64 protein-coding genes and 1 riboswitch are annotated in these 55,837 nt (G+C 70.0%); of the genes, 53 read left to right on the plus strand and 11 right to left on the minus strand.

The window, feature by feature from the left end; translation table 11 throughout:
* The 33 genes from AC08OU_RS00540 to truA all read left to right on the plus strand — a co-directional run.
* The coding region (locus AC08OU_RS00540; protein ID WP_476604077.1) for an elongation factor Tu at positions 1-841 on the plus strand (841 nt) is incomplete at its 5' end.
* Between the two features lie 339 nt (positions 842-1,180).
* Positions 1,181-1,489 carry a 30S ribosomal protein S10 gene (gene rpsJ, locus AC08OU_RS00545; RefSeq protein WP_007514815.1) on the plus strand — a complete coding sequence of 103 codons (309 nt, stop codon included), beginning with the start codon at positions 1,181-1,183 and terminating at the stop codon, positions 1,487-1,489.
* Between the two features lie 17 nt (positions 1,490-1,506).
* On the plus strand, positions 1,507-2,214 hold the full coding sequence (gene rplC / locus AC08OU_RS00550) for a 50S ribosomal protein L3 (RefSeq protein ID WP_462185690.1): 708 nt from the start codon (positions 1,507-1,509) through the stop codon (positions 2,212-2,214).
* A complete protein-coding gene (gene rplD / locus AC08OU_RS00555; protein WP_462185691.1) occupies positions 2,211-2,948 on the plus strand; it encodes a 50S ribosomal protein L4 in 738 nt (245 codons plus the stop codon). The genes rplC and rplD overlap by 4 nt, the downstream gene beginning before the upstream one ends.
* Positions 2,945-3,241: a 50S ribosomal protein L23 gene (gene rplW / locus AC08OU_RS00560; protein WP_011435041.1), complete on the plus strand. Its 297-nt coding sequence runs from the start codon at positions 2,945-2,947 to the stop codon at positions 3,239-3,241. The genes rplD and rplW overlap by 4 nt, the downstream gene beginning before the upstream one ends.
* 46 nt (positions 3,242-3,287) lie before the next feature.
* Complete coding sequence (gene rplB / locus AC08OU_RS00565; protein ID WP_011435042.1) at positions 3,288-4,121, plus strand: 50S ribosomal protein L2; 834 nt, start codon at positions 3,288-3,290, stop codon at positions 4,119-4,121.
* A 93-nt stretch (positions 4,122-4,214) separates the two neighbouring features.
* A complete protein-coding gene (gene rpsS / locus AC08OU_RS00570) occupies positions 4,215-4,496 on the plus strand; it encodes a 30S ribosomal protein S19 (RefSeq protein ID WP_011435043.1) in 282 nt (93 codons plus the stop codon).
* Positions 4,489-4,926: a 50S ribosomal protein L22 gene (gene rplV / locus AC08OU_RS00575; RefSeq protein ID WP_476591751.1), complete on the plus strand. Its 438-nt coding sequence runs from the start codon at positions 4,489-4,491 to the stop codon at positions 4,924-4,926. Before rpsS ends, rplV begins: the two co-directional genes overlap by 8 nt.
* Positions 4,926-5,870: a 30S ribosomal protein S3 gene (gene rpsC / locus AC08OU_RS00580; RefSeq protein WP_476598536.1), complete on the plus strand. Its 945-nt coding sequence runs from the start codon at positions 4,926-4,928 to the stop codon at positions 5,868-5,870. Before rplV ends, rpsC begins: the two co-directional genes overlap by 1 nt.
* A gap of 2 nt (positions 5,871-5,872) precedes the next feature.
* Entirely contained in the window at positions 5,873-6,289 is a 417-nt protein-coding gene (gene rplP, locus AC08OU_RS00585) for a 50S ribosomal protein L16 (protein WP_009740521.1), read from the plus strand.
* Positions 6,289-6,555, plus strand: a complete 267-nt coding sequence (rpmC, locus tag AC08OU_RS00590; protein WP_462185695.1) for a 50S ribosomal protein L29 — start codon at positions 6,289-6,291, stop codon at positions 6,553-6,555. Before rplP ends, rpmC begins: the two co-directional genes overlap by 1 nt.
* 5 nt (positions 6,556-6,560) lie before the next feature.
* On the plus strand, positions 6,561-6,869 hold the full coding sequence (gene rpsQ / locus AC08OU_RS00595) for a 30S ribosomal protein S17 (protein WP_462185746.1): 309 nt from the start codon (positions 6,561-6,563) through the stop codon (positions 6,867-6,869).
* A 76-nt stretch (positions 6,870-6,945) separates the two neighbouring features.
* Entirely contained in the window at positions 6,946-7,314 is a 369-nt protein-coding gene (gene rplN / locus AC08OU_RS00600) for a 50S ribosomal protein L14 (RefSeq protein ID WP_476598534.1), read from the plus strand.
* 2 nt (positions 7,315-7,316) lie between these two features.
* The gene (gene rplX / locus AC08OU_RS00605; protein ID WP_462185747.1) at positions 7,317-7,643 is read left to right on the plus strand and encodes a 50S ribosomal protein L24; all 327 of its coding nucleotides are present in this window, start codon (positions 7,317-7,319) and stop codon (positions 7,641-7,643) included.
* Between the two features lie 41 nt (positions 7,644-7,684).
* Positions 7,685-8,284 carry a 50S ribosomal protein L5 gene (rplE, locus tag AC08OU_RS00610; RefSeq protein ID WP_462202438.1) on the plus strand — a complete coding sequence of 200 codons (600 nt, stop codon included), beginning with the start codon at positions 7,685-7,687 and terminating at the stop codon, positions 8,282-8,284.
* Positions 8,285-8,288: 4 nt separating this feature from the next.
* Entirely contained in the window at positions 8,289-8,474 is a 186-nt protein-coding gene (locus AC08OU_RS00615) for a type Z 30S ribosomal protein S14 (RefSeq protein WP_011435050.1), read from the plus strand.
* Positions 8,475-8,634: 160 nt separating this feature from the next.
* Positions 8,635-9,045: a 30S ribosomal protein S8 gene (gene rpsH, locus AC08OU_RS00620; protein ID WP_011435051.1), complete on the plus strand. Its 411-nt coding sequence runs from the start codon at positions 8,635-8,637 to the stop codon at positions 9,043-9,045.
* Positions 9,046-9,057: 12 nt separating this feature from the next.
* Complete coding sequence (gene rplF / locus AC08OU_RS00625; RefSeq protein WP_462185697.1) at positions 9,058-9,594, plus strand: 50S ribosomal protein L6; 537 nt, start codon at positions 9,058-9,060, stop codon at positions 9,592-9,594.
* Positions 9,595-9,604: 10 nt separating this feature from the next.
* Complete coding sequence (rplR, locus tag AC08OU_RS00630; RefSeq protein ID WP_462185698.1) at positions 9,605-9,979, plus strand: 50S ribosomal protein L18; 375 nt, start codon at positions 9,605-9,607, stop codon at positions 9,977-9,979.
* A 71-nt stretch (positions 9,980-10,050) separates the two neighbouring features.
* Positions 10,051-10,659 carry a 30S ribosomal protein S5 gene (gene rpsE / locus AC08OU_RS00635; protein WP_462185699.1) on the plus strand — a complete coding sequence of 203 codons (609 nt, stop codon included), beginning with the start codon at positions 10,051-10,053 and terminating at the stop codon, positions 10,657-10,659.
* Positions 10,659-10,844, plus strand: a complete 186-nt coding sequence (rpmD, locus tag AC08OU_RS00640) for a 50S ribosomal protein L30 (RefSeq protein WP_011435055.1) — start codon at positions 10,659-10,661, stop codon at positions 10,842-10,844. Before rpsE ends, rpmD begins: the two co-directional genes overlap by 1 nt.
* Positions 10,845-10,846: 2 nt before the next feature.
* Positions 10,847-11,377 (plus strand): 50S ribosomal protein L15, encoded by a 531-nt coding sequence (rplO, locus tag AC08OU_RS00645; protein ID WP_462185700.1) that lies wholly within the window; start codon positions 10,847-10,849, stop codon positions 11,375-11,377.
* Positions 11,378-11,638: 261 nt separating this feature from the next.
* Complete coding sequence (gene secY, locus AC08OU_RS00650) at positions 11,639-12,931, plus strand: preprotein translocase subunit SecY (RefSeq protein ID WP_462185701.1); 1,293 nt, start codon at positions 11,639-11,641, stop codon at positions 12,929-12,931.
* Positions 12,931-13,584 carry an adenylate kinase gene (locus AC08OU_RS00655; protein WP_462185702.1) on the plus strand — a complete coding sequence of 218 codons (654 nt, stop codon included), beginning with the start codon at positions 12,931-12,933 and terminating at the stop codon, positions 13,582-13,584. The genes secY and AC08OU_RS00655 overlap by 1 nt, the downstream gene beginning before the upstream one ends.
* Before the next feature lie 142 nt (positions 13,585-13,726).
* Positions 13,727-14,572: a type I methionyl aminopeptidase gene (gene map / locus AC08OU_RS00660; RefSeq protein ID WP_462202436.1), complete on the plus strand. Its 846-nt coding sequence runs from the start codon at positions 13,727-13,729 to the stop codon at positions 14,570-14,572.
* A 282-nt stretch (positions 14,573-14,854) separates the two neighbouring features.
* The gene (gene infA / locus AC08OU_RS00665; protein ID WP_006541558.1) at positions 14,855-15,076 is read left to right on the plus strand and encodes a translation initiation factor IF-1; all 222 of its coding nucleotides are present in this window, start codon (positions 14,855-14,857) and stop codon (positions 15,074-15,076) included.
* Between the two features lie 79 nt (positions 15,077-15,155).
* A complete protein-coding gene (gene rpmJ, locus AC08OU_RS00670) occupies positions 15,156-15,269 on the plus strand; it encodes a 50S ribosomal protein L36 (protein WP_003956441.1) in 114 nt (37 codons plus the stop codon).
* Positions 15,270-15,470: 201 nt separating this feature from the next.
* Positions 15,471-15,851, plus strand: coding sequence for a 30S ribosomal protein S13 (gene rpsM, locus AC08OU_RS00675; protein WP_462202433.1), 381 nt, complete (start codon positions 15,471-15,473; stop codon positions 15,849-15,851).
* Positions 15,852-15,932: 81 nt separating this feature from the next.
* Positions 15,933-16,337, plus strand: coding sequence for a 30S ribosomal protein S11 (rpsK, locus tag AC08OU_RS00680; RefSeq protein ID WP_011435061.1), 405 nt, complete (start codon positions 15,933-15,935; stop codon positions 16,335-16,337).
* 95 nt (positions 16,338-16,432) lie between these two features.
* On the plus strand, positions 16,433-17,062 hold the full coding sequence (gene rpsD, locus AC08OU_RS00685) for a 30S ribosomal protein S4 (RefSeq protein WP_476598532.1): 630 nt from the start codon (positions 16,433-16,435) through the stop codon (positions 17,060-17,062).
* A 177-nt stretch (positions 17,063-17,239) separates the two neighbouring features.
* Positions 17,240-18,289 (plus strand): DNA-directed RNA polymerase subunit alpha, encoded by a 1,050-nt coding sequence (locus tag AC08OU_RS00690; protein WP_462202431.1) that lies wholly within the window; start codon positions 17,240-17,242, stop codon positions 18,287-18,289.
* A 133-nt stretch (positions 18,290-18,422) separates the two neighbouring features.
* Positions 18,423-19,043, plus strand: coding sequence for a 50S ribosomal protein L17 (rplQ, locus tag AC08OU_RS00695; RefSeq protein ID WP_462185706.1), 621 nt, complete (start codon positions 18,423-18,425; stop codon positions 19,041-19,043).
* A 222-nt stretch (positions 19,044-19,265) separates the two neighbouring features.
* Positions 19,266-20,090 (plus strand): tRNA pseudouridine(38-40) synthase TruA, encoded by an 825-nt coding sequence (gene truA, locus AC08OU_RS00700; protein WP_462202429.1) that lies wholly within the window; start codon positions 19,266-19,268, stop codon positions 20,088-20,090.
* 40 nt (positions 20,091-20,130) lie between these two features.
* On the opposite strand, the gene AC08OU_RS00705 is transcribed toward truA, so the two are convergent.
* Positions 20,131-21,615, minus strand: a complete 1,485-nt coding sequence (locus AC08OU_RS00705) for a hypothetical protein (protein WP_476604078.1) — start codon at positions 21,613-21,615, stop codon at positions 20,131-20,133.
* Positions 21,616-21,923: 308 nt separating this feature from the next.
* On the opposite strand from AC08OU_RS00705, the gene rplM reads away from it, so the two are divergent.
* The 4 genes from rplM to glmS all read left to right on the plus strand — a co-directional run bounded on the left by rplM (position 21,924) and on the right by glmS (position 26,343).
* Entirely contained in the window at positions 21,924-22,367 is a 444-nt protein-coding gene (gene rplM, locus AC08OU_RS00710; RefSeq protein ID WP_011435067.1) for a 50S ribosomal protein L13, read from the plus strand.
* Between the two features lie 93 nt (positions 22,368-22,460).
* Complete coding sequence (rpsI, locus tag AC08OU_RS00715; RefSeq protein WP_476598530.1) at positions 22,461-22,868, plus strand: 30S ribosomal protein S9; 408 nt, start codon at positions 22,461-22,463, stop codon at positions 22,866-22,868.
* A 109-nt stretch (positions 22,869-22,977) separates the two neighbouring features.
* On the plus strand, positions 22,978-24,345 hold the full coding sequence (glmM, locus tag AC08OU_RS00720) for a phosphoglucosamine mutase (protein WP_476598529.1): 1,368 nt from the start codon (positions 22,978-22,980) through the stop codon (positions 24,343-24,345).
* Between the two features lie 105 nt (positions 24,346-24,450).
* The gene (gene glmS, locus AC08OU_RS00725) at positions 24,451-26,343 is read left to right on the plus strand and encodes a glutamine--fructose-6-phosphate transaminase (isomerizing) (RefSeq protein WP_476598527.1); all 1,893 of its coding nucleotides are present in this window, start codon (positions 24,451-24,453) and stop codon (positions 26,341-26,343) included.
* 95 nt (positions 26,344-26,438) lie between these two features.
* Here glmS and AC08OU_RS00730 read toward each other — a convergent pair whose 3' ends face one another.
* Complete coding sequence (locus tag AC08OU_RS00730) at positions 26,439-27,008, minus strand: SWIM zinc finger family protein (RefSeq protein ID WP_476598525.1); 570 nt, start codon at positions 27,006-27,008, stop codon at positions 26,439-26,441.
* A 154-nt stretch (positions 27,009-27,162) separates the two neighbouring features.
* Here AC08OU_RS00730 and AC08OU_RS00735 point away from each other — a divergent pair, with 154 nt between their 5' ends.
* The 4 genes from AC08OU_RS00735 (at position 27,163) to alr (ending at position 31,464) form a co-directional block, all read left to right on the plus strand.
* Positions 27,163-28,062: a PadR family transcriptional regulator gene (locus tag AC08OU_RS00735; protein ID WP_476598523.1), complete on the plus strand. Its 900-nt coding sequence runs from the start codon at positions 27,163-27,165 to the stop codon at positions 28,060-28,062.
* Between the two features lie 182 nt (positions 28,063-28,244).
* Positions 28,245-28,625, plus strand: coding sequence for a holo-ACP synthase (locus AC08OU_RS00740; protein WP_476604082.1), 381 nt, complete (start codon positions 28,245-28,247; stop codon positions 28,623-28,625).
* A 72-nt stretch (positions 28,626-28,697) separates the two neighbouring features.
* The gene (locus AC08OU_RS00745; RefSeq protein ID WP_476598522.1) at positions 28,698-30,305 is read left to right on the plus strand and encodes an NAD(P)H-hydrate dehydratase; all 1,608 of its coding nucleotides are present in this window, start codon (positions 28,698-28,700) and stop codon (positions 30,303-30,305) included.
* 4 nt (positions 30,306-30,309) lie between these two features.
* Positions 30,310-31,464, plus strand: coding sequence for an alanine racemase (alr, locus tag AC08OU_RS00750; protein ID WP_462185716.1), 1,155 nt, complete (start codon positions 30,310-30,312; stop codon positions 31,462-31,464).
* A gap of 69 nt (positions 31,465-31,533) precedes the next feature.
* Here alr and AC08OU_RS00755 read toward each other — a convergent pair whose 3' ends face one another.
* On the minus strand, positions 31,534-31,857 hold the full coding sequence (locus tag AC08OU_RS00755; RefSeq protein ID WP_476598520.1) for a hypothetical protein: 324 nt from the start codon (positions 31,855-31,857) through the stop codon (positions 31,534-31,536).
* 270 nt (positions 31,858-32,127) lie between these two features.
* Positions 32,128-32,214: riboswitch (ZMP/ZTP riboswitch) on the plus strand.
* A gap of 27 nt (positions 32,215-32,241) precedes the next feature.
* Between AC08OU_RS00755 and AC08OU_RS00760 the strand changes: the two genes are divergently transcribed.
* The 5 genes from AC08OU_RS00760 to rimI all read left to right on the plus strand — a co-directional run bounded on the left by AC08OU_RS00760 (position 32,242) and on the right by rimI (position 36,826).
* Positions 32,242-33,504, plus strand: coding sequence for a serine hydroxymethyltransferase (locus tag AC08OU_RS00760; protein WP_476604083.1), 1,263 nt, complete (start codon positions 32,242-32,244; stop codon positions 33,502-33,504).
* 131 nt (positions 33,505-33,635) lie between these two features.
* Positions 33,636-34,895 carry an alpha/beta fold hydrolase gene (locus AC08OU_RS00765; RefSeq protein ID WP_476598518.1) on the plus strand — a complete coding sequence of 420 codons (1,260 nt, stop codon included), beginning with the start codon at positions 33,636-33,638 and terminating at the stop codon, positions 34,893-34,895.
* Entirely contained in the window at positions 34,892-35,365 is a 474-nt protein-coding gene (gene tsaE, locus AC08OU_RS00770; RefSeq protein ID WP_462185719.1) for a tRNA (adenosine(37)-N6)-threonylcarbamoyltransferase complex ATPase subunit type 1 TsaE, read from the plus strand. The genes AC08OU_RS00765 and tsaE overlap by 4 nt, the downstream gene beginning before the upstream one ends.
* 112 nt (positions 35,366-35,477) lie before the next feature.
* A complete protein-coding gene (gene tsaB / locus AC08OU_RS00775) occupies positions 35,478-36,242 on the plus strand; it encodes a tRNA (adenosine(37)-N6)-threonylcarbamoyltransferase complex dimerization subunit type 1 TsaB (protein WP_462202448.1) in 765 nt (254 codons plus the stop codon).
* Positions 36,239-36,826 carry a ribosomal protein S18-alanine N-acetyltransferase gene (gene rimI, locus AC08OU_RS00780; RefSeq protein WP_462185722.1) on the plus strand — a complete coding sequence of 196 codons (588 nt, stop codon included), beginning with the start codon at positions 36,239-36,241 and terminating at the stop codon, positions 36,824-36,826. Before tsaB ends, rimI begins: the two co-directional genes overlap by 4 nt.
* Here the strand turns inward: rimI and AC08OU_RS00785 are convergent.
* Positions 36,804-37,085, minus strand: a complete 282-nt coding sequence (locus AC08OU_RS00785; protein WP_476592318.1) for a hypothetical protein — start codon at positions 37,083-37,085, stop codon at positions 36,804-36,806. The two genes, rimI and AC08OU_RS00785, sit on opposite strands and share 23 nt — an antisense overlap.
* A gap of 300 nt (positions 37,086-37,385) precedes the next feature.
* Here AC08OU_RS00785 and groES point away from each other — a divergent pair, with 300 nt between their 5' ends.
* Positions 37,386-37,691 carry a co-chaperone GroES gene (gene groES / locus AC08OU_RS00790; RefSeq protein ID WP_011435085.1) on the plus strand — a complete coding sequence of 102 codons (306 nt, stop codon included), beginning with the start codon at positions 37,386-37,388 and terminating at the stop codon, positions 37,689-37,691.
* 124 nt (positions 37,692-37,815) lie between these two features.
* Entirely contained in the window at positions 37,816-39,456 is a 1,641-nt protein-coding gene (gene groL, locus AC08OU_RS00795; RefSeq protein ID WP_476598514.1) for a chaperonin GroEL, read from the plus strand.
* A 216-nt stretch (positions 39,457-39,672) separates the two neighbouring features.
* On the opposite strand, the gene AC08OU_RS00800 is transcribed toward groL, so the two are convergent.
* A complete protein-coding gene (locus AC08OU_RS00800) occupies positions 39,673-40,005 on the minus strand; it encodes a WhiB family transcriptional regulator (RefSeq protein ID WP_476598512.1) in 333 nt (110 codons plus the stop codon).
* Between the two features lie 408 nt (positions 40,006-40,413).
* On the minus strand, positions 40,414-40,830 hold the full coding sequence (locus AC08OU_RS00805) for a DUF5319 domain-containing protein (RefSeq protein ID WP_462185726.1): 417 nt from the start codon (positions 40,828-40,830) through the stop codon (positions 40,414-40,416).
* Positions 40,831-41,227: 397 nt separating this feature from the next.
* Here AC08OU_RS00805 and guaB point away from each other — a divergent pair, with 397 nt between their 5' ends.
* From guaB to AC08OU_RS00820, 3 genes are all read left to right on the plus strand, one after another.
* Complete coding sequence (gene guaB / locus AC08OU_RS00810; RefSeq protein ID WP_462185727.1) at positions 41,228-42,829, plus strand: IMP dehydrogenase; 1,602 nt, start codon at positions 41,228-41,230, stop codon at positions 42,827-42,829.
* Between the two features lie 190 nt (positions 42,830-43,019).
* Complete coding sequence (locus tag AC08OU_RS00815; RefSeq protein WP_476598510.1) at positions 43,020-44,150, plus strand: GuaB3 family IMP dehydrogenase-related protein; 1,131 nt, start codon at positions 43,020-43,022, stop codon at positions 44,148-44,150.
* 194 nt (positions 44,151-44,344) lie between these two features.
* Positions 44,345-45,532, plus strand: a complete 1,188-nt coding sequence (locus AC08OU_RS00820) for a hypothetical protein (protein ID WP_476598508.1) — start codon at positions 44,345-44,347, stop codon at positions 45,530-45,532.
* A gap of 2,338 nt (positions 45,533-47,870) precedes the next feature.
* On the opposite strand, the gene AC08OU_RS00825 is transcribed toward AC08OU_RS00820, so the two are convergent.
* Positions 47,871-48,152, minus strand: a complete 282-nt coding sequence (locus AC08OU_RS00825) for a hypothetical protein (protein WP_476598506.1) — start codon at positions 48,150-48,152, stop codon at positions 47,871-47,873.
* Between the two features lie 18 nt (positions 48,153-48,170).
* Between AC08OU_RS00825 and AC08OU_RS00830 the strand changes: the two genes are divergently transcribed.
* A complete protein-coding gene (locus tag AC08OU_RS00830; RefSeq protein ID WP_476604079.1) occupies positions 48,171-48,656 on the plus strand; it encodes a hypothetical protein in 486 nt (161 codons plus the stop codon).
* Between the two features lie 194 nt (positions 48,657-48,850).
* Positions 48,851-50,212, plus strand: coding sequence for an ABC transporter substrate-binding protein (locus AC08OU_RS00835; protein ID WP_476598502.1), 1,362 nt, complete (start codon positions 48,851-48,853; stop codon positions 50,210-50,212).
* Positions 50,213-50,271: 59 nt separating this feature from the next.
* Here AC08OU_RS00835 and AC08OU_RS00840 read toward each other — a convergent pair whose 3' ends face one another.
* From AC08OU_RS00840 to AC08OU_RS00855, 4 genes are read right to left on the minus strand one after another with little or no spacing between them, the layout of a single operon-like run.
* Positions 50,272-50,868 (minus strand): GTP-binding protein, encoded by a 597-nt coding sequence (locus AC08OU_RS00840; RefSeq protein ID WP_462185733.1) that lies wholly within the window; start codon positions 50,866-50,868, stop codon positions 50,272-50,274.
* Entirely contained in the window at positions 50,849-51,208 is a 360-nt protein-coding gene (locus AC08OU_RS00845) for a DUF742 domain-containing protein (RefSeq protein WP_011435095.1), read from the minus strand. The genes AC08OU_RS00840 and AC08OU_RS00845 overlap by 20 nt, the downstream gene beginning before the upstream one ends.
* 25 nt (positions 51,209-51,233) lie before the next feature.
* Positions 51,234-51,656 carry a roadblock/LC7 domain-containing protein gene (locus AC08OU_RS00850; protein ID WP_476598500.1) on the minus strand — a complete coding sequence of 141 codons (423 nt, stop codon included), beginning with the start codon at positions 51,654-51,656 and terminating at the stop codon, positions 51,234-51,236.
* Positions 51,653-55,534 (minus strand): nitrate- and nitrite sensing domain-containing protein, encoded by a 3,882-nt coding sequence (locus AC08OU_RS00855; RefSeq protein WP_476598498.1) that lies wholly within the window; start codon positions 55,532-55,534, stop codon positions 51,653-51,655. Before AC08OU_RS00855 ends, AC08OU_RS00850 begins: the two co-directional genes overlap by 4 nt.
* Positions 55,535-55,837: the final 303 nt, after the last annotated feature.

Below are 55,837 nucleotides of genomic sequence, written 5' to 3' on the forward strand. Positions count from 1 at the left end.
GAAGGAGCACGTGCTCCTCGCCCGCCAGGTCGGCGTGCCCTACATCGTCGTCGCCCTGAACAAGGCCGACATGGTCGACGACGAGGAGATCCTCGAGCTCGTCGAGCTGGAGGTCCGGGAGCTGCTGAGCTCGTACGAGTTCCCGGGCGACGACGTTCCGGTCGTCCGGGTCTCCGCGCTCAAGGCGCTGGAGGGCGACAAGGAGTGGGGCGCCAAGCTCCTCGAGCTCATGGCGGCGGTCGACGAGTCGATCCCCGAGCCGCAGCGTGACATCGACCGGCCGTTCCTCATGCCGATCGAGGACGTCTTTACGATCACTGGTCGTGGCACCGTGGTCACCGGCCGCGTCGAGCGCGGAATCGTCAAGGTCAACGAGACCGTGGAGATCGTCGGCATCAAGCCGGAGACCACCTCCACCACCGTGACCGGTGTCGAGATGTTCCGCAAGCTGCTCGACGAGGGGCGTGCCGGCGACAACGTCGGTCTGCTCCTGCGCGGTATCAAGCGTGAGGACGTCGAGCGCGGCCAGGTCATCGTCAAGCCGAAGTCGATCACCCCGCACACGGTGTTCGAGGCTCGCGTCTACATCCTCAACAAGGATGAGGGCGGACGGCACACGCCGTTCTTCAAGAACTACCGCCCGCAGTTCTACTTCCGCACCACCGACGTGACCGGCGTCGTGACCCTCCCCGAGGGCACGGAGATGGTCATGCCGGGGGACAACACCGAGATGACGGTCGAGCTGATCCAGCCGATCGCCATGGAGGAGGGTCTGCGCTTCGCCATCCGAGAGGGTGGCCGGACCGTCGGCGCGGGCCAGGTCACGAAGGTTCTCAAGTAGTAGCCGTGGGCGGTGGGTCCGGGCGTGTGTACGGACCCACCGCCCACTGCGCTGCCTGACCAGACGGGGCCCGGCTCCACGTGTGGCGGGGTCGCCCCGGCCAGGCAGGGCTCTCGCGAGACTCGGCTGCCGAGGACAACCGGCCGCCGGTAAGGGACGCAGCCCGGTCCCGGTCGACACGTCGAGCGGGACCGGCACGAGACAGCGGTACAACCGGCAGATTCTTTCCGCCGGCGGCGCGGTGCCAGGCTCGCCGCGCGGCCGGCGGTGAGGATCTACGGGCGGTGACCCGGTAGCGATACCGGCCGGACGAGACAGACAGGACAGGCGAAGCCCACCATGGCGGCACAGAAGATCCGCATCCGGCTCAAGGCCTATGACCACGAGGTCATCGACAGCTCGGCGCGGAAGATCGTCGAGACGGTGACGCGGACGGGCGCGCAGGTCGCGGGACCGGTGCCGCTGCCGACGGAGAAGAACATCTACTGCGTCATCCGGTCGCCGCACAAGTACAAGGACAGCCGCGAGCACTTCGAGATGCGGACGCACAAGCGGCTGATCGACATTCTTGACCCGACGCCCAAGACGGTCGACTCGCTCATGCGCCTCGACCTGCCCGCCGGCGTCGATATCGAGATCAAGCTGTAAGAGGGGCCGGCGCAGTCATGCTCATCCGCAACTACAGAGGGCTCCTGGGCACCAAGCTCGGGATGACCCAGGTATGGGACGCGAACAACCGCGTCGTGCCGGTCACCGTCATCAAGGCCGGACCTAACGTCGTCACGCAGGTCAAGACGCCTGACTCGGACGGCTACTCGGCCGTGCAGCTCGGTTACGGCGAGATCGACCCGCGTAAGATCAACAATCCCGCTCGCGGCCACTTCGCCACCAGTGGGGTGACGCCTCGGCGCCACCTCGTCGAGCTGCGGACCGCCGACGCCGGCAACTACCGGCCCGGCCAGGAGCTGACCGGCGAGGTGTTCTCCGCCGGGACCGTCGTCGACGTCACCGGCACCTCGAAGGGTAAGGGGTTCGCCGGTGTCATGAAGCGTCACGGGTTCAAGGGCCTGGGCGCGGGGCACGGCGTCGAGCGCAAGCACCGCTCGCCGGGGTCGGTCGGCGGCTGCGCCACTCCCGGTCGCGTGTTCAAGGGCCTGCGCATGGCCGGCCGGATGGGTCACGTGCGCACAACGACCTCGGGGCTGACGATCCACGCCGTCGACACCGAGCGCGGCTATCTGCTGGTCAGGGGTGCGGTGCCCGGCCCGGACGGTGGTCTGGTCCTCGTGCGCAGCGCGGCCAAGCGCCCGGCGCCCGAGACCATCGCCCCGGCGGCCGAGCCGGCCGATACCGGTGAGGAGGTCTCGGCATGAGCCGGGTGGCCACATCCGACCCGAGCGTCACCACGCGCACCGTCGCGGTGCACGCGCCGAACGGGGGCGACGGCGGCAGTGTCGAGCTGCCCGGTGGCGTGTTCGACGTGCCGCTCAACGTCCCGCTGATCCACCAGGTCGTGGTGGCGCAGCTCGCGGCGGCCCGCCAGGGCACGCACGACACGAAGACCCGCGGCGAGGTCCGCGGCGGTGGCCGTAAGCCGTATCGGCAGAAGGGCACCGGCCGGGCCCGGCAGGGATCGCTGCGGGCTCCGCAGTTCACCGGCGGTGGCACCGTGCATGGCCCCACGCCGCGCAGATACGACCAGCGGACCCCGAAGAAGATGAAGGCCGCCGCGCTGCGCGGCGCGCTGTCCGACCGGGCCCGCAACAACCGGGTGCACGTGGTGTCCTCGCTGGTCTCCGGCGAGGCGCCGTCGACGAAGAGCGCGATCACCGCGCTGCGGACGATCGCCGACACCCGCCGGGTGCTGCTGGTGGCGAGCCGTTCGGACGAGCTGACCTGGAAGAGCCTGCGCAACGTCGCGGCGGTGCACCTGCTCGACCCGGGCCAGCTCAACACCTATGACGTGCTGGTGAGCGACGACGTGGTCTTCACTGAGGAGGCGCTGGCCGCATTCCTTGCTCGTGACACCCGTCCGGCGACCTCTACCGCCGGGACCGAGGCTGCCGCGGGCACCGAAGGTGTGGCCGGGGCGGAGGAGAACAAGTGATTCCCGACCCGCGTGACGTGATCCTGCGGCCGGTCGTCTCCGAGAAGAGCTACGGCCTGCTCGACGAGAACGTCTACACCTTCATCGTGCGTCCGGACGCGAACAAGACCCAGATCAAGCTCGCGGTCCAGCAGATCTTCAATGTGCGGGTCCTGCGGGTGAACACCATCAACCGGCAGGGCAAGCGCAAGCGGACCAAGCACGGCTGGGGACACCGGTCCGCCTCCAAGCGGGCCCTGGTGAGCCTGGCTCCCGGTGACACGATCGAGATCTTCGGAGGCCCCGGTGCCTGAGCGCGTGCGCTCCGCGGCGGCGGTGGGTCCAGGACGGTAGGAAGCCATGGGTATTCGTAGGTACAAGCCGACGACGCCGGGGCGTCGTGGTGCGAGCGTGGCCGACTTCGTCGAGATCACTCGTGACCACCCGGAGAAGTCGCTGGTCCGCCCGCTGCACTCCAAGGGCGGGCGCAACGTCCACGGCCGGATCACCACCCGGCACCAGGGCGGCGGCCACAAGCGGGCGTACCGGGTCATCGACTTCCGGCGGGACAAGGACGGGGTGCCGGCCAAGGTCGCGCACATCGAGTACGACCCCAACCGCACCGCCCGGATCGCGCTGCTGCACTACCTCGACGGGGAGAAGCGCTACATCCTCGCGCCGGTGAAGCTCAGGCAGGGCGACACGGTCAGCTCCGGCGTGGGCGCCGACATCAAGCCCGGCAATGCGCTGCCGCTGCGCAACATCCCGACCGGCACGGTGGTGCACGCCATCGAGCTGCGTCCCGGTGGTGGTGCGAAGATCGCCCGCAGCGCCGGCACGAGTGTGCAGCTCGTCGCGAAGGACGGCCCCTACGCCCAGCTGCGGATGCCCTCCGGTGAGATCCGCAACGTGGATGTGCGCTGCCGCGCGACGGTCGGCGAGGTCGGCAACGCGGAGCAAAGCAACATCAACTGGGGTAAGGCCGGCCGGATGCGCTGGAAGGGTCGCCGACCCACCGTGCGTGGTGTCGCGATGAACCCGGTCGACCACCCGCACGGTGGTGGTGAGGGTAAGACCTCCGGCGGTCGTCACCCCGTCAACCCCAAGGGCCGTCCGGAGGGGCGGACCCGCGCGACCCGCAAGTCGTCCGACGCGCTCATCGTGCGTCGTCGCAAGCAGAACAGGCGGCGGTAGTGGTGATCTCCAGGCCCCGGGCCGCGTCGACCACCAGCGCGCCGCCGACCAGCCGCACCCATCGGATCTGAGCAGGAAGGAGGAGACACAGCCATGCCACGCAGTCTGAAAAAGGGCCCGTTCGTCGACGACCACCTGCTCAAGAAGGTGGATCTGCAGAACTCCAAGGGCACCAAGCACGTCATCAAGACCTGGTCGCGCCGGTCGACCGTGATCCCCGACATGCTGGGGCACACGATCGCCGTGCACGACGGCCGCAAGCACGTCCCGGTCTTCATCACCGAGGGCATGGTCGGGCACAAGCTCGGCGAGTTCGCCCCGACCCGGACCTTCCGTGGCCACGTCAAGGAGGACCGGAGGTCACGCCGTGGCTGACGATCTCGTTGACGGCCTGACCCGGGCCGGTCTTCCCGGGGCCAAGGCCTCGGCCCGCTATGTCCGGGTCTCGCCGACGAAGGCCCGCCGGGTCGTCGACCTGGTGCGCGGGCGCTCGGTCGGCGAGGCGCTGGACATCCTCCGGTTCGCTCCGCAGGCGGCCAGCGAGGACGTGTACAAGGTTGTCGCCAGCGCCGCGGCGAACGCCGAGAACAACCACAGCCTCGATCCGGCCACCCTGTGGGTCGGCGAGGTCTACGTGGACGAGGGGCCGACGCTCAAGCGCATCCGGCCCCGCGCCCAGGGCCGGGCCTATCGGATCCGCAAGCGCACCAGCCACATCACCGTCGTGGTGGAGAGCCGGGAGCCGGTCTCCGCGGCCGGCCGGGGCGCCAAGACGACCGCGAAGACGACAAGGAGGGCCCGGTAGTGGGGCAGAAGGTCAACCCGCACGGGTTCCGGCTTGGTATCACCTCGGAGTTCACCTCTCGCTGGTACGCCGACAAGCAGTACAAGGCGTACGTCGGCGAGGACGTGAAGATCCGTAAGATGATGTCGCGGGGCATGGAGCGGGCCGGCATCAGCCGGGTCGACATCGAGCGGACCCAGGGGCGGCTGCGGGTGGACATCCACACCGCGCGCCCAGGCATCGTCATCGGTCGCCGTGGCGCCGAGGCCGACCGTATCCGTGGCGACCTGGAGAAGCTCACCGGCAAGCAGGTGCAGCTCAACATCCTCGAGGTGAAGAACCCCGAGGTCGACGCCCAGCTCGTCGCCCAGGGGGTGGCTGAGCAGCTCTCCAGCCGGGTCAGCTTCCGCCGGGCGATGCGCAAGGCCATGCAGACCGCGATGAAGGGCGGCGCGAAGGGGATCCGGGTGCAGTGCTCGGGTCGTCTCGGTGGCGCCGAGATGAGCCGGTCGGAGTTCTACCGCGAGGGTCGGGTGCCGTTGCACACCCTTCGCGCGGACATCGACTACGGCTTCTATGAGGCCCGGACGAACTTCGGCCGCATCGGCGTGAAGGTCTGGATCTACAAGGGCGACGTCGTCCAGAGCCGGGCCGAGCGTGAGGCGCAGGAGGCGCTGCAGCGCCAGACCCGCCGGGAGCGCCCGCGCCGCGGGCCGCGTTCCGGCTCGTCCGGCACGACCCAGGGCGGGACCGAAGCGGGCCGGGCGGCGGCCCGCAGCGAGCGCCGGGGCCGTGGTGGTGGCGGCGGGAACGCCCCGGCTGAGACTCCGGCGGGCGAGGCCGAGTCGGCCGAGTCGGCCGAGTCGACGGCACCTGTCGCGGAGTCCGCCACCGCGGCGCCGAGTACGCCGGCCGCGACGCCTGAGGCGGCCGTGGCGAACACTCCGGAGAAGGCGGAGGAATAGACATGCTGATTCCCCGGAAGGTCGCGCACCGCAAGCAGCACCACCCCGGGCGGACCGGTGCCGCCAAGGGCGGAACCCGGGTCACGTTCGGTGAGTACGGGATTCAGGCCCTGGAGTCGGCTTACGTGACGAACCGGCAGATTGAGTCGGCCCGTATCGCGATGACCCGGCACATCCGTCGTGGTGGAAAGGTCTGGATCAACATCTACCCGGACCGTCCGCTGACCAAGAAGCCGGCCGAGACCCGGATGGGTTCCGGTAAGGGCTCGCCTGAGTGGTGGGTCGCGAACGTCAAGCCGGGCCGGGTCCTGTTCGAGCTGTCCGGGGTCGCGGAGCCGGTGGCCCGCGAGGCGATGCGGCGGGCCATCCACAAGCTGCCGATGAAGTGCCGTTTCGTGGTCCGTGAAGGTGGTGCGTAATGGCTGTCGCTACCGCGGACGAGCTGCGGAGCCTGTCGGGCGAGGAGCTCGTCGACAAGCTTCGGGAGGCCAAGGAGGAGCTGTTCAACCTCCGGTTCCAGGCGGCGACCGGGCAGCTGTCGAACAACCGCCGGCTGCAGGCCGTGCGGCGCGACATCGCCCGGATCTACACCGTCATGCGCGAACGGGAGCTGGGTATCACCGACGATCCGGCGGTGGCGGCCGGCGCGGCGGACGATGACGCGACGCAGTCGGAACGGGCGTGAGGACAGTGACAGACGAGACGGCCTCCCAGGAGGCTTCGCAGAGCACGGACGCGGCGGCTCTCCCCCGCGGATTCCGTAAGGTCCGAGAGGGCCTCGTGGTCAGCGACAAGATGACCAAGACCGTCGTGGTCGCGGTCGAGGACCGGGTGCAGCACCCGCTGTACGGCAAGACGATCCGTCGTACCAAGAAGGTCAAGGCGCACGACGAGAGCGGCACCACCGGTGTCGGCGACCGCGTCCTACTGATGGAGACGCGGCCGCTGTCGACGACCAAGCGGTGGCGGATCGTTCAGGTCTTGGAGAAGGCGAAGTAGTGAAGTAGTTCTGGCCCGGACGCCGGGGCCGGGCAGGACCGGGTGATCAGTAGTACCGGGTGATCAGGAGCGGAAAGTGATTCAGCAGGAGTCGCGACTTCGGGTCGCCGACAACACCGGAGCGCGGGAGATTCTCTGCATCCGGGTGCTCGGCGGCTCTGGGCGTCGTTACGCGGGGATCGGCGACATCATCGTCGGCACGGTGAAGGACGCCCTGCCCGGCGCCGGCGTGAAGCGCGGCGACGTGGTCAAGGCGGTCGTGGTGCGTACCACCAAGGAGCGCCGGCGGCCGGACGGCTCCTACATCCGCTTCGACGAGAACGCGGCGGTGCTCATCCGGGACAGTGGTGACCCTCGGGGCACCCGCATCTTCGGGCCGGTCGGCCGGGAGCTGCGTGACAAGAAGTTTATGAAGATCATCTCGCTGGCGCCGGAGGTGCTGTGACCGTGGCCACTTTGAAGATCAAGAAAGGCGACACGGTCCAGATCATCACCGGCAAGGACCGTGGGCTCAAGGGTAAGGTCATCCGCGCCTACCCGGAGCAGAACAAGGTCCTCGTCGAGGGCGCGAACCGGATCACCCGGCACACCCGGGTCCAGCAGAGCACGCGCGGCTCGCAGTCCGGGGGCATCATCACCCAGGAGGCGCCGATCCACGTGAGCAACGTGATGATCGTCGACCCGTCTGACGGGAAGCCGACCCGGATCGGTTACCGCATCAACGACGACGGCACCAAGGTGCGTGTCTCGCGGCGCACCGGCACCGAGCTGTAGGCCGAGCGAGCAGTCGAGCAGTTGGGAAACGAGATTAGACCATGACTGTGACCACCGAGGGCCGGACCATCGAAGGCCGGACCACCGGCGCTCGCCCGGTTCCACGGCTCAAGCAGCGGTACCGTGACGAGATCGCCCCGGCGCTGCGGGACCAGTTCTCCTACCGCAACGTCATGCAGATCCCCGGCGTCGTCAAGGTCGTCGTCAACATGGGGGTCGGAGACGCCGCCCGGGACGCGAAGCTGATCGATGGCGCTGTGCGGGATCTCGCGGCCATCACCGGTCAGAAGCCCGCGGTCCGGCGCGCGAAGAAGTCCATCGCCCAGTTCAAGCTGCGCGAAGGGATGCCGATCGGCGCCAAGGTGACGTTGCGTGGTGACCGGATGTGGGAGTTCCTCGACCGCCTCGTCACCATCGCGCTGCCGCGTATCCGTGACTTCCGCGGGCTGTCGCCGAAGCAGTTCGACGGTGCCGGCAACTACACCTTCGGGGTGACCGAGCAGTCGATCTTCCACGAGATCGATATCGACCGGATCGATCGGGTTCGGGGCATGGACATCACGGTCGTCACCACCGCGACCACCGACGACGAGGGCCGGGCGCTCCTGCGGGCGCTGGGCTTCCCCTTCCGGGAGAACTAGAGAGATGGCCAAGAAAGCACTGATCGAGAAGTCGAACCGTAAGCCGAAGTATGCGGTCCGGGGTTATACCCGATGCCAGCGCTGCGGCCGGTCCCGCTCGGTGTACCGGGGCTTCGGGCTCTGCCGGGTATGCCTGCGGCAGATGGCGCATCGTGGCGAGCTGCCCGGCGTCACCAAGAGCTCCTGGTAGGCCGGTACCGCGCCCCGGACCGGGGCCGGCACGGCTCCACCGGCAGCACGGCTCCACCGCACCACCACCGCACCTCCACCCGATCGCGGCAGGCCCGGCATCCAGCGGCCGAGGACGACCTCGGCGCCGGCGGGAACCGCCGTGAGAAAGGCGTCAAGCCATGACGATGACCGATCCGATTGCGGACATGCTCACGCGTGTCCGGAACGCCAGCCGGGCGTACCACGACCGCGTGGTGATGCCTCACAGCAAGATCAAGACGCACATTGCCGAGATTCTCCAGCAGGAGGGATACATCTCCGGCTGGCACGTCGAGGACGCGACCTCGGCTGGCGGCGTCGGCCACACCCTGGTCATCGATCTGAAGTACGGCCCCAACCGGGAACGCTCGATCGCCGGGATCAAGCGCATCAGCAAGCCGGGTCTGCGGGTCTATGCCAAGGCGACGAACCTCCCGAAGGTCCTCGGGGGCCTGGGCGTCGCCATCATCTCCACCTCGTCGGGTCTGCTGACCGACAAGCAGGCGGGCAAGCGGGGCGTGGGCGGGGAAGTCCTCGCCTACATCTGGTAAGGAGGGCGAGCGATGTCACGGATCGGGCGCCTGCCCATTCCCGTCCCCAGCGGTGTCGATGTCACCGTCCAGGGAGCCACCATCACCGTCAAGGGGCCCAAGGGCACCCTGAGCCACGTCGTGGCCGAGCCGATCGTGGTGAACACCGAGGACGGTCGGCTCCTCGTGACCCGGCCCGACGATGAGCGTCGCTCCCGGTCGCTGCACGGCCTGACTCGCACCCTGGTCTCCAATATGGTCACCGGCGTCACCGCCGGATACTCGAAGACCCTGGAGATCGTCGGCGTCGGTTACCGTGTCCAGGCCAAGGGCTCCGACCTGGAGTTCGCCCTCGGATACAGCCACCCGGTGCCGGTCAAGGCCCCGGAGGGCATCCGCTTCGAGGTGCAGACCCCGACCCGCTTCGTGGTCCACGGGATCGACAAGCAGCTGGTCGGTGAGGTCTCCGCGAAGATCCGCGGGCTGCGCAAGCCCGACCCGTACAAGGGCAAGGGCGTGCGCTACCAGGGCGAGGTCGTCCGCCGCAAGGTCGGGAAGACCGGGAAGTAGGAGATAGATCATGGCAGTGAGCCTCGGCGCCAGCTCGCGCCGACGGACCGCGAAGCTCCGTCGGCACGTCCGGGTGCGCAAGAAGGTGGCGGGCACCCCGTCCCGCTCACGGCTCGTCGTCACCCGGTCCTCGCGGCACATCTACGCCCAGGTCATCGACGACGTCGCCGGCCACACGCTGGCGTCGGCGTCCACCCTGGACGTGTCGCTGCGCGGCGGCGAGGGGGACAAGACCGAGCAGGCCCGCAAGGTCGGCGCACTGGTCGCCGAGCGCGCGAAGGCGGCCGGGATCGCCGCGGTCGTGTTCGATCGCGGTGGGCGGACCTACTCCGGCCGCATCGCCGCGCTCGCGGACGCGGCGCGGGGGAGCGGGCTGGACTTCTGATGACTTCCCCCAGCCTTTACTGTCAGTCCAGCCTTTACCGCCAGTACAGCCAGAACAGGGAGATGTTGTAGATGCCAGGCCAGCAGCGCCGCGGCGGCGGCTCCGGCGGCTCGGACCGTCGGGAACGCCGGGACCGGTCGGGCAGCGGCCCGGCGCAGGAGAAGAACGCCTACGTCGAGCGGGTTGTCGCGATCAACCGCGTGGCGAAGGTTGTCAAGGGCGGACGTCGGTTCAGCTTCACGGCGCTCGTCGTGGTCGGTGACGCGGACGGGACCGTGGGCGTCGGCTATGGCAAGGCCAAGGAGGTTCCGGCCGCCATCGCCAAGGGCGTCGAAGAAGCCAAGAAGCACTTCTTCAAGGTGCCCCGGATCGGTTCGACGATTCCGCACCCGGTGCAGGGCGAGGAGGCAGCCGGCGTCGTGCTGCTCAAGCCCGCCTCGCCCGGTACCGGGGTCATCGCCGGTGGTCCGGTCCGTGCCGTGTTGGAGTGCGCCGGTGTGCACGACGTGCTCTCGAAGTCGCTCGGCTCATCGAACCCGATCAACATTGTGCACGCGACGGTCGCTGCTCTGCGTGGCCTGATGCGTCCCGAGGAGATCGCCGCCCGTCGCGGCCTGCCGCTGGAGGACGTCGCTCCGCCGGCCATGCTGCGAGCTCGTGCGGCGGGAGCCGGTGTCTGATGGCCAAGCTGCGCATCACGCAGATCCGGTCGGGGATCGGTGGTACCTCGAACCAGCGGGCCACGCTGCGTACCCTTGGTCTGCGGAAGATCAACGCGACGACCGTCCGTGATGATCGTCCCGAGATTCGCGGGATGATCAGAACTGTGACCCATCTTGTCCGGGTCGAGGAGGTGGACTCCTAGCCATGGCCGAACTGACGAAGACCGACGCCGGTGACGACACCGGCGCCACCGGCGCGGGCACTGAGGCCGGCTCGGCGCAGGCCGTCCGTGGCCGCGGCCTGAAGGTGCACCACCTCCGGCCGGCCCCCGGCGCCCATAAGTCCAAAACCCGCGTCGGTCGCGGTGAGGGTTCCAAGGGCAAGACCGCCGGGCGGGGCACCAAGGGCTCGAAGGCCCGCAAGCAGGTGCCCGCCCGGTTCGAGGGTGGCCAGATGCCCCTGCACATGCGCCTGCCCAAGCTGAAGGGCTTCCGCAACCGGTTCCGCGTCGAGTACCAGGTCGTGAACGTCGCCACCCTCGCGGAGCTGTTCCCGCAAGGTGGTGAGGTCACCAAGGCCGCCCTCGTGGCCAGGGGTGCGGTGCGGGGCAAGTCGCCGGTGAAGGTGCTGGGCAACGGCGACATCGACGTCGCGCTGCACGTGAGCGCGGACGCGTTCTCGGCCTCCGCGAAGGAGAAGATCGCCGCTGCCGGCGGGAGCGTCACGCAGAGCTGAGAGCATGGGTGGGGGTATGGGCCATGTCACCCTGCTCCCACCCCGGCCCCGCCCGTCCGGACCCCTCGCCAGGCGGCCGTGCGCCTCGGCGTCAGCCGTCTCTTGCGGTCCACCATCGCTTACCCATGGTGATGTCGGGACGAGTGGGCCGGGTGTCCTGTTACAGTCGCCTAACCGACCTCGGCGACCGGCCGGGGGAGGCGATCCGCACTGGGCAGGATGTCCACTTCCCGTCGGTCCGCAATCCCAGCAGGAGGAGCCGTGCTCACCGCCTTCACGCGGGCATTCCGCACGCCTGACCTGCGCAAGAAGCTGCTGTTCACCGTCGGTATCGTGGTGCTGTTCCGGTTCGGCAGCGTCATGCCGTCGCCGGGTGTCTCGACGTCCGCAGTGAACACCTGCCTGGACTCGGCGAGTGCCGACAGCAGCAACGTCTACTCGCTGATCAACCTGTTCAGTGGTGGGGCTCTGCTGCAGCTGTCCATCTTCGCGCTTGGCATCATGCCGTATATCACATCGAGTATCATCATTCAGTTGCTCGTTGTGGTGATCCCTCGGCTGGAGCAGCTGAAGAAGGAGGGCAGCTCGGGCGAGCAGAAGCTTACACAGTACACCCGGTACCTGACGATCGCCCTCGGTCTTCTGCAGGCCACCGGCATCGTGGCGCTGGCCCGCAGCGGCCGGCTGTTCCCCGACTGTTCGGCCGCCATCATCCCGGACACGAGCCTGTTCCGGATCGCGACAATTGTCATCACGATGACAGCGGGTACCTCGGTCATCATGTGGATGGGTGAGCTGATCACCGCCCGGGGGGTCGGCAACGGCATGTCGCTGCTGATCTTCACCTCGATCGCGGCGAGGCTTCCCTCCGAAGGCGGACGCATTCTCCAGGTCGCCGGCGGTGTGGTGTTCGGCCTGGTGCTCCTGCTCGGTCTCGCGATCGTCGTGTTCGTCGTGTTCGTCGAGCAGTCTCAGCGTCGCATCCCGGTCCAGTACGCCAAGCGTCTAATCGGGCGGCGGATGTACGGCGGGACGTCGACCTACCTGCCGATCAAGGTCAACCAGGCCGGGATCATCCCCGTCATCTTCGCGTCCTCGCTGCTGCAGCTCCCTCAGCTTGCCGGACAGGTGTGGAGCAACCAGAGCTTCCAGGACTTCGAGCAAAGATACCTCTCCAGGGGTGGCCATCCATTCTATCTGGTGACATATTTCGCACTCATCATCTTCTTCACCTATTTTTATGTTGCGATCACCTTCAACCCGACGGAGGTCGCGGACAATATGAAGAAGTATGGTGGGTTCATTCCCGGGATCAGGCCGGGGAACCCGACGGCGGAGTACCTCAAACATGTACTCGACCGAATCACGCTCCCGGGATCGCTGTTCCTCGGCGTGATCACGGTTCTTCCGTTGGCACTGCTGAACCTGACCAAGGACCAGCCGTTCCCCTTCGCGGGCACGTCGGTTTTGATCATGGTGGGGGTTGGGCTGGAAACCGTGAAGCAGATCGAAAGCCAGCTCATGCTCCGCAATTACGAAGGTTTCCTCCGGTAGTGCGCCTCGTACTGGTCGGGCCGCCCGGTGCCGGAAAGGGCACCCAGGCCGCGTTCATTGCCCAGGCGCGGTCGATCCCCAAGATCTCCACCGGGGACATCTTCCGGGCGAATGTGCGACAGGGAACGGAGCTGGGCGTCAAGGCCAAGGCCTTCATGGATGCCGGTGATCTCGTACCGGACGAGATCACCATCGGTATGGTCCGCAACCGCTTGGCCGAGGACGACGCGGTCAAGGGATTCCTGCTCGATGGTTTCCCTCGCAACGTCCCGCAGGCCGAGGTGCTCGGGCAGATGCTCGATGGCATGGGGACCCGTCTGGACGTGGTGCTCGAGCTCGTCGTCGACGACGACGAGGTGGTGCGCCGGCTGTCCGGTCGGCGAACCTGTCGGAACTGCGGTCATATCTGGCACATCGACTTCGACCCGCCGTCGGTCGAGGGCGTCTGTGACCGGTGTGGTGGCGAGCTGTTCCAGCGCGACGACGACCGGTCGGAGACGGTCCGTCATCGGCTCGAGGTCTACGCGGACCAGACGTCGCCGCTGGTGGCGTACTACGCCGAAAAGGGCATCCTGATCGGTATCGACGCCACCGGACCGGTGGACAACGTCACCGACCGCGCGCTCGACGCCCTGCGGCACTACGGCGACTGAACCCGTCGGCCTGGTCCGGGCGCGGACCAGGCCGAACGTGGCTCCCGAGCTTTTCGCGGAAGATCGTTGGAGTACGTCCTGCGGGGGTCGGCGGCTAGCATCGGAAACGGACACAACACGAACACGGACCGGGGCGACGAGCGTGGCGCGACGAGAACACGTCCAGATCAAGACGGCGGCGGAGATCGCCAAGATGCGGGTTGCTGGCCTGCTCGTCGCGAAGACGCTGGCGCGGCTGCGTGACGCGGTCGTCCCCGGGGTCACCACGGCCGAGCTGGACGCCCTTGCCGAGAAGACGATCCGGGACGACGGCGGTATCCCGTCCTTCAAGGGCTATGCCCAGCCGCCGTATCCGGCCTCGATCTGCAGCTCGGTCAACAACGAGGTGGTGCACGCCATCCCCACCCGCAAGCGGGTGCTGCGCGAGGGCGACATCATCTCGATCGACTGCGGGGCGATCGTGGACGGCTGGCATGGGGACGCCGCGATCACCGTGCCGGTCGGTGAGGTCGCCCCGGAGGTTCTCGCGATGATCGACACGTGCGAGGGCGCGCTGTGGGCGGGCCTCGCCGCCGCCCAGCTCGGTGGAAAGCTCACCGACATCAGCGCCGCCGTCGAGCGGCATGTCCGTCCACATGGCTACGGCATCGTCGATCACTACGGGGGCCACGGTATCGGCAGCGAGATGCACCAGCCCCCCCACGTGCTCAACCACGGCCGGCCCGGCCGTGGCATCCGGCTGATCGAGGGCCTTGCGCTGGCCATCGAGCCTATGATTACCATGGGGTCGCCGGACACGGCCGTGCTCCCCGACGACTGGACCGTCGTGACCCGCGACGGCAGCCTCGCCGCCCACATCGAGCACTCGGTGGCAATCACTCCGCGTGGGCCGTGGGTGCTGACGGCGCCGGACGGCGGAGCGGCGAAACTCACCGAGCTCGGGGTCGCCTGCGGGCAGCCGGCTGACGCCCCGTCTGGAACCGGCTGAACCGGCTGAGGTCGGGTCGACTCTGAGCGGGGGTCGTGTTGACCCTTGACGGGGGTCGCCGCGTACACTCTTTAGCTGGCGGTCTTCTCACGCCGGTGTGCTCCACCGTGTCGATAGCAGTCCTGTCTATGGCAGTTGCGGTCGGTGGCAGTGTGGTTGGTGGGTTCGGGCTCCTCTCGGGGTAGTTCAAGCCTCTGACCTTGGCTTTTCCGAATATTTCGGAGGGCCGACCGGTCGCGGCCGAGCCGCCGTCCCATAGCCGACGTCAGGACAGCGGAGGACATGCCGAAGAAGGACGGGGCCATCGAGATCGAAGGCCGTGTGGTGGAGCCGCTCCCGAACGCGATGTTCCGGGTGGAGCTCCAGAACGGTCATCGTGTTCTCGCCCACATCAGCGGGAAGATGCGCCAGCACTACATCCGGATCCTGCCGGAGGACCGCGTCGTGGTCGAGCTCTCGCCCTACGACCTGTCCCGCGGCCGCATCGTCTACCGCTACAAGTAGTCGATCTCTTCTCACTCGCCCGTAGCTCCACTCAATCGCCACGCGCGGCCCGCGGCTGCGCAGGAGGTCCGCAACAGCCGTGAAGGTCAAGCCCAGCGTCAAGAAGATCTGCGACAAGTGCAAGGTGATCCGTCGCCACGGGCGAGTCATGGTCATCTGCGACAACCTTCGTCACAAGCAGCGTCAGGGCTGATGTCCTGACGGGTGCGGCCTCGTCCCGGCGGGTGGCGCAGCACGTGCCGCCCGCCGAGAGGCGGCCCACCGCATCCAAGCGATGCCAGGCGTCCCATCCGGGACGACCTACCCCCGGTCGGAGGCCGGGGCCCGCCCGGCCCGGCGCCGGCCGGGACGGCATCGCCCGAGACCTCCGGCCGCAGGAAGGAAACATCCGTTCATGGCACGCCTCTCCGGCGTCGACCTTCCCCGCGAGAAGCGGGTTGAGATCGCTCTGACCTACATCTTCGGGATCGGCCGCAGCCGCTCCCGGGACACCCTCGCCGCCACCGGGGTCAACCCGGACACGCGTGTTCGTGATCTGAGCGAGGAAGAGATCGTCAGACTGCGCGACTGGATCGACGCGAACTACCGGGTCGAGGGTGACCTCAACCGGGAGATCAAGCAGGACATTCGCCGCAAGATGGAGATCGGGTGCTACCAGGGGCTCCGTCACCGGCGTAACCTGCCCGTCCACGGCCAGCGCACGCACACCAACGCGCGCACCCGCAAGGGCCCGCGCCGCGCCATCGCCGGCAAGAAGAAGGCCGGCAAGAAGTAGTCAGGGTCCCCGGCGGACCGCTCGGGCCCGCCGCCGCCGACCACTGATCGACGACCTCGTACACGGAGACCACACGCGAACATGCCTCCCAAGACGCGCGCAGCCGGCGCCAAGAAGGTCCGGCGTAAGGAAAAGAAGAACGTCGCCCACGGACACGCTCACATCAAGAGCACGTTCAACAACACGATCGTCTCCATCACCGACCCGTCCGGGAACGTGATCTCCTGGGCCTCGGCGGGCCATGTCGGCTTCAAGGGCTCCCGCAAGTCCACGCCCTTCGCCGCCCAGATGGCGGCCGAGAACGCGGCCCGCAAGGCGCAGGAGCACGGGATGCGTAAGGTCGACGTCTTCGTAAAGGGCCCGGGTTCCGGCCGGGAGACCGCGATCCGTTCCCTGCAGGCCGCGGGCCTCGAGGTCGGTGCGATCCAGGACGTCACCCCGACCCCGCACAACGGTTGCCGCCCGCCCAAGCGGCGCAGGGTGTGACCATGCGGCGAGGCGGCCGCGGCCGGAGCTCCACGCCGGCCGGTGTCGTGGCGTTGCGTTCGAGTTCGCGCCAGGAAACGAGAGAGAAGGATTAGATGGCCCGTTACACCGGCGCGGACTGCAAGCGTTGCCGCCGCGAGAAGACCAAGCTGTTCCTCAAGGGCAGCAAGTGCGACACCCCGAAGTGCCCGATCGAGATCCGGCCCTACCCGCCGGGCGAGCACGGCCGTGGCCGCACCAAGGACTCCGAGTACCTGCTGCAGAAGCGCGAGAAGCAGAAGTGCGCCCGAATCTACGGCGTGCTGGAGAAGCAGTTCCGGGGCTACTACGACGAGGCGAATCGCCGGGCCGGCAAGACCGGTGACGAGCTGCTGAAGATCCTTGAGTCGCGGCTCGATAACGTCGTGTACCGGGGTGGCTTCGCACCCTCGCGGGACGCCGCCCGTCAGGCCGTCCGGCACAGCCACGTCCAGGTGAACGGCCGCAAGGTCGACATCCCCAGCTATCGGATCAGCGAGAACGACATCGTCGAGATCGCGCCGAAGGCCCGGGAGCTCACCCCGTTCATCGTGGCCCGGGAGACCGCGGGTCAGGGTCGGGCCGTTCCGGCCTGGCTGGAGGTGATCCCGAGCCAGCTGCGGATCCTGGTGCACTCGCTGCCGGCGCGGCAGGTGATCGACACTCAGGTGCAGGAACAGCTGATCGTCGAGCTCTACTCCAAGTAGGGTCTGCCGGCGTCGTCCCCGCAGTCAGGGGGCGGAGCACACTGGAGTCCGGGCGGGCCTCCGCCCGGACACCACCCCGTGGGCGGAACGGACCGATGTTCCGCCCACCGGCTCCCGTCAGGGGGCCCGCACCACACGGCGTCATATGGCGGTCGCCGTGGTCGGAAGGACGTTCTCATGTTGATCGCTCAGCGTCCCACCCTCATCGAAGACCCGATCTCCGAGTTCCGTTCACGCTTCGTGATCGAGCCGCTGGAGCCGGGCTTCGGCTACACCCTCGGTAACTCGTTGCGCCGGACCCTGTTGTCCTCCATTCCCGGTGCCTCGGTCACCAGCATCCGCATCGACGGCGTGCTGCACGAGTTCTCCACCGTGCCCGGCGTCAAGGAGGACGTGACCGACCTGATCCTGAACCTCAAGGAACTGGTCGTCAGCTCCGACAACGACGAGCCGACCGTGATGTACCTGCGCAAGCAGGGCCCCGGCGAGGTCACAGCGGCGGACATCGCCCCGCCGGCGGGCGTCGAGGTGCACAACCCCGAGCTGCGGCTCGCCATTCTGAACGACAAGGGCAAGCTCGAGATCGAGCTGACCGTCGAGCGGGGGCGCGGGTACGTCAGCGCGGCCCAGAACAAGCAAGCCGGCCAGGAGATCGGGCGGATCCCGATCGACTCGATCTACTCGCCGGTGCTGAAGGTGACCTACAAGGTCGAGGCCACCCGCGTCGAGCAGCGGACCGACTTCGACCGGCTCATCGTTGACGTCGAGACCAAGCCGTCGATCTCCCCGCGAGACGCGATGGCCAGCGCCGGCAAGACCCTGGTCGGCCTGTTCGGGCTGGCGCAGGAGCTCAACGCCGAGGCGGAGGGCGTCGACATCGGCCCGTCCGCCGCGGACGCGGCGCTGGCGGCCGACCTCGCGTTGCCCATCGAGGAGATGGACCTGACCGTCCGCTCCTACAACTGCCTCAAGCGTGAGGGCATCCACACGATCGGCGAGCTGGTCTCCCGTAGCGAGGCCGACCTGCTCGACATCCGTAACTTCGGGCAGAAGTCGATCGATGAGGTCAAGACGAAGCTGGGCGCGATGGGCCTGCAGCTCAAGGACTCCCCGCCCGGGTTCGACCCGCGCCAGGCCGTGGACACCTACGGCACCGACACGTACAGCCCGTCGTTCTCCGACCCGTCCGACGACGGCGCGGAGTTCGTCGAGACCGAGCAGTACTGACTCTCCACGAGGGCCTCCGCTTCCGGCGGGGGCCCTCGGCGACCCTCCGGTGGCGAGAGCCGCGTCCTTCGGGCGGGCAGCCTGGCTAGGCCGGTGACCAGCAGGACCGTGAAAGGAACGAGGAGCACTCATCATGCCCACGCCAACCAAGGGCGCCCGGCTCGGCGGCAGCCCCGCACATGAGCGGCTGCTGCTGGCCAACCTCGCCACCGCGCTGTTCGAGCACGGCGGCATCACCACCACCGAGGCGAAGGCCAAGCGGCTGCGTCCGTACGCCGAGCGTTTGGTGACCTTCGCCAAGCGGGGGGACCTGCACGCCCGCCGGCGCGTCATGCGCCAGGTACGCGACAACTCGGTCGTGCACACCCTGTTCACCGAGATCGGTCCGCGCTACGCGAACCGGAACGGTGGCTACACCCGGATCATCAAGATCGGCAACCGGAAGGGTGACAACGCCCCGCTGGCCCGGATCGAGCTGGTCGAGGCGCTGACTATCGGCCAGCAGGCCGTCAGTGAGGCCGAGCGGGCGCGGGACACCCGTTTCGAGGCTCGTCGCAAGCCCACCGGCGCCACCGCGGAGGCGGCGGAGGACCTGGCCCAGGAGTCGCCGACCGCGGCTGTTGTGGCAGCCGAGGCCGCGGAGCCGGCAGACACCCCCGCCGAAGGGGCCGCCGGCAAGCCGACGACCGGGCAGGCGGACGACTCCGGCACCGGGGAGGACTCCGGCACCGGGGAGCAGAACTCCGCAAACTGAGATCCGGGCCGAAGGCCGGAATCTTCGGCCTTCGGCCCGGATCTCGCGTCCTGGAGTAGATCCGCGCAGGCCCGCCGCCCATCATGGGCGGCGGGCTTTCGTTTTAGTGCCGTCGCACCGCCGCGTCGTCGCTTGCACGGGGGAGAGACAGATGTCCGATCCGGGAGTTTCCGCGGGACGATGTCCCGCGGGTCGCGAGGCGGCTGCCCGCCGGTGATGACGATGACCGACGGGCTGGTTCGGCTGCGGCTGAACCTCTCCTACGACGGGACGCCGTTCGCAGGATGGGCCCGCCAGCCCGGCCAACGCACCGTGCAGGGCGATGTGGAGGATGCCCTTATGCGGGTGGCGCGGTTGCCGGCGGTACGGCTCACCGTCGCCGGACGGACCGATTCGGGCGTCCACGCCGTCGGCCAGGTAGCGCACGTTGATCTCCCGGACGACGTGCCGCTCGGCGGCCTCGCGCGGCGGCTGAACGGTGTCCTGGACCGGGCCGTGCGGATCATCGGGCTCGCCCCGGCACCGCCCGGCTTCGACGCCAGATTCTCCGCACTCTCCCGCCGCTACGTCTACCGCATCACCGACGCTCCGTATGGAGCCGAACCCCTGCGGCGCTTCGACACCCTGGCCTGGCCTCGTCCGCTCGACGTGCCCGCGATGGCGGCGGCGGCGCTGTTCCTGGTTGGCGAGCATGACTTCGCCGCGTTCTGCCGGCGCCGGGAGGGCGCGACGACCGTCCGCACGCTGCTGCGCCTCGATGTGCTCCGCCGGCCTGACGGGGTCGTCGTGGCCGACGTCGAGGCCGACGCCTTCTGCCACTCCATGGTCCGGGCGCTGGTCGGCGCCCTGCTTGCCGTCGGGGAGGGCCGCAAGCCGCCCCAGTGGCCCGCGGCGGTGCTGCACCGAGGTGTCCGGGACCCTGCCGTCACCGTTGCGCCGGCGCACGGCCTGACGCTGGTGGACGTGCGTTACCCGCCCGATCCTGAGTTGGCCGCCCGGGCCGAGGTCACCCGGGCCGTTCGGATTCCCCCCACGCCGTCCGGTTGAGGGTGGGGCCTGGTCGCCGGTGGGCCCGGTCGCCGGTGGGTCAGTGGCGCGGGCCGTGGCCGAGTACTGCTCGGTCTCCGATGGGCTCGGTCGCGAGTGTGCTCAGATCGGTCTGGGCGTTCCGCAGCGCGGGATCGGTCCCTGCTCCCTGGGTGCCGTCGGTGTAGGCGACCTGCGTGTAGATGAGGTAGTGCCCGCGGGTGATCGCGCCCCGCCACGAGTTGTTCCCACCCGGGCCGGTGATCCGCGCGTTCGGAATCGAGTTGGCCGGGACGGGGAGGGGCACGATGCCACCGCGCCCCTGGTTGAGGATGTCCGCGGTGGCGGTGGCGGTGGCGGTGGCGGTGGCGGTGGCGGTGGCGGTGGCGGTGGTGAGCTCGTCGAGGACGAAGACGGTGACGCCGGCCAGCACCTGGCGTCCGCCGTCCCCCGGGGTGCTGAGGAACAGCGTCCGCACCACCTGCCGGCAGCGCCGGTCCTTGAGCTGCGTGACCAGACCACCGGTGAGATCTGGGCAGCCGTTGTCCAGTTTGCGGGCGAGCCGCCGGTAGTTCCGTCCCTCGGCCTCGACCTGCTCGTCGGAGAAGAACTCGTCGGCGGTCACCGGGTCGGAGTCGAGGGTCGCGCTGTTGAGGAAGCCGGCCGGGATTGGTGGGAGCGTCTGCCGGGTGGTGGGCGTCTCGCGCCCGTTGTGCCCGTTGTCCCCGCTGCGCACCGCCACGACCGCGACCGCCGCGACGAGGACGAGGACGGCCCCGGCGACGCCGGCCAGCAACCGCCGAGCGTCGTGGACCGCACGGCCCCCGGCCTGGTCCTGAGTGCTCCGCCCCCACCTCGACGGGTACGCGCCACGGGCGCTCGATGCGGCGGTGGCGGACGGTGCCGATCCGTCGATCGAATGGATGTCGACCGGATCGCCGTCGCCGAATCCGCCATCAGCCGCGGCGGGTGGGTGGGATTCGCCGGTTTCACCGATGCGGGTGGGACCGCCAGTAACGGCATCTGTGCCGGGGGAGACACCCGGATAGGCCGGCGTGCCCGAGTCCCGTGGACGGGATGCCGGGCGCTCATAGCGGGTCGGACCCGGCTGCGGTACGGATGCGGCGCCGGTCCCGGCTGGCTCCGTGCCCAAGCTCGTGGTGGTCGGGGACGGTGTTATGCCGAGCGGTGTGGTGTCGGGCTGCGTGGTGTCGGGCGGTGTGATCCGCAGGGAGGTCGGCTTCGGCGAGAACGAGTACGTCCGGGATCCCCCGAACAGGGGATCGTCGGCGGGGGGAGTCCAGCCGTCGAGGTCGGGGTGCGGGCCACCTGGGCGGGGAATCGTCACTGCTGTCGGGCCCGTGGTGCCTCCCCGGTCGGCCGGACCGGTTGCCGGACCGCCGCCCTCCGGCGCGCCGGCCGACCGCCGGCCCTCAGCCGGCGCGGGAAACGTCCGATCGTGGCCGGCGCCTCCGGACAGCGGGGTCGGCCCCTCGTGCCCGGGGGCTTCGTGCCCCTCGCGCCCGTCGGATCGCCCGCTGCCCATCTCCGTCATCCTGGTGAGAATAGCCAGCTTGTCGGCGGGATTCAGCGCGGTCAGGTGTCCATGGTCGGTGGCCGGGCCGCCTGCATGTCCGTCTCCCCTGCATGTCCGCACTGCCGGTACTGCCGGTACTCCCGCTTTCCGTGCCCCCCGGGTGGACCGCTCCGATCGCCTGGTAGCCTCAAAGACTGCTGCGCGTGACACGTCCCGTCTGCGCGCTCCACATTCTTGACGAGATTATTCTTGACGAGATCCGTGAGAGGCCCCTTGGGAGTCTCCTGGCGGGATCGTCCGAACGAGAAGGCAGACCTGTGCGCACGTACCAGCCCAAGCCCGCGGATGTCCAGCGTGTGTGGCACGTCATCGATGCCACCGACGTGGTGCTCGGTCGGCTGGCGACCCAGGCCGCCACGCTCCTGCGTGGAAAGCACAAGCCGTACTTCGCTCCACACATCGACACCGGCGACTTCGTCGTCGTGATCAACGCGGGCAAGGTCGCCCTGAGTGGGAACAAGCGGGAGCAGGCCCAGTACCACCGGCACTCCGGCTTCCCGGGCGGTCTGCGCAGCACCTCCTACGGGGAGCTGCTCGATACCCGTCCGCAGATCATCGTCGAGAAGGCGATCAAGGGCATGCTGCCGAAGAACAAACTCGGCCGAGCCCAGGGGACCAAGCTGAAGGTCTATGCGGGTCCGACCCACCCGCATCAGGCGCAGCAGCCCACCCCATTCGAGATCATCCAGGTCGCGCAGTAGCCGCGGACCTCCTGAGCCGGTCGCCGGGCGGGGTCCTCCCGCCCGCCGGTACCGGCCCCGGGAACCACGCATCAACCGAGGAAGGAACGCGACGTGGCTGTCGTGACCGACGTACAGGGCAATCCCCGCGCCACCGGGCGGCGCAAGGAGGCGGTCGTCCGGGTGCGTCTGCTCCCGGGGACCGGGCAGTGGACGCTCAACGGGCGCACGCTTGAGCAGTATTTCCCGAACAAGGTGCACCAGCAGCTCGTCAACGAGCCGCTCAAGGCACTGGATCGGACGGAGTCGTACGACATCGTCGCCCGGCTGCACGGTGGCGGCGTCTCCGGGCAGGCCGGTGCGCTGCGGCTCGCCCTCGCCCGCGCGTTGACGCTGGCGGAGGAGGAGTCCCGGCCTACCCTGAAGAAGGCCGGCTTCCTGACCCGTGACGCTCGGGTCAAGGAGCGTAAGAAGTACGGGCTCAAGAAGGCCCGCAAGGCTCCGCAGTACAGCAAGCGCTGACCTTGGATCCCCTTCGCGGGCGTGCCCCCGGAGGCGCGCTCCTGGAGGGGATCGGTGCCACCGGTGCCCCCCTCGGTCTCCGCCACGATCTTCGACAAGGGAGACCTCAATGGTGAGGCTCTTTGGCACCGACGGCGTCCGAGGTGTCGCCAACATCGATCTGACCGCGGAGCAGGCGTTGTCGCTGGCTTCCGCGGCGGTCGAGGTTCTCGCTGGGCCGAACCGGGCGAGTGGGCCCTCCGGGTCCGGTAAGCCGGTAGTGGTCGTCGGCCGGGACACGCGGCCCTCGGGGGAGTTCCTGGAGGCCGCGGTGGTCGCCGGGCTCGCAGCCTCCGGTGCCGACGTGGCCCGGATCGGGGTGGCACCCACGCCCGCGGTGGCTTACGCCGTCGCAGCCAGCGGCGCGATGTTCGGTGTCATGCTCTCCGCCAGCCACAACCCGATGCCGGACAACGGCATCAAGCTGTTCGCCGCCGGCGGCCTCAAACTGCCCGACGAGGTCGAGGACGCCATCGAGCGGCGGATGGCCCTACCTCCGAGCCGCCGTCCCGTCGGCGCCGACGTCGGTCGGGTCCACGACGAACCGGTTCTCCTCGACCGGTATGCGGCGCATCTGCTGGCCACGCTGCCGGTGCCGCTCGACGGCCTGCGGGTCGTCGTCGACTGTGCCCAGGGCGCCGCCTCCACCTTGGCCCCTCGGGTGCTGCGGGCGGCCGGAGCCGATGTCGTCGCGCTGCACGCCGACGGCGACGGGACAGCGATCAACGACGGCAGCGGTGCCACCCATCTCGACAGCCTGCGTGCCGCGGTCGTGGCGTACGGTGCCGACGTCGGCATCGCCCATGACGGCGACGCGGACCGTTGCCTCGCCGTGGACGCGACCGGTGAGGTCGTCGACGGCGACCAGATCCTGGCGATGTGTGCTCTGGCGCTGGCCGAGCGGGGTGAGCTGGTCGACGACACGGTGGTGGTCACCGTGATGTCGAATCTGGGCTTTCACCACGCGATGCGGGAGGCCGGTATCACCGTCGTCACCACACCCGTCGGGGACCGGTACGTGCTGGAGGCGATGCGCGCCGGAGGCTACGTGCTCGGCGGTGAGCAGAGCGGGCACGTGGTGTTCCTGGACTACGCGACGACCGGCGACGGGTTGTTGACGGCGTTGCGGATCCTGGGCCGGGTCGCCGAGACCGGACAACCGCTCGGCGAGCTCACCAAGGCGATGACCCGGTTGCCCCAGGTGTTGGTGAACGTGCGTGGCGTCGACCGGACGCAGGTGGACACCAATGAGGAACTGCTGCGGGCCGTCGCCCTGGCCAAGGCGGAACTCGGTGACGAGGGTCGGGTGCTGCTGCGGTCGTCCGGCACCGAACCCCTCGTGCGGGTGATGGTCGAGGCGGGCACCGACGCCGCCGCGCGGGCGGTCGCACAGCGGCTCGCCGCCGTCGTGCGCACCGCGTTGCCGCCGGCGCGCTGACCGATCCCGTCGCTGACCGGTCCCGCCGCGGCCACAAGCGGACACCTTGCCCCGAGCGTCCCCCGGTACGCTCTCACCTCCGGGAACCTGCGTACGCTGAGCCGCATGTGCGGGATCATCGGTTACGTCGGCGACCAGGCGGCACTGGATGTCGCATTGAACGGTCTGCGGCGGTTGGAGTACCGGGGTTACGACTCGTCGGGTGTCGCCGTGGTTGGCGCCGGGGCACTGCGGACGGCGCGTCGTGCCGGCAAGCTGTCCAACCTCGAGAAGCTGCTCGCCGAGAATCCGGATTCCAGGCCGATGCCCGGCACCACCGGCATGGGGCATACCCGGTGGGCCACGCACGGTGGACCGACCGACGCGAACGCCCATCCGCACACCGACTGCACCGGCGCCATCGCCGTCATCCACAACGGGATCATCGAGAACTTCGCCGCATTGCGGGTCGAGCTGGAGACGGTCGGCCACGAGCTCGCCAGTGAGACCGACACGGAGGTCGTCGCCCATCTCCTCGAAGTCGAGCTTGCTGGTGCCGGCGCTGGTGCCGACCGCGGGTACGACGGGGGCGCGCATCCGCTGACCGCCGCGCTGCGACGGGTCTGCCGGCGGCTGGAAGGCGCGTTCACCCTGGTCGTGCTGCACCGCGACTTCCCGGAGGTGGTTGTCGGGGCCCGGCGCAACAGCCCGCTAGTCGTGGGGCTCGGTCAGGGGGAGACCTTCCTCGCCAGCGACGTCTCGGCCTTCATCGCCCACACCCGGGAGGCGCTGGAGATCGGGCAGGATCAGGTGGTCGAGGCTCGCCGGGACGGCGTGACGGTGACCGACTTCGGCGGCCAGATCATCGAGGGCCGGCGGTACCACGTCGACTGGGATGCCAGCGCCGCCGAGAAGGGCGGCTACCCGTACTTCATGCTCAAGGAGATCAGCGAGCAGCCGACCGCCCTGGCAGACACGCTGCGCGGTCGGCTTTCCGCCGATGGTGCGATCGTGCTCGACGAGGAGCGGCTGTCTGTCCAGGATTTCCGGGACGTGGACAAGGTCTTCATCGTCGCCTGCGGTACCGCCTACCACGCCGGCCTCATCGCAAAGTACGCGATCGAGCACTGGACCAGGCTGCCCTGCGAGGTCGAGATGGCCTCGGAGTTTCGCTACCGCGACCCGGTGCTCGACCGGTCCACCCTCGTCATCGCGATCAGCCAGAGCGGCGAGACGCTGGACACGCTGATGGCGGTCAAACACGCGCGCGAGCAGAAGGCACGGGTGCTGGCCATCTGCAACACCAACGGTTCTACGATCCCTCGGGAGTCCGATGCGGTGCTGTACACCCGCTGCGGCCCGGAGGTGGGGGTCGCGTCCACCAAGACCTTCCTCGGGCAGGTCGCCGCGTGCCTTCTCGTTGGCCTGTTCCTGGCCCAGGTGCGCGGCGTGCTCTACGGCGATGAGGTCGCTGCGTACGTCGAGCGGCTCCAGCGTATGCCCGAGCTGATCGAACGGACGCTGGGAACGGTCGAGCCGGTGCGGGAGCTCGCCCGTGCCTTGGCCGACGCGAGGGCGGTGCTCTTCCTCGGTCGTCATGTGGGGTACCCGGTGGCCCTGGAAGGGGCCCTCAAGCTCAAGGAACTCGCCTACATGCACGCCGAGGGGTTCCCGGCAGGGGAGCTCAAGCACGGGCCGATCGCGCTCATCGAGCCCGGCCTGCCGGTGTTCGTCGTTGTGCCGTCCCTACGGGGTCGTGCGAACCTGCACGGAAAGATCGTTTCCAACATCCAGGAAGTCCGGGCGCGTGGCGCCCGCACGATCGTGATCGCGGAAGAGAGCGACACCGCCGTCGAACCGTTCGCCGATCATCTCATCCGCGTGCCCGCGACCGCGTCGCTGTTCGCGCCCCTGGTCACGACGCTACCGCTGCAGGTCTTCGCGTGCGAGCTGGCGCTTGCGCGCGGCCTCGATGTCGATCAGCCGCGTAACTTGGCGAAGTCGGTCACAGTCGAATAAGCCCTTCCCCACACTGCGCCTTCGGCGCAGTGTGGGGGCCCCTGGCATCGGGCGGCGTACCGGCGCGGCGGGGGGCTGGGCTCGGGCCTGCCTGGTCAGGTGGACGGCGTCGCTCCGTGCTGACGGCCGTACCAGGCGACCGTCGCCTCCCACAGCGCATCGGCGACGGCGTCGTTGTCGTCGGCGGCGTCGAGCAGGGTCTCGACGAGTTCGGCGCGAGGGGCGCGGCTGAGGAAGACGCGCATCGCGGCGTGGACCGGGTCGTCGGTGAAGAGGGTCTCCTCACCGAGGATCGCGCCGTCCTCCCCCTCGATGTCCTCGTCGTCCTCGGCGAGTCCCGCCGAGCCGGTGGCCACGAGGGCGACCGCGACCGCATGCCGGCAGAACGAGCCGGTGGATCCCTCGGTGCAGGTACAGCCCGTCCGTGGCCCGTCGTCGGTCGCCTCCAGGCGGACCTCGTACGAACCGTCGTCTTCCACCGTGCCGGATGCGTTGGTGGGGCGGATGCGGAGTTGTTCGACTCGACCGAGAAGGGCCAGATTCACCCCTTCTATGAAGACGTCGGTGCCGGCGTGCTGTGCGCAGGCACGTTCCTCGAAGGCTGCCTCGAGCGGGGTGACGGCGTCTCCGCCGTGCCCGTTCTCCCCGGACCCCGAAATGATCACTGCTCAATCCTACGGAATTCGCGCGGTTCGGGGATGCCTAGGCGAGTAGGTCTTGTTGTCGATTGCATCGCGATATATCGTGAGCCTACGTGATGAGGTGTGAGCGGATGGCTCCGGTCGCGCCGACCCGAAGGGAATGATCGTGGTTTCACAGATGATGTCGGGCCCATGGGGCCGCTGGGGATGCGAGGCCGGGTTCGGCCCGTCCCGGCTGCGGGACTTCTTCGAGGCGGTGAGCGCCTGGGGGGAGTGTGGTGGCCGGTCGGAGGCGGTGGCCGGCGAGCAGGACCACTCCGAGAGCGGTCGCGCCGGCCGTGGTGAGCACGGCGGGCATCGTGAGCACGGCGGGCACGGAGGAGGCGGGCCGAGAGGCCGCCGGGGCGGACCGGGCTGGCCGTTCGGCGGCTTTCCCGGCCCGGGGTTCGGTCTGGGGTTCGGCGGCCCCGGTTTTGGCGGTCCCGGCAGCTTCGGCCGTGGGCCGAAGGTGGGGCGGGGTGACGTCCGGGAGGCGCTGCTCGCGCTGCTGGCCGAGGAGCCCATGCACGGCTACCAGATGATCCGTGAGCTCGCGGAGCGTAGTGGTGGCATCTGGCGGCCGAGCCCGGGGTCGGTCTACCCGGTCCTGTCGCTGCTGGCCGACGAGGGGCTCGTGCGCGCGGAGGAGGCGGAGGGCAAGCGAGTCTTCCATCTCACCGACGCCGGGCGGGCGCACGTCGAGGCACGCGCAGGGGGCCGCAAGCCGTGGGAGACTGCCGCGGCGGCGGTCGATGACGATCTCACCAGTTTGCGAACGCTGGCGTTCGCCGTCGGTGCGGCCATCGTCCAGGTGGCCCAGGCCGGAGACGAAGCGCAGATCGCCGCGGCGCGGTCCCTGCTCGCCGAGACCCGCCGTGGTCTCTACCGGATCCTCGCCGGGGACGATGTCGAGCCCCCGACGAGACCGGAGGGTGCCGCCACGGGTACCGGCGCGGACAAGGGCCGCACCGCTCCCGATGGTGGCAGCAAGGACGACGGCAACGGCGGATCGGCCCCGGGGCGGGCTGCGACGCGCTGATCGACGAAGCGTTGATCAGCGGGGCGCGGGCGCCTCGGCGAGGTGGGCGTGAACCGGCTAGCGGGGACCTCACCGGCCGTCCCGGTGCCGACGGCGGGGTAACACCGCGTTTGTGGGAACCTTCCCAGGTGGCGGTGGCGGTGGCGGTGGCGGTGGCGGTGGCGGTGGCGGTGGCGGTGGCGGTGGCGGTGGCGGGCGTCGGCGTGGACGTGGACGTGGACGTGGACGTGGACGTGGTGGATGTTGACCGGTTCGCCGTGACGCTGGCACGCACGCCGGGCATCGCGATGAGGCTGTTCACCGCGACCGAACGGAGCCTCGCCCGGCCCGAGCGGTTGGCCGCCCGGTTCGCGGCGAAGGAGGCGGTCGCCAAGGTTCTCGGCGCACCCCCCGGTCTCGAGTGGCACGACACCGAGGTGGTTCTCGGTACCGGGGGGCGACCGTCGTTACGGATTATCGGCACGGTGGCCGCCGCGGCGGCCCGGCTCGGCATCGCGTCCTGGCATCTCTCGCTCACCCACGACGGCGGCGTGGCCGTGGCGATGGTCGTTGCCGAGACCTGAGCACGGTCGGGTCCGGTGGGCCCGTGCCGGCCTGTCGGGCGCCCGCGGATCGGAGCGGGGCAGCATGTCGGCATGCGCAATGCCCATACGGTTGAACAGGTTCGAGGTGCCGAGGCGCCGCTGCTCGCCTCGCTGCCCCCCGGCGCTCTGATGCAGCGGGCGGTGCACGGGCTCGTCGCGCACGCCGCACGACGCCTCGGGCGGGTCTACGGTGCCCGCGTCGTCGTGCTCGCCGGCGGTGGCGACAACGGTGGTGACGCCCTCTGGGCCGGAGCGCGACTGGCCGCCCGAGGGGCGCGGGTTGATGCGGTGGCACCCGGCCGCACCCATCCGGAAGGCACCGCCGCCCTGCTCGCGGCCGGTGGTCGACTGCACCATCCGGGTCCGGTGGTGGGCGGGGGCGGTCCGGCGGGTGCGGGGCAGCCGATCGACGATGAGCGGCTGCGTATTCTGTTCGCCGCCGCCGATCTGGTGCTGGACGGGTTGCTCGGCATCGGTGGCCGGGGCGGGCTGCGCGAGCCGTACGCCCGGCTCGTCGCTCTGGCGCCCCCCGAACGGACGGTGGCGGTCGACGTCCCCAGCGGGGTGGACGCGGATACCGGGGCCGTCGCGGGGCCGGCGGTCCGGGCGAGCAGTACCGTCACCTTCGGTACCCGCAAACGCGGCTTGTGGCTCATGCCCGGTGCCGCCCACACCGGTCCCGTCGAGCTGGTCGACATCGGACTGAACCTGCCTGAACCCGACCTGTGCGCTCTCGACGATGCCGACGTTGCCGCGGCGCTGCCCGTTCCCAGCCCGAGGGCGTCCAAGTACAGTCGCGGGGTCCTTGGCCTCGTTGCCGGCAGCGGCGCCTATCCGGGCGCCGCGGTGCTCGCGGTCGGCGGCGCGCTGCGCGGCGGCGCCGGGTATCTGCGGGTAGTGACCGAGGGGCACGCTGAGAAGGCCGAGGGCGAGGCCGTCGGCGCGGTCGTGAGCAGGGCCGGCGATTTCGTGCGGATGTCGCATCCCGAGGCCGTCGTGACCGCCATCGAGGCCGGTGACGCCGACGCGATGCTGGCCGCTGGCCGGGTCCAGGCCTGGGCGATCGGCCCGGGCCTGGCGCCGGGACCCGCGGTCCGTACCTTGCTGACGGCGTTGCTGGCGACGGACCTTCCGGTCCTGGTCGACGCGGGAGGCCTCGACCCGCTTGCCGAGATCATCGCGGCGCGGCCCGCTGCCGTCGCCGAGCGGGCGGCGCCGGTGCTGATCACACCGCATGAGGGCGAGTTCCAGCGGTTCGTCTCGGTCGCTCTTGGCGGGGATGCGCAGACCACCGCCGCCGAACTCGCCGACGATCGGCTCGCCGTTCTCCGGCGGGCCGCGGCGGCGACGGGAGCGGTGATCCTGCTCAAGGGCGCCCGCACGCTCGTCGTGCGGCCGGATGGATCGGCGCTGGTCAACACGACCGGATCGGCATGGCTGGGGACCGCCGGGACCGGTGACGTGCTGACCGGCCTGATCGGGTCGCTGCTCGCCGCCGGGCTCGCCCCGGCGACGGCCGGGGCGGTCGGCGCCTATCTGCACGGCCGGGCCGCCGAGCGGGCCCCCGTGCCGCTGGCAGCGAATGATCTGCCCGCCATCCTGCCCCAGGTCATCGGCGACCTGCTCGACCAGCGACGGATGCCACGCGGAGTAGCGTGACGGCGTGACCGAACAGCGGGCCGATCCTCCTGCCGGGAATGATCTTCGTTCCTATGCCGCCATCGATCTCGACGCGGTCCGCACGTCGGTGGCCGCCCTCGTCGCCCGGGCAGGCGACGCCGCCACCATGGCGGTCGTCAAGGCTGACGGCTACGGCCATGGCATGATCCCGTGCGCGCGGGCGGCCCTGGAGGGCGGGGCCACCTGGCTCGGCACGGCGTTCCTCGAGGAGGCGCTCGCCCTGCGCGCGGCCGGGTTCACCGTCCCGGTGCTGTCCTGGCTCGCGGCGCCCAGTGAATCGTTCGCCGCCGCCATCGCCGCGGATGTCGACCTGTCCGCGTCCGCGGGCTGGGCGCTCGAGGAGACCGCCGCGGCGGCCCGGCGGACCGGCCGTACCGCCCGGGTGCACCTCAAGGCGGACACGGGCCTCGGCCGGGCGGGAGCCACGGAGGCCGACTGGCCGGCGCTGTGCGACGCCGCGGCGGCACTCGAGGCCGAGGGCGTGATCGAGGTGATCGGCGTGTGGAGCCACTTCGCGTTCGCCGATGCCCCCGGGCATCCCACGGTGCAGGGTCAGATCGGGCGTTTCCGGGATGCGATCGACATCGCCACGAAGGCGGGGCTACACCCATCCGTGCGGCATCTGGCGAACTCGGCGGCCACCCTGGTCAGCCCGGAGGCGCATTTCGACCTGGTCCGACCGGGAGTGTCCGTTTACGGACTGTCCCCGGGCCCGGAGGTCGGGCCGCCGGCGGCCTTCGGTCTGCGCCCCGCGATGACGCTGACGACGCACGCCGCGTTGACCAAGCGGGTACCGGCGGGAACCGGCGTCTCCTACGCGCACCGGTACACGACAACACGCGAGACGACGCTCGCCGTGGTGCCGCTGGGCTACGCCGACGGCATCCCCAGGTCCGCGACGAACACCGCGGAGGTGCTGTTCGGCGGGCGGCGCCGCCGCATCGCCGGCACGGTCTGCATGGATCAGTTCGTCCTCGATGTGGGTGACGACCAGGTGGCGGCCGGCGACGAGGTGCTGCTCTTCGGCCCCGGTGACCGCGGCGAACCGACCGCGGACGACTGGGCTGCGGCGCTGGGCACCATCAACTACGAGATCGTCAGCCGGGTCGGGGCTCGGGTCCCCCGCCGCTACGTCTGATGACAGCCCGTCGGGCGGCCTCGCGGGCGGCGCCGGACGAGTCGAAGATGCGGGATGCGGGATGCGGGCTCAGCCGCAGCCGCCGGGGTCGCAGGCACCGCCGGAACCGTGACCGCCGGTGGGCGACACGTGGCCGCCGAGCGAGCCGCGCTCCATCCGCCGACGCACGGGGCGGGAGACGGCGGCCTCGCGCTCGGCCTCCTCGAGGCGGGAACGGGTAGTCAGTGTCAGCATCACCGGCCCGGCCGACACCGGAGCCGGAGCCGCGGCGCCGGGGCCCTCGGCCGGCTCGGTGTCGTCCGGCACCCCCAGCGCGGCGGCGCGCTCCGGGCCCGTCAGACGACGGCCGGCGCTCGCCGGGATGTCCTTGCTCCTGTGCCACCTCAGCCGCACGATCTCCGCCTCCGGTCCACACCCGCTGATCGATCTGATCCCACCGGATCCGCCCGCTTCCGGCTTCTCGATCCAGTCGATCCAGCCGGGGGCGGCACTTCCACGGTAGTCGGCCCGCTCCCACCCGGTCCGGCGGGCGTCGGCGCTGTGGCCTACGCCCGGCTTGTCTTCTTCACGACATTTGTCGTCTTCACGACGCCCGGTGCCGTCGCGACGCGTCGCACCGGCGTGGATCCGGTGCCGTGGGGCGGGGCCCATCCCCTAGACTCGGCCCGGAGTCGTGACTGGCGCATCGAGGTGGAACTGACCACCGGGGAGCGATCGAGCGGAACGGTGCCGCGCGCCTGGGCACCCCCGGCCGGATCAGACCTGCCGGAGGTCAAGGTGCATCAACCACCGATTCCCCGCCTCGCCGTCGCCGATCCCGAACTCGCCGGTCTCGTCGAGGCCGAAGCCACGCGCCAGTTCTCGTCGATCAGGCTGATCGCGTCGGAGAACTACGTCTCTACCGCGGTGCTGGAGGCGTCCGGCTCCGTGCTGACCAACAAGTACTCCGAGGGCTACGTCGGTCGGCGTTACTACGAGGGTCAGCAGGTCATCGATCCGATCGAGACGCTTGCGGTCGACCGTGCCAAGGCGCTGTTCGGGGTCGAGCACGCCAACGTCCAGCCGTACTCGGGTTCCCCGGCGAACCTCGCCGTCTATCTGGCCTTCGCCGAGCCAGGGGACACCGTGATGGGCCTGTCGTTGCCGATGGGCGGCCATCTGACCCACGGCTGGAGCGTCTCCGCGACCGGCACGTGGTTCCGCAGCGTCCGGTACGGCGTGCGCGCCGGCACCGGCCGCATCGACCTGGACGAGGTGCGCGACCTCGCCCTGGCCGAGCGTCCCAGGATTATTTTCTGCGGCGGTACGGCGATCCCGCGGACGATCGACTTCCCGGGGTTCGCCGCGATCGCGCGGGAGGTCGGGGCGGTGCTCGTCGCGGACATCGCGCACATCGCCGGGCTGATCGCGGGCGGGGCACACCCCTCGCCGGTGGGGCACGCCCCGGTGATCTCCACCACCACGCACAAGACGCTGCGCGGCCCGCGCGGGGCGATGCTCCTCTCCGACGCCGAGCACGCCACCGCGATCGACAAGGCGGTGTTCCCGGGCCTGCAGGGCGGGCCGCACAACCACACCACCGCGGCGATCGCCGTCGCCCTGCGCGAGGCGGCGGCACCCGCGTTCCGCGACTACGCGCACGCGGTCGTGGCGAACGCCCGCGCGCTGGCCGAGGCCCTGGTGGAGCGGGGCTTCGACCTGGTCACCGGCGGTACCGACAACCATCTGATCCTGATCGACCTGACCGGCAGGGACATCGGCGGCAAGCCCGCGGCCCGGGCGCTCGACCAGGCCGGGATCGAGCTGAACTACAACGCGGTGCCCTTCGACCAGCGCAGGCCCTTCGACCCGTCCGGTATCCGACTGGGAACCGCCGCCATCACCACCCGCGGCCTGGGCGCCGGTCACATGCCGGTGCTCGCCGGCTGGATCGACGATGTCGTCAAGGCCGCCGTGGCCGGCGACACCGCGACCATCACCCGGGTCCGGGAGCAGGTCACCGAGCTGACCGCCGCCTTCCCGATGCCGGGCTTCGCCTGAGCACGGGATCCGCGTACAGGCCCGGTAAGCGGCCCCGGCTGACGCCCCCCACGTCCCGGCCGGGGGCCCGTCGGCCGGCGTGGCCGGGTGCATCATCGGTGCAGAAGAGGCCCCGAGGAGAGGTGGCGCCGATGGCGAAGACCGTGGGTGCGATCGCGGGTTCCCGCTCGGCTCGGGCCACGGGGTCGCTCGGGGTGGTCGGTGCCGCTGCCGTCGCGGCGGGCCTGGTCGCCGAGCGGCGGATGATCCGCCGTCGGCGTGGGATGGCCGATCTCGCGTCCGACGCGCGGATCGAGCCGATCAGGGGTTGGGTCACCACCGTGATCGCGGGGGACGGTATTCCGCTGTACATCGAGGAGATCGGCCCGTCGGACGCCCCGGTGACGCTGGTGTTCGTCCACGGGTTCTGCGTCACGGCCGATTCCTGGATCCTGCAGCAGCGGGCGCTCACGGACCTCGGCCGGATGGTCTTCTATGATCAGCGGGCGCATGGGCGTTCCGGGCCGTCCGAGGTCAAGAACTGCACCATCGACGTACTCGCCGACGACCTCTTCCGAGTGATCACCGAGCGGGTCCCCCGGGGGCCGATCATCCTGGTGGGCCATTCGATGGGCGGCATGACGGTGCTGGGTCTGGCCGACACCCACCCGGAACTGTTCGATGACCGCATCGTCGGGGTGGCCCTGCTCGCCACCAGCGCCGGTGAGCTGGCCCGGCTGACCTTCGGGCTGCCGGCGTCGGTGACCGGGGTGGTGCGCCGCGTTCTGCCGGGTTTCGCGGTCGGTATGCGGCACGCGCCGAGCCTGCTCGAACGTGCCCGGCGGCGGGGCAGCGACCTGTCGTGGGAGCTGACGCGGCGCATCGGGTTCGGATCGACCGAACTACCGCCGTCGGTGGTCTCCTTCCTGGAGACCATGGTCGCGGACACCCCGATCCCGGTCATCGCGGCGTTCCTGCCCACCCTGCTCGACCACGATCGGCTCGTGGCGGCCGAGCGGCTGGCGGAGATCCCGACCGTGCTCATCGTCGGGGACGCCGACCTGATGACCCCGCTTGCCCACAGCCGCACCCTGGCGGAGGTGTTGCCCCGGGCGGAGCTCATCGTCGAGGAGGGCGCCGGGCACGCCATCATGTTGGAACGCCCGGACGTGGTGAACGCCGCCATCCGGGAGATGGCACGGCAGGCGATGGTGCCACGCGCCATGCCGCGCCCGCGGTCGGCACGGGCCGACCGGTCGGCGCCGGCACAGACCGGTCGGTCGGGACGGACCGGTCGGTCGGGACGGACCGGTCGGTCGGGGTCGGCACGGGCCGGTCGGTCGGCACGGTCCGAGACATTCTCCGTCTCCCCACGCGGGCCCCGGAGCGAGGCGACGACGGAAGGCACATGAACACGGTCGAGGTGTCCACGGCGGAGCGCATGCGGGAGTTCGGGGCCTGGTTGGCCGCCCTGCTGCGACCCGGGGACCTGCTCGTGCTCTCCGGCCCGCTTGGCGCGGGCAAGACGGTCCTGGCCCAGGGGATCGCGGCCGGGCTGGGCGTGCGGGAAACGGTCACCTCGCCGACGTTCGTGCTGGCCCGGATCTACCCGGACGGGCGGATTCCCCTCGTGCACGTGGACGCCTACCGGCTCGGTGGGGTCGCCGAGGTCGACGATCTCGACCTCGACGCCGACGTCGACACCTCGGTCACCGTGGTCGAGTGGGGCGTCGGTCTTGTGGAACGTCTCACGCAGGATCATCTGGAGATCGTGATCTCCCGGCCACGTGCCGACGAGGTCGGGGAGACTCGGATAGTCCGCCTCGTCCCGTCCGGGGCCAGCTGGATCGAACGGCTGCGCGCACGTGCGCCGGTGAGTTGAGACTCCCCGCATCGACCCGCCGCGCGCGGCGTGACATCGGTGGCATCGTGGTGGTGGAGCGGGTGCCCGCCGTGGTCGGCGAGGCGATCCGTAGTCTGGACGAGTGCTGGTGATGGCTCTTGACACATCCACGGCAGCGTGCTCGGTCGCGCTTGCCGAGCTGACGTCGTCCGACCCCGCGCGGCCGGTGAGTGGGACGGGTGGCGAGCGCGCCGCGCTCGGGGTGCACGTGTGGCCGCGAGCGGTCATGGTCACCGTCGACGCCCGCCGCCACGGGGAGTTGCTGGCGTCGTCGATGCGCGCGGTGCTCGCCGAGGGGGGTGCCCGCCCCACCGATCTCGACGTCGTGGTCGTGGGCGCCGGTCCCGGGCCGTTCACCAGTCTGCGGGTCGGGATGGTGACCGCCGCCGCCTTCGCTGACGCACTGGGCGTGCCGGTGCACGGGGTGTGCTCACTGGATGCCATCGGTGCCGCCACCGGCGGCTCCGTCGCCGTCGTGACGGATGCCCGTCGGCGCGAGGTCTTCTGGGCCTGTTACCGCGACGGGGTGCGGGTCGGCGATCCGGCCGTTGGCCGTCCGGCCGACGTCGTCCGGTTCCTGCGCGGCCTCGGTGTCGACCGCGTCGTCGGCCCGGGAACGGTGCTCTACCCGGAGATCTTCGTCGAACTCGCCGCGGCCGCAGCCGGTACCACGGCCGGGGAGGCGCCCGCGCCCGGCGCAGGCCAGGCGGACGACGGCTATCCCCGGCCAGAGCTGCTCGTCGGTCTCGCCGGGGCCGACGTGCTGGCCGGGCGCGCTCCCCAGCCCCTCGTCCCGCTCTACCTGCGGCGGCCGGACGCGACCGAACCGCATACACCGAAGCCGGTCACGGTTTGACGCAGCCGCGATCACACCCTACCGGTCCGGATGGGCCGGATCTGCTCCTCGTTCCAATGCGCTGGTGGCACGTGGCGATGGTCGCCGAGCTGGAGCAGACGGTATTCGACATCGATCCGTGGACGGCCGAGCTGTTCTGGTCCGAACTCGCGCAGGGCGAGCAGCGACGGTACCTGACGGCGCTGTGGCGTCCACAGGGCGTCCCGACGCACGACACGTCCGCGATCGTCGGTTATGCGGGGCTGGCGCTTGCCGAGGACGGCGCCTACATCCAGACGATCGGCGTTGTGCCCCGGATGCGCGGGCGGGGGGTGGGCGCCCGTCTGATGATCGCCCTGCTGCGTGACGCCCGGCGGGCGGGTGCCCGCAGCTGCGGGCTGGAGGTCCGCACCGACAACCAGGCGGCCCGCGCCCTCTACAGCCGGCTCGGTTTTGTCGACATTGGGCTGCGTCGCGGTTACTACCAGCCTTCCGGCGGAGATGCCTACGTGATGCGGGTCCGGAAGATCGACACCATTGGTTACGCGGAGCTGCTCGACCGCGTCGAGGCGACGTTGCTCATCACCTCTCGGGCCGAGCCCTGACCTGTTCGAACCGCCAGGCACGCGGATCGCCGTTCGTCAGCTCGGCCGGTGGTTCCGGCAGCGGGCAGCGGGTGTCCCCGGTAGTCTGCGCGGACGTGCCCGCATCGGGCGGCGTCCGCAGCATGATGACGATGAGATCCTCGCCCCGTTGGCTGCTGACGTAGACCTCGCCGTCTCGCTCCGCAAGCGCATCGATCGCCCAGTCCCGCAGGCCGCCCGCCCGGCCGGCCGCCGCCTTGGCCTCCCACATCCAGATCATGTCCTCATGGTGCCCCATGTCCCCGTGCGCTCATGTGCTCATGGGCCCCGTGGCGCCGGGCGCCGACCGGTGGGAGCGGGCCGCCGCGAAGGGGGCCGGGTCTTGGCCAGGGGTCGGCTCGGGACGACCTGAATTCCCGCCGTCTTGTCAGATCCGACCGTCTTGGTTGACGTCTGCGGCGCGGGTGCTAAGTTGGCACTCGGCACGTGAGAGTGCCAGCGACAACAGGCGCCTGTTCACCCGCGACGGCAGGCCGCCAGGGTCGCTCTCTCATCCAGCGCAGGAAGGGGGAGGTCGATCGTGACGACCGCCACCAAGGTTGCTATCAAGCCTCTCGAGGACCGTATCGTCGTGCAGCCCTCCGACGCGGAGCAGACCACCGCGTCCGGGATCGTGATTCCGGACACGGCGAAGGAGAAGCCCCAGGAGGGTATCGTTCTCGCGGTCGGCCCGGGTCGGTTCGAGGACGGCAAGCGCGTCCCGCTCGACGTCAAGGTCGGCGACGTGGTGCTCTACAGCAAGTACGGCGGCACCGAGGTCAAGTACTCGGGCGAGGAGTACCTCGTGCTCTCCGCTCGCGACGTTCTCGCGATCATCGAGAAGTAGGCCGCTCGCCGGTAGCACCAAGGGGCGCGTCCCGCTGGCGGCCGCCCGGTTCCCGCCGGGCCCGCCGGCGGGGCGCGCTCCTGCTGTTTTCCACCGGTATTCGGTGTCGGGAGGACAACCAGGTATGCCGAAGATTCTGACGTTCAACGAGGACGCCCGCCGCGCGCTCGAGCACGGGGTGAACGCCCTGGCCAACGCGGTCAAGGTGACGATCGGCCCGCGTGGTCGCAACGTCGTCATCGACAAGCACTACGGCGCTGCGACGATCACCAATGACGGGGTGACGATCGCGCGCGAGATCGAGCTGGAGGACCCCTACGAGAACCTGGGTGCCCAGCTCGCGAAGGAAGTCGCCACCAAGACCAACGACGTGGCTGGCGACGGCACCACGACGGCGACCGTGCTAGCCCAGGAAATGGTGCGCTTCGGTCTCAAGCAGGTGACCGCGGGGGCCGCCCCACTGGCGCTGAAGCTGGGCATCGAGGCCGCCGTCGAGGCCGTCTCCGCGGCCCTGCTGAAGCAGGCCATCGAGGTCAACTCGAAGGAGACCATCGCCCAGGTCGCCGCCATCTCCGCTCAGGACTCGCAGGTCGGGGAACTGATCGCCGAGGCGATCGACAAGATCGGCAAGGATGGCGTCATCACGGTCGAGGAGAGCCAGACCCTCGGGCTGGATCTTGAATTGACCGAGGGCATGCAGTTCGACAAGGGCTACATCTCGCCGTACTTCGTCACGGACGCCGAGGCCCAGGAGGCCGTGCTTGAGGACGCCTACGTCCTGCTCTACCCGGGCAAGATCTCGGCGCTGAACGAAATCCTGCCCGTGCTGGAGCAGGTCGTCCAGGAGCGCAAGCCGCTGCTGATCATCGCCGAGGAGGTCGAGGGCGAGGCCCTGTCCACCCTGGTGGTGAACTCGATCCGCAAGACCTTCCAGGTCGTCGCGGTCAAGGCTCCCGGGTTCGGGGACCGCCGCAAGGCACTGCTGCAGGACATTGCCGTGCTTACCGGCGGCCAGGTGGTGGCCTCGGAGGTCGGTCTCTCCCTCGATGCGGTGACGTTGGCCGACCTGGGCCGGGCCCGGCGGGTCACGGTGGACAAGGACAACACCACCATCGTCGACGGGGCTGGCGAGGCCTCCTCGATCGCAGATCGGGTGCGTCAGCTCAAGCAGGAGATCGAGGTCAGCGACTCCGACTGGGACCGCGAGAAGCTGCAGGAGCGGTTGGCCAAGCTCGCCGGTGGGGTCGCGGTCATCCGCGTCGGCGCCGCCACCGAGGTGGAGCTCAAGGAGAAGAAGCACCGCCTCGAGGACGCCGTGTCGGCCACCCGCGCGGCCATCGAGGAGGGCATCATCGCCGGCGGCGGTTCCGCGCTCACCCACGTGGCGTCCGTGCTCGACGACGGGCTTGGCCGTACCGGGGACGAGCTCGCCGGGGTACGGATCGTGCGCTCCGCGCTCGACGCCCCGCTGTCGTGGATCGCGCGCAACGCTGGTCTGGAGGGCGCGGTCATCGTCTCCAAGGTCAAGGAGCTCGAGCCGGGTCGTGGGTACAACGCGGCCACCGGCGAGTACACCGATCTGATCGCGGCCGGCGTCGTCGACCCGGTCAAGGTCACCCGGTCGGCGGTGGCGAACGCCGCCTCGATCGCGGCTCTGCTCATCACCACCGAGGGTCTGGTCGTCGAGAAGCCGGCGGAGCCCGCTTCCCAGGACGGCCGCGGCCACGGGCACGGGCACAGTCACCCGCAGGGCCCGGGTTTCTGACCGGATCGGCGTCGTGGGGCCTCGCCGGGTGCGGCCCGGCCCCCGGGCCCCGGTACGTCCGGAGCCCGGTCGGTCCTTGATGATCGACCGGGCTCCGGCGCGTTGGGTCGCTGCCGCGTCGGGTCGCTGTCGGGTCGCTCACCCGTCGTGGGTGGTCCAGGAGACCAGGACCGGCTATCCCGACCCGTCCGCCTATCGGCCCCTGGCCGCCCTCTCTCAGCAGGCCGGTGCGAGTCCGGGCCGGGCCGGGGTGCGTCTCGTGGTCCCCCGCCGGGAGCGGCCGGTGAGGATCGCATCCCGTTCGGACTCGCTCAGCCCGCCCCATACGCCATAGGGCTCCCGGGCGGTCAGCGCGTACTCACCGCAGGCGCGGATGACTGGGCAGCGGGCGCAGACCGCCTTGGCCGCGGCCTCACGGGCGGCTCTGGCCGGCCCCCGTTCGCCCTCCGGGTGGAAGAAGAGCTCCGTGCTCTCACCACGGCACGCCCCGTGCAGCTGCCATTCCCACTTCTCCGCGCCGGGGCCTGGAAGTCGTCGGACGTCGGTCATCGATCTGAGCCCCCTTTCGACCTGAGCGGCAAGCGCCGCCACTTCACCGTAGTACCGGGCCACCCTCTGAGTGATCTTGAAATTTCACCCGGGTGAGCCCGCGTCACGGGTCGTTCCGCCCGGCCGTTGCACGGTCGGGAAGTCCCTGGATGTCCAGGGATCTCAGGCGGATCAGGGTCCGAGTCGGCCGCGGGACTTCCGGCCGGCGCCGTGTTCCGTCATGGCTGACCGACCGCGCCGGATCCGCAGGTCCGGCGGAACTTTTGTTGACGGTTGAACGCCTACCCCGGTGGTCGGCTGGTCACACGGCCTGAGCGGGAATTAGCGTGGCCACCGCCGGCCGCGCTCCGTCGGCGCGCAGCATCCACCCCGGCCGGGTGTCCGGTCAGGCGGCGACGCGAGTCCGCCTCAGCGCGAGTCCGCCTCCGAGGCGGCGGATGCCTCGTAGATCCCGTCGGCGAAGCCGCGGGCGTAATCCCAGCTGACGTAGCACGACGGGTCCGGCGCGAACGCCGGCTCGTGGACTCTCGTCCGCCCCTCGTTGAGAAGGTTGCGCAGGTTGCCAGCCAGCAGGTCCCAGTCGAAGAAGTGGGGCTCGGCGCAGCCCTCGCAGTCGACGACAAGGCCGCGGTAGCCGCGCGGCTCGAGCAGCGTGCGGAAGACGTCGAGGTCTCCCAGCTCGGCGAGGACTTCCTCCCGCTCGTGCAAGGACAGCGGTTCGAGCAGGTCGAGGTCGTCAACGGAGTCGAGGCGCGCGAGCTCGGCAGCCGGATCCTCGGGGTCGCCCGCGAAGGGGTCGACAGGCTCGTCGCTCACGACGACCACGCTACGCTTGCCCGGACTGCTTAGTGGTCCCGATCCGGAGTCTCGGCACCGATGTGCGGCGCTCTGGACATAGTCCGTCGCGGTCGGTCCGCTGTTCTGCTGGGCGCGCGGGTCCCGATCAGGCCCGGTGGGCGGCGCTGTGGTATAGAAAAATGTTATCCATGGCGATGTCGGTCACGGGCGATGTCGGTCACGCCGGAACCGCCGATATGTGCCGGTGACCTCTACGATGGAGTCTGTGCCGCCGCTCGGTGCCCGGTTCTGGTAGCCCGGTTCTGGTAGTAGGTACACTTTTCCGCCGTTGCGCGCGACCCGTCGCTCCAGGACGGCGGGCGGGGCTCGTGCCGCGGCGTCGGTCTGGGTCCGCGGCCTCGGTCAACGCGGAATGGAAGGTGCCATGAACGGTCCCCTCGCCACCGATTTCACGTTGCCGGCCGGGGTGGGCACCCACGTCGGCGCGCGTCCCGACCTGCTGGGGGCCGATGCCGCCGCGGTACCGCCGAAGCTGGCGATGCTCGGGCTGACCTTCGACGACGTGCTGCTGCTTCCGGCCGCCTCCGACCTGGTACCGGCGGAGGCGGACACGACGACCCGCCTGTCGCGGAGCATCGATCTCGCCGTGCCGTTGGTGTCGTCGGCCATGGACACGGTGACCGAGGCCCGCATGGCCATCGCGATGGCGCGCCAGGGCGGGGTCGGGGTACTGCATCGCAACCTCTCGATCGACGAGCAGGCGCAGCAGGTCGACATGGTGAAGCGTTCCGAGTCCGGGATGATCACCGCACCGGTGACCTGCGGGCCCGACGCCACCTTGGAGGACGCGAACGTCCTCATGGCGAGGTACCGGATCTCGGGTGTCCCGGTGACGGAATCCGACGGCCGGCTGGTCGGTATTGTGACGAACCGGGACATCCGCTTCGAACGGGACTACTCGCGTCGAGTGCAGGACGTCATGACCCCGATGCCGCTGATCACCGCACCGGTGGGCGTCTCGCCGGAGGACGCGCTCGCCCTGCTCCGCCGCCACAAGGTCGAGAAGCTGCCGATCGTGGACGAGCGTGATCGGCTGCGCGGTCTGATCACAGTCAAGGACTTCACCAAGCGGGAGCAGTACCCGCACGCCACCAAGGACACCGATGGCCGGCTGATGGTCGGCGCCGCCGTCGGTGTGGGGGAGGACGCCTACAAGCGCGCCCAGGTCCTCGTCGCCGCCGGGGTCGACTTCCTCGTCGTGGACACCGCGCACGGGCATCATCGAGCCGTGCCCGACGTGGTGCGCCGGATCAAGACCGACATGCCGACCGGGGTGGACGGCCGGCCGCTCGACGTGATCGGTGGCAACGTGGCGACCGGGGCCGGTGCGGCGGCGCTGATCGCGGCCGGGGCGGACGCCATCAAGGTCGGGGTCGGGCCCGGCTCGATCTGTACCACCCGGGTGGTGAGCGGCGTCGGCGTCCCCCAGGTCACGGCCATCTACGAGGCATCGCGCGTCGCCCGGGAGCACGGTGTGCCGGTAATCGGAGACGGCGGCCTGCAGTACTCGGGTGACATCGCGAAGGCCATCGCCGTCGGCGCCGACACGGTCATGCTGGGCAGCCTGCTGGCCGGTGTCGACGAGAGCCCAGGAGAGTTGATCTTCATCAACGGCAAGCAGTACAAGGCTTACCGGGGCATGGGCTCGCTCGGCGCCATGCGTAGCCGCGGCAGCGCGCGGTCGTACTCGAAGGATCGGTACTTCCAGGACGACGTGCTTTCCGATGACAAACTGGTTCCCGAGGGCGTCGAGGGCCAGGTGCCCTATCGGGGTCCACTGGCGGCCGTGGCCCATCAGCTGGTCGGCGGTCTGCGGGCGGCGATGGGCTACACCGGCTCGCCCACCATCCGGCGGATGCAGGACGAGGCGCAGTTGATCCGTATTACCTCGGCGGGGCTGATCGAGAGTCACCCCCACGACATCCAGATGACCGTCGAGGCGCCGAACTACAACTCCGCGCGCTGACGCCGTCGCGCCGCGCGACCGACCAGGCCGTCGCCGGGCCGTCCCCAGGCCGGTGACGGCCGTCGCGTCTCGTGCGCGGTCACCTGGTCATCTGGTCATCTGGTCACCGGGATGTTCGGTCAGTCGTGGAGCAGATACGTCGGTTTTCCGGTCGGCACGAGCCTGCCGGCCCAATCAGGAGGCGCCAGCAGTGGCAGAGATCGAGATCGGCATCGGCAAGAGCGCGCGGATCGCGTATGGTCTCGACGCCGTCGGCATCATTCCATCCCGTCGGACCCGTGACCCGGCGGACGTCTCGCTCGCCTGGGAGATCGACGCCTACCGGTTCGACCTGCCGCTCGTGGCCGCTCCGGCCGACGCGGTGACCTCACCCGCGTCGGCGATCGCGCTCGGCCGGCTCGGTGGTCTCGGTGTTCTGCACATCGAGGGGCTGTGGACCCGGTACGAGGAGCCGGAGAACCACATCGCCGAGCTCAGCAAGATCGGGGCCGCCCAGGGCCCGGACGCGGCAACCGATCGGCTGCGCGCGTTGTACTCCGCGCCGGTCCAGCCGGGGCTGATCGCGCAGCGTCTCACCGAGCTTCGGGACGCTGGGGTGGTCGTGGCCGCGGCGCTGCGCCCGCAGAAGGTCAAGGCCCTGTGCCCGCACGTACTGGCCGCCGGGATCGATCTGCTCGTCATCCACGGTACGGCGGTTTCGGCGGAGCATCAGTCCCGCCGCAGCGAGCCGCTCAACCTCAAACGGTTCATCGGGCAGCTGGACATCCCGGTGCTGGTCGGCGGGTGCGCGTCGTTCTCCACCGCCTTGCACCTCATGCGCACCGGGGCGGCCGGTGTCATCGTGGGCGTCGGGTCCGGCTTCGGTGACCGTACCCGGGACGAGCTCGGGGTCGGCGTGCCGCTCGCCACCGCCATCGCGGACGCGGCCGGTGCGCGCATGCGTTATCTCGACGAGTCGGGCGGCCGCTACGTCCACGTCGTCGCGCATGGTGACCTTCGGACTGGCGGTGACGTCGCGAAGGCGGTGGCCTGCGGCGCGGACGCGGTCATGGTGGACGCGGCGCTCGCGGCCGCGGGGGAGGCCCCGGGCCAGGGCGGGGTCTGGCCGATGGACGTGCTGCACTCCGACCTGCCGCGGGGACGCTGGTCGCCGGTGGCCCCGACCGGGATGCTCGCGCAGATCGTGACCGGTCCGGGCATGGCGACCAGCACCGGTGTCCTCAACCTGGCCGGCGGCCTGCGCACGGCAATGGCGACGACGGGATACGCAACTTTGAAGGAGTTCCAGAAGGCGGAGATCATGGTGACTGCCAGTCCGTGACCGACGATGCACGTCATGCGTGGTCGTCGGGCGTCCTGCGAGGCGGTAGCCGTCGCGTGAGGTATCGCTCGCTGGTGCGCGAGCCCGACGGGCGTGCCCGTGGTGTGCCAACCACCGGCGGTACCCGGTCGATCCGGGCTCTTACCCGACATGGCACCCTGGAAGCGGTCCGTCTCCGGCATGAAGGACGACAGATGCGTCTCGACGAGCACGGCCGTTGGGTCAGCGATGACGGTGCCTATGTCTGGGACGAGGCCGCCCAGACCTGGCAGCCGTCATCGGCAGCGCCGCCGGCCGGTCCGTCGGCCTTGGCGCGATTCGGTAACCATCCCGGTGGGCCCGCCTTCGGTGCCGGTCCGGTCGGGGAGCCTGGATCCGGTCGGGCCGGGTCCGATGTAGGAGCGCAGGGCGGTTCGTTCGGTGGGCGGCCCGGCGCTGCCGGCTCGTCGCCCGATTCCGGGCCCAGCGCCGTGGAAGCGGCTCCGGCACCGCCGAGCTGGGGCGGGGCGCTCACCGATTCACCCCGCCCCCTGAGCGGCCCGGTGGCCACGCCATCAGCGCCGGACACACAGGGGCTGGCACCCTACGGCCCCACCGGCCAGCGCGGCCGGTGGGGGGAACCGGCCGCGGACGTCATTGCACCGCGCGGGCCGTCGGAGTGGGGCGATCTGACCGGTCCGGCCCGCCGCGCGGGTGCGGCGGATCCCGTCGATCCGGTGGCTGCGCCCGCAGGGCCGGCCGCAGCGCAGACGACCTGGGGCGACGGCGACTCGACTGGCGAGATCCGGCGTGTCGGGGGCATGGCGGCGACGTACGCCCCGTCCACCGGTGGTGCGGCGGACGGCACACCGCGGTGGGACGGCGATCCGGACGGCGGGCCGGAGCCGTATGCCGGGTCGTTCGACGAGCACGACAGTGGATGGGCACCGTCCGGGCCCACCTCCCGGCGCGGGGCGACGGCTCGGCGCCGGGCGGCGGCCCGGCGTGCCGAGGCCGGCGGGCTGCCGGCACGGGTCACCGCGCTCGTCCAGCACGTGCGCGACCGTCCGCCGCTGCTGATCGGCGCCGCCGTCGTTCTCGTCTGCCTCGGGCTCGGCGTCATCGGATTCCTCGCCCTCGGCGGCGGTGGATCGGGCTCCGGGACCGCGGCCGGGCCGGCCGCGGTGGGGAAGGGCCGTTACTCCCCGGAGGTCCGTCGGGCATATCTCAGCTCGTGCCTCGACGTCAGCAACGGTAACGAAGGCTATTGCACCTGCACGCTGGAGAAGCTGGAAGCCGACTACACCCAGGAGGAGTACCAGCGGTTCAGCGACAACGTCCAGTCCGAGTCGTCGCAGCGCATCGTGCGGGAGATCTATGCCGCCTGCCGTGACAAACGATGACGATTACCGGTGTACAGTGGGTTGACAGAACTATTATCACATGCCTAGATGGGCTGCGGGACGACGGACGAGAGTGCTATTGCTTTTTCGTCGGTGATGTGATAAGATGTCCTTCACGTATCAACGGGCGGTCATGGCGGTGCGGTTCTCCGGGACACATCCCGAGACCGCTCCTCCCGGAGCGAGGCTGCCCCACGTGCATTCGTCCGCCCGGGCGGGGGACCCGGTGGCGTGGCCAGATCACACATTTACCCGACGCACGTCCACGCGATGACTGCCCGCATCGTGCTGACCAGGGGGGCAGGAGATGCCGCCCTATGATCAAATACAGCGGTTCAGTGGCCATGATGCCTGAATCCGGGATAACGTCGCCGACGTCCGGCGCCCGCGCCCGGAGGCGGGTGACAGTTCTGTGACGACCTACGACACCGACCGCGACGGTGCCACGGGGCGCCCGGCTGCCTCCCGTCGTGACGACGATTTCTTCGCGGTGGAGCGGGTGGGCGAGCAGGCAGCCCGTCCTGTCTCCCGTGAGCCCGCGCCCACGTCCTGGGATTCGACTCCCTGGCCCCGGCGTGAGCCGGCGCCGAGACCGGGACCGGCCATGCCGCCGGCAGGCGGCGGTGCGCGTCCCGCCGATCCCTTCGACGTGACCACCACCTGGGACGGTCCGGCGCCGGGACCCGCCGGTGGACGCCCGCCGGGCATCTCGGTGACCCCCCCCGCTCCCGCTGGCCCGTCTACCCCGGCGGTGTCATCCGCCGCTCCGGTGGCTCCTCCTGTTCCTCCTGTTCCCAGGGGTCCTCGGGTTTCCGCCGGTCCGCCACCGACCGCGTCCCGGCCGACGTCCTACCTCCCCTCGGCGTCCCCGCCACCGCCCGCGGCGTCCAGGACGGCTGCGAGGCCGCCCGACCTGCAGGTGGGCGGGCCCGCTCGAGAGGCCTATCCGGTCCCGACCGGTCCGCCGTCGGGACCGGTGCAGATGGGCCGTTCCCCACGGGCCGGCGGGGCGGCGGGGACCACCTCCGGGACGAGATCGGGGGGTGGCGCTTCCGCAGACCCGTTCACCGGCGGGTTTCCGATCTCCGCCCGACCGGTTCCCGCGCCACCGTCCCGGGCTGTTCCCACATCGTCGGCGGACCTCAGGAGAGCTCCGGGCCAGTCGGGCACCCCGAGCCGGGTCACCGGCCCGGCCTTCCCGGTGGTGCCCGGGAGCTTTGGCGTGACCGCCGCCGCACCGCCGCCCGATGCCGGGCCCCGAACCGCATACTCCTCGACGGATCCTTGGAACGGGCACAGCTCGCCCCGCGTTCAACTGCCCGGTGCGGGCGCGCCCGCACCGGGCCCGGGCCCCCTGAACCGGGAGGCCGGCGGGGTCCGTCCCGGTGGCGGTGGATCCGCCGGTCCGGGCGCGACCTCATCAACTCCGCCCCGCGGATTCGGGGGCGCGGCAGCCTATCTGCCGGGATCGGCGTCGAGTCGTCCCGGCAGGGACCCGGGTCCGGGAAGAAGGGGCCCGAACGGCGGTTCTGGGGGCAACGGCGGTTCCGGGGGACTGCCCCCACACTCCCGCCAGGACCGTCTGCGCTCCCGCCAGGATCGTCCGCGGGACCCCCGCGACGGCGGAGCGGATCTCGCAGGCTGGCGGACTCCCCTGTCCGGCACCGAAGACGTCGTCCGTCCTCTCCCGCCCAACGGGCCCAACGGGATCGCCGGACTGGTCCCCGGCCGTGAGGACCCGCTCTCCGGACCGCTCCCGGTGGCCCGGCGACGATCGTCGGTGGAGACTGCGACGGGGAGCGACTGGAGGATGCCGGCGAATCGGGCATCTGGACCGAGGGACTCGTTGGCCGGTCCGACTGACCGGTTGCCCGGCCAGAACGGGCTGCCCGCTCCGGCCCGCGGCCGGGCGCTCGCGGCCCCGGAGCGGCGGGCGGCTCCCGAGGCCGGCGCCGATGCGTCGCGGGCCAGCGGTCGGCCCGCCGACCTGGCTGTACCTCGGGTCGAGGAGACGATGACGACCGCTCGTCCGCTGTATCGGCCAGACGCCTCCGCGCCGCCGGCCGGGACCGGTGCGCGTGGCCTGGTCGGAACTCCGTTGCCGCCGGTGGGGCGCCGACCCGAGTCTCCCTCGGAGAGGACGTCCCTGGTGCCCCGGCGGGGATCGGGAAAGGCCAGAGGTGCCGGCCCCGCGCCGGATGACGACAGCGGCTGGCAGCCCTCCCGGTCGGTGCGCAAACCGAGTGGTCGCAGTGTGCCTGCCGACCGCCGCCGCACCCCGAATCCGGTGACCGACACCAACAATCTCCAACCGGTCTCGGCTCCTCAGCCCATCCGGTCATCCGGATCGACGCGATCGGGTGAGCGGGGTGCGGCGAACGGCGGCGAGCGCCGGCGTGGCACCGCGGACCGGGCCGGTCGCGCTGGCGGAACCGGCGCCAGGAGCCGTGGGCATGCTGGCCGGCATGAGGAGGGCGCCGAGGCCGGCGGCCATTCCGGGCCTGGGCGGCGGGCCTCCGGACGTGATGCCCGCGCGGTGGGGCTGCGGGAACCGGGGGATGCCCGGGATGAGCCGGACGACGAGGACCTCTCCGGCGAGGATCGCCTCGCCTGGCTTCATCAGGGTTGGATCGGTCCTTTGGCCGTTGCGTTGCTCCTCGCGTTGCTCGCGGTTGGCGGCTATGCACTCCTGCGCGGCGATGGCGACGGCAAGAGCGCGCCGTCGGTTTCGCCGGCTCCCCCCATCGGCTTGCCGACGCCCACCACGACCAGCCCGGACGCGATCAATGGCAAGGCGATGATTGATGGCAGCTGGGAATGCCGGCTTGTTACCGGGACGAATCCCCTGAAGCTGTCCGACAATGTCGTCGGTGTGCTCGTGGTCGAACGGACCGCCGGTGCCTACAGTTGGGGCGGCACCGCCGGTCAGTACACGATCACGCCGGTGGCCGGTAATGACGGCGGGAATGTGATCGGCAACGTGAAGTTCACCGGCGGGCCACTGAAGGATCTTTCCGGGGTGCACATCGCCAAGCCCGGGGCCGGAATCCGCGACAAGGCGCAGGGCACGCTGGAACTCACCGCGAGTGGCAGTGCGCCGCACCGATACTGCGGGGTGAACTGAGAAGATCCATCCCCATGCTGACGGTAAGTGAAACACCGATATGTCGGATCTAAGGCGCCCCTGGTCGCCCGGGATCTGCCGAGTTCCGACCCCGGCTGTCGGATTCAGGGTGGCGTGGGGCAGGATCAGGTGCCATGCTCAGGTCTGACCGTAGTGAGGGTGGCGGACGGTGTCCCGCCGCTGGCAGGACGGATGTGGCTGGCGGTGCGGACGGGGGCGTCCCCGCTCCCCGGGAGAGCGGCCGACGGGCCGTTAACCGGCGCGGCCTGCTTCGCTGGGCCGGGACCGCGGCGGTCGCGGCACCGGCCGCCGGGCTGTTGGCCGCGTGCGGGGGTTCATCCTCCTCGGCTAGCGCGACGCGCAAGGTACGTCTCGGCTATGTGACGTCCCGGACGGGGGCGTTCCGCAGTTACAGCGTGGTCGACTCGTATGTGCTGCAGACGATGCGCACGATCCTGGCCGACGGCGTGAAGGTGGGGAACCGCACCTATCCCGTCGAGATCTTCGTCCGGGACTCCGAGTCGGACCGCCATGGCGCCGGGACCGCGACAACCGACCTGATCTTCAAGGACAAGGTCGACATCGTGCTGGTCGGTGGCACCTCCGACACCGCCATTCCTGTCGCGGACCAGTGCGAGATCAACCAGGTTCCCTGTATCTCCACAATCGCCCCGTGGCAGGCCTGGTGGAATGGCCGGGGCGGCAACGTCGATATGCCCTTCCGCTGGACCTACCACTTTTTCTGGGGCATGGAGGACCTGGTGGCGACTTACGTCGCGATGTGGAGCCAGCTCGGGATCACCAAGGTGGGGCTCATGTATCCGGACGACGACGACGGCCGCGCGTTCGCCGACCCGGACTTCGGAATTCCCACCATCCGCAACTACAACAATCTCCGGCTGACGTCGCCGATGTCAGCCGGCTACTCAACCGGGGCGCCCTCATTCAAGACCTATATCGATGAATTCAAGAAGAACGGGGTGCAGGCCGTCGTCGGCGTGTCCCGGGCCGCGGACTTCGCCACCTTCCGGAAGGAGACCAGGGCCTCCGGTTACTCGCCGAACGCCCTGACGATCTCCAAGGCGATCTACTTCCAGGAGGATGTGCGTGGCCTCGGTACCGGTGGTGACGGTCTTACCACCGAGGTGGCGTGGTCACCGGCGCATCCCTTCCGTAGCTCGCTGACGAACAAGACGTCCCTGGAGTTGGCCAACGACTTCACCAGCGCCCGCGGTCAGGGGTGGACCCAGACCCTGGGATTTTCGTACGCCCTGTTCGAGGTCGCCGTCAAGGCGCTGAGCAACGTCGACTCCCTCGACAGTCGGGAAGCCGTCGCCACGGCCATCCGCGACGTCGACGCCCAGACCATTGTCGGACCCGTGGCGTTCGGAGCTCAGCCCAACGTCCCGAAGAACGTGGCCCGCATCGCCCTCGTCGGTGGTCAGTGGAACCAGAACCAGCAGGCGAACGATTTCAACCTCAAGATCGTCAACAACGCGGGTAACACCAAGGTCCCGCTGGAGGCCGAACTCCGCAAAGTTCCCTCGCCCGTCTGAGCTCGGGTCGGCTCGTTTGCCCGGGGCGACTGGCACCGGCCGCCCCGGGCGGGATCACCTCAGGTCCGTGCGGTTGCCCGCGACATCGTGTGCTCGACCACCGCGATCAGTGCGCTCTTGGTGGAGTCGCGGTTGCGGGCGTCGCAGGTGATGACGGGAACGGCCGGGCTGATCTGCAGTGCTTCCCGGACGTCCTCGATCGAGTGCCGCAGAATCCCGTCGAAGCAGTTGACGCCAATCACGAAGGGCAACTGCCGCTGCTCGAAGTAGTCGACCGCGGCGAAGCAGTCGGCCAGTCGGCGGGTGTCGGCGAGCACGATCGCACCGATGGCTCCCCGCACGATGTCGTCCCACATGAACCAGAAGCGGTACTGCCCGGGGGTGCCGAACAAGTACAGGATCAGATCCTCGTCCAGCGAGACTCGGCCGAAGTCCATGGCGACCGTGGTGGTGGTCTTGTCCATCAGGTGGGTGAGGTCGTCGATGTGGGCTCCCGCCTCGGTCATGACGGCCTCGGTGCGCAGCGGGACGATCTCGGACACCGAACCCACGAATGTGGTTTTTCCGGCGCCGAACCCGCCCGCTACTACGATCTTAACCGAGGTCGTGGCGACGGCGGAGTTGACCCGCCTGTTGTCAGAGCTTTCGAAGGCCACTGAGAACCCTTTCGAGCAACGCGAGATCCGGTGCCTCGTCGCGGTCAGGCTGCTGGTGGACGCGGACGAAGCCTTCGTCCGCCATGTCGCCTACCAGCACGCGGGCCACCCCGAGGGGCACCCGGAGGCCAGCGGCGATCTCCGCGATGGATCGCACCTGCCGGCACATGGCGGCGATGGTCTGTTGCTCCAGGTTGAGGCCGATCGCTCGTTCCTCGCCGAGAGGCGTCGTGAAGACGAGTGCCTCGATGGCGAGTTCATAGCGCGACCGAGTGCGCCCACCGGTCATCGCATACGGACGGACGACCGGCCCGGGCGTGCCCTCGGGATCGATACTCACCCTGACTCCCTGTGTTGCCGTCCGGTCACCGCGGAAGGGTTCCCTGCAGCTCGGCGCGCAACGCCGGGGTCAGGACGTCCTTCGCCCGGCTGACCAGCAGGGCCATCTCATAGCCGACCAGACCGATGTCGCAGGATGGTGCCGCGAGCACTGCCATGCTCGCGCCGTCACTGATTGCCATGATGAAGAGAAAGCCGTGCTCCATCTCCACGACCGTCTGGGTGACGCCGCCCGCCTCGAAGACGCGGGCGGCGCCCTGGGTCAGGCTCACCAGTCCCGAGGCCACTGCGGCGAGCTGGTCGGCGCGATCCCGGGGGAAGCCGTCGGAGACGGCGAGTAGCAGGCCGTCTGCGGACACCACGACGGTGTGGGCGGCACCCGGGACTCGATCGACAAAATTGTTGATCAACCAGTTGAGGTTCTGGGCTTCAGAACTCACGGGTGTCACCGTTCCTCCTGCGCGTCACGTCGAGGATTCCTCGCGGTGTCGACTCCGACATCACGTCCCTGCCGTACGCCCTGGTAGAAGCTGGCAAGCCGGCCTCCTACAGCCTCAGGAGATCTGGCCGAGGTGTCGGCGGGACGCCGGCGGGGCGCGGGTTCGGCGCTGCCGGGCACGAGATGGGTCATGGGAACTCGCACCGGTAGGCCCGACCGCGTCACGCCGCCTGTGCTCGGTTGACGCAACAACTCGGCCGCCTGCCAGCCGGCGTCCCCGGGAGATGTCCAGTTCTCCCGGGACGGGGTCTGCTGGGGCGTTGCCTGGTGCTGTGTTGGCTGGTACTGCCCTGCCGTCTGATGGTGCGGGGCCGTCTGACGCAGGGCCGTCTGATGCTGGGCCGCGAAGGCCGGGACGGGCGGAGCCGCCGACGGCGCGTCCGCCGCGGGCTCCTCCCGCGCCGGTGTCCGGGTACCCGTGAGCGGATCGACTCCGGAGCGGGCGGGGCCGCGTTGCCCGAAGGCCCCACCGAGCCCCGGACGGACCGGGGAACGGGCCGGTGGCGCCGCCGTACCGGCATCCGGCCCGGTGAGGTGGGCCGCCGCGGCCGCCGTCGAATGCTGGGCGGGCGCCCGACTGGACGGCGGACGTCGCTGGAACCACGCCGACACGGAGTCGAAGATCGGCGACGTCTCGATGTCGTCGGTGTCCCGGTCCGCCGTGGTCTGTTCGCCGGTGTCCTCGCCGGAGATCGCCTCCGTCGCCCCGGTATCGCGGAACCGCCGGGACCCGAGCGCCGACGCCGGCCGGTCGCGGGGACCGGTGGACTCCATGGGCTCCGATCGTTCCTGCGGAACGGGCCGGTTCTCGGAGCGGGCGAACACACTGCCGGCCCCGGGGGTCGGCTCCTCGGCCGGCGGGGTCCGCTCACCGGCCTCGGGCCGGGTCTGGCCGGGCGGTCTCGGGCCGGGCGGTGCCGGGGCGGTGTCGGGCTGCTCGGTCCGACCGGGCCCGGTGGTGCCGCCGGGACGTGGTTTGGTCCCCCAGCGGTTGTCCCCGAACGACACCGGTCTCGTCTCGTCCGTGACCAGATCATCCCGTCGTCCGAATCCGCGCCGGTCGATGGTCTGGGTGTCCGGTACGACGTCGGGGGGCGGTTCGGCGTCGGTGGCCGGGTCGAGCCGGCCACCGGGAGCGGTGCCGCCGCGGCCGCGAAGGACATCGAGGTCGAGTTCCCGGTCGTTGAGTTCCCGGTCGTCGAGCTCCCGTGGGTCACGGGGACCGTCCTGCCCACCGGGGCCGGGCCGGTCCCGGTCCCGGGCTCCCGGGACCGGGTAGTCCCCGTCGTTTCCTCCCCGCCCGAGTAGATCGTGCGGCAGGGTCGGCGGAGCGGCGCCGGTGCTATCCGCCTCGCTGTCGCGCTCGGTGCCGCTGTCGAGGCCGGGGGTGAAGTCGTCCGGCCCGAAGTCGCGATTATCCGCGGTGGGCAGCGAACCCGTTCGGTCGGACCCGAGCTGAGCGGCGGCCAGCGGCCCGGTGAGCGGGAACGGCCTGGTGTTGGGAAACCGCCGGGGCCCACTGGAGTCGTCGAAAAGGCTTTCCGGTCCGGCGGGTTCACCTGCGGTCCGGTGCCCGTTGGCCCCGGTGCCGTTCGTCGGCGCGACCCTGCCGCCCACCGGTTCGGGAGTTCCCGAGCCGGTGCGCTCCGGCCGCTCCGGTGCACGCGGTCCGGTCGGGGAACCGGGGATGGCCGGCGCGTCGCCGGCGCGGGTTCCTAGCGTCGGCGCGGTGGGCCGGCCCGGTCCCGTGCCGGCCCGGCCGTCTCCGGTCACCAGCTTGGCGGGCAGCCGGACGACAGCGGTGATACCTCCGGAGGCGGATTCGCGCAGCTGGACGTGGATGCCGTGGCGGCTGGCCAGCCGACCGACCGCGAACAGGCCCATGGTCCGTGACACCGACACGTCGACCACCGGCGGGTTCGCCAGTCGGTCGTTGACCCGTTCGAGTTCCTTGGCCGGCATGCCGATGCCCTGGTCCTCGATCTCGATCATCGCCCCGGCCCCCGGACCGAGCGAGCGGCTGGTGACGAGGACGCTGGTGGCCGGCGGCGAGTACGAGGTGGCGTTCTCGAGGAGCTCGGCGACCAGGTGGACGACGTCGCTGACACCGTTGCCGGCGATGGACACCGCGGCGGCCGACGTCTGCTTGACCCTGGTGTACTGCTCCACCTCGGAGATGGCCGCCAGTACGACCTCGTTCAGCGGGACGGGGTGTGTCCAGCGCCGAGCGGTGTCCGTGCCGGCGAGGACGAGCAGGCTTTCGTTGTTCCGCCGCATACGGGTGGCGAGGTGATCCAGCTTGAACAGGTTGGACAACTGGTCCGGATCCTGCTCGCGGTTCTCCAGCTCGTCGATGAGACGCAGCTGCCGTTCGACCAGTCCCTGACTGCGCCGGGAGAGGTTCACGAACATCGCGTTGACGTTGTTCCGCAGCGACGCCTGTTCGGAGGCCAGCCGGATCGCCTCCCGGTGAACCTCGTCGAAAGCCCGCGCGACTTCGCCGACCTCCTCGTCAGTGTCGATACCGACCGGTTCGATCGAGTCGTCGATGTCCAGCTCGGTGGAATCGCGCAACCGACGGACGGCCTCGGGAAGCCGGTGATCGGCGATGTCCAGCGCGGCGGTCCGCAGCGCCAGCAGGGGGCGGACCAGCGAGCGCGCGACGACCAGTGCGGCGAGCAGGGCGAGGGCCAGGATGAGCACGATCAGTAGACCGGACAGCAGCGCGTGGCGCTGGATGTTGCCCCGCAGGGTGCCTATGCGGGCGTCGACGAGGCCCAAGAGCTTGTCGACGGCCTCCGTACCGGTGTCGATGGTCTGCTGGGTCGCCTGGTCCCATTTCTCGGCTTCCAGCGCGGTCAGCGGCTGACCGATGGGCGCATTCAGAATTTCTTCGACATAATTCTGGGTGTTGCGGATGTCCCCGTTGGTCTCGGTGTCGATCGTCGGTTCGTAGACCGCGAGCTGGTCCGGTAGAGCGACGTTCTCGAGATCGTTGCGCTGGCGGCCCCGCTGGGTCTCGGCCGACAGGAACTCGCGATAGTCGTCTGCCGTGAGGACATGGTTCCCGTTGCGGGTGAGCAGGCCGTGGATAAGTGCCTGCTCCTCGGCGAGAAGCTCCGTCCCGGACATCAAGAAGTAGGCCGTGTTGACCCCGGCGTTGAGCTCCTGGTCGTCATTTCCCTGCGGGATCAGCCGGATCAGGTTGATCAGCGAGTTGATGATCGGCTGAAAGGCGGTCTCGACCGCCTTCCTGTCGATCAGCCTTTCGATCGTCTGCCGCTTGGCGGGCAGCGTGTCCATCCGGCTGCTGATGTCGTCGAGGGCGCGGCGTACCTCGCTGCCGAAGGATCCTCGCCGCTCGCTGGCAGCTGACTTGTACGCCTTGTAAGCTTCATCGACCGCCGCCCGGCGGGTGGGAATCGTGCTCCCGTCCCGGGCGCCGACGGGACCGCTGGCGATGAATCCGGTGCTGTAGGTGCGCTCGGCCTGCAGGGCGTGGACCAGCCCGGACGCCGAGCGGCTGATCTCGGTCAGGTCGGACATCCGGTTGACGTCCCGCGTGCTCGTCAGCACCGTACCCGCCTCGATGGACGAGTAGGCGAGGATCGCGATGACAGGCACGGCCAGAATCGCGATCAGCTTGGTGCGTACCCGCCAGTTGGTGGGGTTGGCGGCGGCGCGGTGAAGGCGCGCCAGTCCCGACCCGGCTGGGTTCGGTGGCGCGGCGAATCGACCATCGCGCTGCCCGCCGTCTTCGGCGTCCACGGGCGAACCCGGCGCCACTGTCGGCTCCGAGTCTGCGGCGATGCCCGTGCTGCTGGCCATCGGTTGTCTGCGCACGTACCTTCGCAACCTCTCCGCCAGCCTCCCGGAACAGGTCGTACCAGGATGGCTCGGTATCGGGCCCGGATGTCCCTTGTCAGGCACCATAGCGGTACGAAGTCGGCATCCGAAAGGCGCCCACCGTAAGCGCCTTGGTGGCTGCACGTCAGTTGTCGCTACTGCGCGCGGAGTCACCACTACCGTAACCGCCGGGGAAGGCCGGGGAAGCCCGACATCGGGCGTCACTGATGATCGAAGCGATTGTCGGGGTGAGTGAACCCGGCTGAAGACGCAAACTCGGCATCC

It is taken from the genome of Frankia sp. CcMO1 (assembly GCF_977945845.1).

Bases quoted from the DNA above. Each gene is read 5' to 3' on its own strand.
- rpmC (WP_462185695.1), top strand. From the start codon at position 6,289: ATGGCTGTCGCTACCGCGGACGAGCTGCGGAGCCTGTCGGGCGAGGAG.
- glmM (WP_476598529.1), top strand. From the start codon at position 22,978: ATGGTGAGGCTCTTTGGCACCGACGGCGTCCGAGGTGTCGCCAACATC.
- rpsH (WP_011435051.1), top strand. From the start codon at position 8,635: ATGACGATGACCGATCCGATTGCGGACATGCTCACGCGTGTCCGGAAC.
- guaB (WP_462185727.1), top strand. From the start codon at position 41,228: ATGAACGGTCCCCTCGCCACCGATTTCACGTTGCCGGCCGGGGTGGGC.
- rpsD (WP_476598532.1), top strand. From the start codon at position 16,433: ATGGCCCGTTACACCGGCGCGGACTGCAAGCGTTGCCGCCGCGAGAAG.
- tsaE (WP_462185719.1), top strand. From the start codon at position 34,892: ATGAACACGGTCGAGGTGTCCACGGCGGAGCGCATGCGGGAGTTCGGG.
- AC08OU_RS00800 (WP_476598512.1), bottom strand. From the start codon at position 40,005: ATGACCGACGTCCGACGACTTCCAGGCCCCGGCGCGGAGAAGTGGGAA.
- glmS (WP_476598527.1), top strand. From the start codon at position 24,451: ATGTGCGGGATCATCGGTTACGTCGGCGACCAGGCGGCACTGGATGTC.
- rpsS (WP_011435043.1), top strand. From the start codon at position 4,215: ATGCCACGCAGTCTGAAAAAGGGCCCGTTCGTCGACGACCACCTGCTC.
- rpsE (WP_462185699.1), top strand. From the start codon at position 10,051: ATGCCAGGCCAGCAGCGCCGCGGCGGCGGCTCCGGCGGCTCGGACCGT.
- rplO (WP_462185700.1), top strand. From the start codon at position 10,847: ATGGCCGAACTGACGAAGACCGACGCCGGTGACGACACCGGCGCCACC.
- rpmD (WP_011435055.1), top strand. From the start codon at position 10,659: ATGGCCAAGCTGCGCATCACGCAGATCCGGTCGGGGATCGGTGGTACC.
- rplF (WP_462185697.1), top strand. From the start codon at position 9,058: ATGTCACGGATCGGGCGCCTGCCCATTCCCGTCCCCAGCGGTGTCGAT.
- AC08OU_RS00820 (WP_476598508.1), top strand. From the start codon at position 44,345: ATGCGTCTCGACGAGCACGGCCGTTGGGTCAGCGATGACGGTGCCTAT.
- rplP (WP_009740521.1), top strand. From the start codon at position 5,873: ATGCTGATTCCCCGGAAGGTCGCGCACCGCAAGCAGCACCACCCCGGG.
- rplB (WP_011435042.1), top strand. From the start codon at position 3,288: ATGGGTATTCGTAGGTACAAGCCGACGACGCCGGGGCGTCGTGGTGCG.
- AC08OU_RS00785 (WP_476592318.1), bottom strand. From the start codon at position 37,085: ATGATCTGGATGTGGGAGGCCAAGGCGGCGGCCGGCCGGGCGGGCGGC.
- infA (WP_006541558.1), top strand. From the start codon at position 14,855: ATGCCGAAGAAGGACGGGGCCATCGAGATCGAAGGCCGTGTGGTGGAG.
- AC08OU_RS00765 (WP_476598518.1), top strand. From the start codon at position 33,636: ATGGCGAAGACCGTGGGTGCGATCGCGGGTTCCCGCTCGGCTCGGGCC.
- AC08OU_RS00705 (WP_476604078.1), bottom strand. From the start codon at position 21,615: ATGGGCAGCGGGCGATCCGACGGGCGCGAGGGGCACGAAGCCCCCGGG.
- AC08OU_RS00615 (WP_011435050.1), top strand. From the start codon at position 8,289: ATGGCCAAGAAAGCACTGATCGAGAAGTCGAACCGTAAGCCGAAGTAT.
- rpsJ (WP_007514815.1), top strand. From the start codon at position 1,181: ATGGCGGCACAGAAGATCCGCATCCGGCTCAAGGCCTATGACCACGAG.
- rplC (WP_462185690.1), top strand. From the start codon at position 1,507: ATGCTCATCCGCAACTACAGAGGGCTCCTGGGCACCAAGCTCGGGATG.
- rplD (WP_462185691.1), top strand. From the start codon at position 2,211: ATGAGCCGGGTGGCCACATCCGACCCGAGCGTCACCACGCGCACCGTC.
- AC08OU_RS00735 (WP_476598523.1), top strand. From the start codon at position 27,163: ATGATGTCGGGCCCATGGGGCCGCTGGGGATGCGAGGCCGGGTTCGGC.
- rpsM (WP_462202433.1), top strand. From the start codon at position 15,471: ATGGCACGCCTCTCCGGCGTCGACCTTCCCCGCGAGAAGCGGGTTGAG.
- rplR (WP_462185698.1), top strand. From the start codon at position 9,605: ATGGCAGTGAGCCTCGGCGCCAGCTCGCGCCGACGGACCGCGAAGCTC.
- tsaB (WP_462202448.1), top strand. From the start codon at position 35,478: ATGGCTCTTGACACATCCACGGCAGCGTGCTCGGTCGCGCTTGCCGAG.
- truA (WP_462202429.1), top strand. From the start codon at position 19,266: ATGACCGACGGGCTGGTTCGGCTGCGGCTGAACCTCTCCTACGACGGG.
- AC08OU_RS00855 (WP_476598498.1), bottom strand. From the start codon at position 55,534: ATGGCCAGCAGCACGGGCATCGCCGCAGACTCGGAGCCGACAGTGGCG.
- AC08OU_RS00745 (WP_476598522.1), top strand. From the start codon at position 28,698: ATGCGCAATGCCCATACGGTTGAACAGGTTCGAGGTGCCGAGGCGCCG.
- AC08OU_RS00825 (WP_476598506.1), bottom strand. From the start codon at position 48,152: ATGAAGCCAGGCGAGGCGATCCTCGCCGGAGAGGTCCTCGTCGTCCGG.
- rpsK (WP_011435061.1), top strand. From the start codon at position 15,933: ATGCCTCCCAAGACGCGCGCAGCCGGCGCCAAGAAGGTCCGGCGTAAG.
- rplE (WP_462202438.1), top strand. From the start codon at position 7,685: ATGACTGTGACCACCGAGGGCCGGACCATCGAAGGCCGGACCACCGGC.
- AC08OU_RS00690 (WP_462202431.1), top strand. From the start codon at position 17,240: ATGTTGATCGCTCAGCGTCCCACCCTCATCGAAGACCCGATCTCCGAG.
- groL (WP_476598514.1), top strand. From the start codon at position 37,816: ATGCCGAAGATTCTGACGTTCAACGAGGACGCCCGCCGCGCGCTCGAG.
- rplQ (WP_462185706.1), top strand. From the start codon at position 18,423: ATGCCCACGCCAACCAAGGGCGCCCGGCTCGGCGGCAGCCCCGCACAT.